This is a genomic window from Psychrobacter sp. C 20.9 (assembly GCF_001921765.1).
GTDB classification, from domain to species: Bacteria; Pseudomonadota; Gammaproteobacteria; order Pseudomonadales; family Moraxellaceae; genus Psychrobacter; species Psychrobacter piscatorii_B.
The window spans coordinates 1-57,671 of the sequence record NZ_MRYC01000014.1; the positions used below are offsets into that span (position 1 = coordinate 1).

Below are 57,671 nucleotides of genomic sequence, written 5' to 3' on the forward strand. Positions count from 1 at the left end.
TCTTGACGTACTTTGACGACAATACAGTCTAAATAGACAATAGGATAAACACTGCTTAACGGCCGGTTCTGCCATGCAGTGATGTCCTCTAAGATGTTGTCAGTGACTCTTGAAACCAAGCTACTTGAGATATCGACATCGTAGAGCTCTTTAATGCTCTCTACAATCTCGGTGGTGGTTTGGCCCTTGGCGTAAAGAAATATGATTTTATCATCAAGCCCTGAGATACGGGTTTGATGCTTGCACACAAGTGTAGGTTCAAAGTCACCATCACGGTCTCTTGGGGTAGATATCTCAAGATCGCCTGTGTCACTGCGGACGGTCTTTTTAGTGTGGCCATTGCGCTTGTTAGGTTTATCGGCTTTTTCATGCTTAGGATAGCCGAGATGATCTTCCATCTCGGCTTCAAGGGCAGTGTCGATAAAAGATTGCATGAGCTGCTTTTGAAAGTCTTTGATGTCATCAAAGCTGTTCATGCTGCCAGCCATTTGCTCGGCCAGTTTTTTAAGGTCAGATTGAGTAGTCATTGCTTATTCTCCTGTTAGTGGATTATAAGCAGTTACACAGAGTTTGGGAAACTCCCAGTAACAATAATAGATTAACAATCTGTCAAAAAGAATCACTACGATAATATTAAAAAAATCTACCAAAGTGATTTACGTACTACAGTTATATTGTAAATACCCCATTCTTAACACAACATCATCGTAGAATAATTAAGCCACCTGCCTGTACTCGGCAGGTGTCATATCATTAAGTGAATCATGAGGTCTTTCGTTGTTACAAAAAAAGCCCATATTAGCAAACTAATATGGGCTTTAACATCCAGTAAAGTATCTAATAAACTAGCCTAACCACTAAGCCCCTTCACCAAACTTACCACTTTGGAAGTCGGTGACGGCTTGCATGATTTCTTGCTGACTGTTCATGACAAAGGGACCGTATTGCACAATCGGTTCGCGTAGTGGGCGACCAGTGATTAAGATTACTTTGGTATCCTCACTACTATCGGCTGTGATTGTAACACAATCGGTATCTTTATCATTTTTCAAGATAGCCATATTTTTAGTCGGTACGGTTTCGCCTTCAATATCCACCGTACCACGATAGACAAAGGCAAACGCATTGTGATCGGCTGGAATCGCTTGGCTAAAGCTCGTTCCTGCTGGGAGATGGATATCCAAATAAGTCGGCTCAGTAATATCGCGGGTGACTGCACCTTCTACGCCATGCGATCTACCTGCGATTACCGTAACGTCTACGCCATCTTCAGTTGTGTATTTAGGCAAGTCCTCACTTTGGAAGTCTTTATACCAAGGGTCATTCATTTTATCTTTGGCAGGTAGATTAAGCCACAGCTGAAAGCCTTCCATCGCGCCGTCTTCTTGTTCCGGTAGCTCTGAATGGATCACACCGCTCGCCGCTGTCATCCACTGCACGCCGCCGTTTTGTAATAACCCTTCATTACCCGCGCTATCACGATGACGCATACGGCCTGTAATCATATAAGTAATGGTTTCAAAGCCGCGATGCGGGTGATTGGGGAACCCTGCGACATAATCATCTGGATTGTCACTTTTGAAGTTATCTAGCATCAAGTACGGATCGAGGCGCTGTTGCAGCTGCTGCGTGAGCACGCGAGTGAGTTTAACGCCAGCACCGTCTTGGGTATCAACCCCAGCAAAAAGCTGCTCGATTTGACGCGATTGGGTCACAGTATCTTTTTTGCTATTCGCTACAGTATTATTCATTATTCTTTCCTGATTTTTTAATATCTGTTGGTGAGCATTGATTTATTACTCTTAGCTATTTATTTGAGGCCAAGGGGATATATTTCAATAGCATTATATAGTTTATATTAATAAGTAATAACGACAATTAAATATAATTTAATAAATTGTTAGTACAAAAGGGATTACTATTAAAGAGTAGCCAATAATAAAAATCTTACTTACCTACTGAGGTTTAATTGCTAAACTGATGAGCATTAACCAATACCATGCTTAGAATAGAGAACGGATAATATGGCAGTCGATTTAACCAATACTTTAATAGTGGCTATATCAGCGACAGCATTGTTTGATTTAACGGAGTCTGAGAACCACCTTTTACAGCTACTACAGCAGCGCCCTGACGAGGCAGTAAAGGAGTTTCGCGATTATATGGCGAAGCGTGAAGATCAGCCATTAGATAGTGGTGCAGGATATCCATTAATCAAAGCGCTGCTGAATCTAAATAATTACTGTAACGACTGTCTATCAGCGGATTTAACGACCGAGTCGCCACTTGTGGAAGTCGTCATCGTCTCAAAGAGCAGTCCTGATACTGGCATTCAAGTGCTCAATGCCATTCGTGACAACGGTTTGAATATTTCACGTTCCGCCTTTGTATCCGGAAGTCCTGTCGCTCCATATATCAAAGATTTTAATGTCGATCTGTTTTTGACGACCAACCGTGAGGACGCTCAGCAAGTCGCCGATGCCAACATTTGCGCTTGTGCGATATTGGACGCTACTCCTGTCAATACCTATGAGTTAGATACGGATCAGCTACGTATTGCCTTTGATGGGGATGCAGTATTGTTTGATGATTCTGGCGAGTTACTCTATAAGCAAAAGGGGCTACGAGCTTTTCACGATCGTGAAGTAAAAATGCGTGATTTACCGATTGAAAAAGGCCCTTACGCTGAGCTATTGATCAAACTGTCAAATTTACAGGAACGTTTACCGGCTGGTTTACAGTATTCGCCAATCAAAATTGCGCTTGTGACCGCCCGTAATGCACCTGCTGATTTGCGCGCTATTAAAACGCTGCGAGAGTGGGGCGTGAATGTCGATATGGCATTTTTTTTAGGAGGGCTGGAAAAAACAGCAGTGCTTAGGACATTTGCACCGCATATATTCTTTGATGATTCAATCAAGCATATCGATGCAGCACGTCGATTTATACCTACAGCCTTGGTTCCTTATCGTTCGACGTCGTTACTGCACGGTGATAGCTATCTAACTAATGATAAAGATGCAACATTATTGTCATTCAAGCCTGCTGTGCGCCCACTATTTGTAGTAAATCATTGAGCATGTACAGATAAGCGAAATTTAAAAAATAGGATGGTATATGAATTGGCAGCAATTGCTCAACTTGATTGTGGCGCGAATAAAGCAGGTTGTTGGTTTATACGCTTTTGTACTCATACCGATGTGGGGTATGTTTTTTTTAAATGAAGTGGCGCTATTTGGACTGTGGAATATCTTTGGGATTGTACCGCGCGCGTTAGATATGGGCAGTATGATCGGAGTATTCGCCTCATGGACGATGCATGGCAATTTGTCACATCTGATTGGTAATACTGTCACGCTATTACAAATTTTGTTTTTGTTCGGATTATTTGAGAAAAATGCCTATCGCACAATTATCAAGCTGGTCATCGCTTCAGGATTGGTTACTTGGGTGATTGGGTCACCATCCTCTATTCATATCGGTGCATCAGGATTATGTTTTGCGATGTTTGGTTATATGATAGGCGGCGCTATTTTTGCTCGGCGTTGGGGTTATTTGATTGCTTGTATTGTCATGGGCACTGGCTATTGGCTAACCATTAAGCAAGGACTGATGCCGCAACAAGGAATCTCGTTTGCAGCACATTTTGGGGGATTGTGCGCAGGGTTACTGCTAGGAGCCAATTCAAAACATACTTATTCAGCCTCGGCTCAGCGTTATTAATTTAATCAAGTGAGCAATCTTTTAGCACTTTTATATAACCGCTTTTTATGCAGTTACTATATCTATAATTGTTGTCGTATCAGGTATTTTGGTCAGTACAGATGTTGATAAACAATGGATCATCTGTTGCTAGCTTATACCATGCGGTGGTTTGTTTGACATGCTCATCAATCGTGAGCTTACTACCTTTTTCTGGTATGACGTAATCTGCACGTGCAGGCGCATTGCAATCGATAACCTGTGCAATTTTTTCGACACTTCTTCGTCTTTCAAATAAGTATAAATTGACCAAATGTATATCTGGATTGTCTACTTGTACGCTAGCATTACCGATATCTGCCGCGATAAAACGTAATATTTGTGGCTTAGCATAAGACCATGGACGGAACCACTGCGTACTTTTTGCTATTTTGACAACTTCTACGCCTTCTGGCAGCTCTCGCACTTGTTGACCATACCAGCTATATTCTTGGTTTATCTGAAAGGCAAAAATACCAATCGCCGCAAACAATGGGATCAGCCATTTAGGGGCACGTTTGCCTGCCAATTTGCTGAAGTGAGTTATGATCAATGCTAGTCCAGCCATCCCAAACGCGGCAGCCATCGTGGCGATAAACTCAAAAAGCATAAAGTATTCCTTAATGGGGTATGTTTATTCAATCAAGCTGAATTAATTACATTTTATTATAAGTATAAAATAAAAAATCACTCACAAGCAGCTGCTGCCTGTGAGTGGTATATAGTAACAGAAGATATATCCTCAACTGTGAGCTTAGTGGTCGATTGCACCGCCCGCACCACGTGGAGAACGTACGCTCTCAACCAGTTCTTGAATATGCGCTGGTGGTGGAGCAGTCGCATAAGATACCGCAAATGCTACGATGAAGTTAAGTAAGGCACCAACCGCACCAAAAGATAGTGGCGAGATACCAAATAACCAGTACTCTTCAGTATCAGGGAAATTCGCAGTACCACTGATAAAGAACCAACCTTTGAAGACAAAGATATACACTAGGATAGTAATCAAGCCTGTTAACATCCCAGCAATAGCGCCTAAGTTGTTAATACGTTTAGAGAAAATACCCATCATTAGGGCAGGGAACAGGGAAGCGCCTGCAATACCGAAGGCCAATGCAACGACCTGTGCGGCAAATCCTGGTGGATTAATACCCAGATAGGTCGCTACTACGATTGCGATACCCATTGTAATACGAGCATATTTGAGCTCTTGTTTATCAGTGATGTTTGGGTTTAGGTTACGTTTGATCAAGTCATGGCTAATCGCTGAGGAAATCGCAAGTAGTAGACCCGCTGCTGTTGAGAGCGCTGCTGCCAAACCACCTGCAGCGATAAGACCAATAACCCATGATGGAAGATTGGCAATTTCTGGGTTAGCGAGTACTAAGATGTCATTGTTCACATCCAGCTCGTTACCTGCCCATCCAGCATTGGCAAAACGACCATCCATTTCTGCATCATGTGCAATGCGAGCTGTTTCTACCGCTGCGGTAGCTGCAGCAACATCGCCACCATCCGCTTCAGCGGTGTTAAGGGCTACTTGAGCGGCACCAAGTCCACTGTCGTTATACAGCTGGATACGACCATCATTGTTTAGATCGTTATACTTGATAAGTCCTGTGTCTTCCCATGTTGCCATCCAGTCTGGACGTTGATCATACTCTAAAGGTGCTTCTGCAACCCCTTGTGGATAGACTGTATCAATGAGGTTTAGACGAGCCATCGCACCTACCGCTGGCGCAGTAAAGTACAATAGCGAGATGAATACTAGTGTCCAACCCGCTGTCCAACGTGCATCGGCCACTTTAGGAACGGTGAAAAAGCGAATGATAACGTGTGGTAGGCCAGCTGTACCAATCATCAGTGATAGCGTAAATAACACCATGTTTAGCTTGTTAGGCACATCCGCCGTATAAGAGGCAAATCCTAAGTCAGTCACGACTTGGTTAAGCTTAGTTAAAATAGGAACGCCAGATTCGATATGGTTTGAGAATAGACCAAGACCAGGAATTGGGTTGCCCGTTAATTCAAGTGAGATAAATACAGCAGGAATGGTATATGCGACCATCAATACAACATATTGCGCAACCTGCGTATAAGTAATCCCTTTCATACCACCTAACACCGCATAGAAGAATACAACGACCGCCGCAATGAGCAGACCCGTTGTGTTTTCAACTTCTAAGAAGCGTGAGAATGCAACGCCAGCACCAGTCATCTGACCGATAACATAGGTAGTCGAGGCGATAATCAAACAAACCACAGCAATCATGGCTGCTGTTTTGGAATAAAAACGGTCACCAATAAAATCAGGAACCGTGAACTTACCAAATTTACGTAGGTAAGGTGCTAAAAGCATAGCAAGTAGAACGTAACCGCCTGTCCAGCCCATGAGGTAGGTGGAGGCGCCATAACCACTAGCAGCAATAAGACCTGCCATTGAAATGAATGACGCGGCACTCATCCAGTCAGCAGCGGTTGCCATACCGTTGACGACTGGATGCACTCCGCCGCCCGCAACATAAAATTCACTGGTTGAACCAGCACGTGCCCAAATCGCAATCCCAAAATAAAGCGCGAAAGATAGACCTACAAAAATAATATTAATCGCAAATTGACTCATGATCTATTCCTCGTCTACGCCATATTGTTTATCTAGTTTATTCATACGCCAAGCGTAAAAGAAAATTAGAATAATAAAGACTACGATAGAGCCTTGTTGCGCAAACCAAAATCCTAAATCAGTACCACCGATTTTGATGCCCGCTAATAATGGACGTAACAAGATAGCAAAGCCATATGAGCATAGCGCCCAAATAATTAGACTACCTGTAATCAGACGAATATTGGCGCGCCAATATCCAGATGGATCGTTATGAGCTTTCATAGGACAACTCCTTTTGTCTTACATAAAACAGGGTGAGTGGTTGGCGATAGCCATTCAATGATGATGTGTACCAATACTTTGTTAATAACACCCAATCTGATTGTAGAAGCTATTAACGGTATATAGATTAGATACAAACCAAGCGATCAAATGGCCGATCAAACCAACAGGTGGATAACGCTTGTTATATTTTTAGCACACTTGTGGTGACTAAAAACAGTAGATAGACAAACGATTACAGGTCGTACATGGTCATTATTACGCGTAAGTATGCGGCGATTGGCCAGTCAGTGCTTAACGCTATTGCCATCATCATGAAAAAAAGAGGGAGTGGTGCCGAAGAGAGACAATCCGCTGTCTTTTTTAACTCTTGTCTTCTTGACAAAAGAGAGTATGGCTCGTTCACATGGTGGTTATATCACCATGATGGTTATGGTGGAACGTCATTGGGTAATGATCCAAACGTGTACGCCATAATAGGGTTATATCGATACTATAAGCATCAATCATCTAAACCCTATTGGGAATATATACAAAATTTCAGTAATTCACAATAAGTATATTTCACAAGCTTTTTGTAACAAAATATATATGAATGCAGCTACTCAGTATCAAACAGGTAATGTTTTACCCACAGTAAATATCGGATATATGGACAGTTATACGTCAATTTTGTTAAATCAACAACCTTCATGGTGATTTAAAATGCTAAAAAATATGGCTGATTGCTAATATTTCTTATCTCAATAATGATTTTGTCCTCATATGGATTCGAGTATAACGGTAATCGGACATTGTAGGCAAATTATCACTAATATCGTATTTTTAATTGAAATAAAGGTGATATCCACTATTTAATAAAACAAAAGTTAATTATTGCGTATGGATACAAATGAATACAGTTATAAAATGGCAGCAATAAATTGAATGTATAGATTTTATGGTTCATAGAATAGGTAAAAAAAGAGATAAGCTGAACGAAATAGCCGCGCTTTAGTCAAAATACCGCCACTTATCGCTAGACTGTACTTCAGCGATGGCCTTCGTCTTTGTGCAGCGAACAATAACCATCAAGCAGTCATCATGATGTTTTTAAGACATGGCTCACTGTAGCCAACTCTCAGCAGCGATTGTGCTGATTGTAAAATCAGCTTATAGAACGGAAAACCATCTTTAATCCTGACAGCTGTGTGAAGCCGAAAGACGAGGCCAATCGTCATGCTTGGATGGATTAAATTCTATTCTCAGAGAGTTTAGAGTTATAAGTAGTAGGTCAACATAGTCTGCTTAAACGAAAAAACCGCTCTTCTCTTTATACAGAGAAGAGCGGTTTTTATTGATCTTTATGATGTAACATCATCTTTTACATGTTTGGATAGTTAGGGCCACCGCCACCTTCTGGGGTTACCCACGTGATGTTCTGTGATGGGTCCTTGATGTCACATGTTTTACAATGCACGCAGTTCTGCGCATTGATGACGAATTTGGCGCCTTCAGCATCTTTGACCACTTCATATACACCCGCTGGACAATACAAGCGTGCAGGCTCAGCATACAATGGTAAGTTGATAGAGATAGGTACCGTTGGGTCAGTGAGCTTCAAGTGCGTTGGCTGATCTTCTGCATGGTTGGTATTAGAGATGAATACCGACGACAATTTATCAAACACCAACTTACCATCAGGCTTGAGATAGGTCGGTTGATAAGCATGGTTAGCACGCTCTAACTGATCGTAATCTGGTACATTATCATGCAAGGTCAGTGGCATTTTACCTTTTAATAAGTTGTGCTCGATAAAGGTGAAAGCGCCGCCCATGAACAGACCCATACGGTGAATCGCAGGTGAGAAGTTGCGTGACTCATAGTTATCTTGATACAACCAAGACTCTTTGTACATTGTGCTATAAGCCACTACTTCGTCATGCTGACGCTCTGCCTGTAGCGCCTCAAAGATCGCTTCGGCGGCGAGCATGCCTGACTTCATCGAGGTATGGGTGCCTTTGATTTTTGCGGGGTTCAAGAAACCAGCATCATCACCCACCAACACACCGCCTGGGAATGTGAATTTTGGTAATGAGTTAAGCCCGCCTTTAGTCAACGCTCGGGCACCATAAGAAATACGCTTACCACCTTCTAAAACACGCTTGATAACAGGATGGGTCTTCAAGCGCTGCATCTCATCAAATGGCGACATGTAAGGGTTGTGATAAGACAGATCCGCCACTAAGCCAAAGCTCACTTGGTTGTTTTCATCGAAGTACAACCACCATCCGCCAGTTGAGCCGGTTTCGGTCAACGGCCAACCAAGACCGTGCATGACCACGCCTTGCTCATGCTTATCAGGCTCGACTTCCCACAGCTCTTTTAGACCGATACCATAATGCTGAGGATCAGAGTCTTTATCTAGATCAAAACGGCTAATTAAGCGCTTACCCAAGTGACCACGGCTGCCTTCGGCAAAAATAGTGTATTTGGCCAGCAGCTCATAGCCAGGCTCAAAGCTAGGCTTGGCTTCGCCGTTGGCAGCCACACCCATATCACCAGTCAAAATCCCTTTTACCGAACCATCGTCATTGTATAAGATGTCATCGGCAGGGAATCCTGGGAACATCATCACTTCAAGCTCTTCTGCCTGTACAGCCAACCAACGAACCACATTGCCTAATGAGACAATGTAGTTACCGTCATTATGCATTGGGCCTGGAATCAATGAGTGCGGTACTTGAGTTGAACGTGTGGCAGAGTTTAAATAATAAAACCGATCTTCCGTCGCTGGTACGTTAAGCGGTGCGCCTTTGTCTTTCCAGTCTGGAATCAGCTCATTCAAGGCACGTGGTTCGATGACTGCACCTGATAAGGTATGGGCACCAAACTCGGAGCCTTTTTCGACCACACACACCATAAATTCATCGTTACCGGCTTCAATAGCGAGCTGACGTAAACGAATAGCAGCAGAGAGACCTGCAGGACCGCCGCCCACGATAATGACATCAAATTCCATTGATTCACGTTCGATCTCAGGTTCTGCTGCCACAGGCTCTACCACTGGTTCTACTTTATCTAGTGTTGCGGTCTCTGTTGCTACTGGTGCGTCAGCGTTCACAGTATTACTATCAATAACTGGCGTTTGATTGTCTTGCTCTTGCATACCTACTCCTAAACTTTTAGTGGCTTATCTCAGGGCATCATTAGCTTAACAACTGAATAATAGACTTGCGGTGCTAACGTCACTCAGACATATGGCTGCCCGATAAAAATGTGTCATCAATACAAAACCCACTTGACCATTTCAATAAAAAATCGTTACTCATTATAAAAGAAAAGTCCTACAAACACGATACGCATTTATGAGCAACGGTGTTAAGGTTATATCAAGGCAATGAAGGTATTTGGGCGATAAAGTTTCATCATACCTGAAACAAAAATTTATAGTAATAATAGATTTGCCAAACTTTGAATACTAAATAAAGGATTGAGCGATGAATAATGACAATAATCATGCTAATAGCAATCGTGAAAATAACGTAGAAGCTCCAGTTGGCAAGGGCTCTGGTTTGAATAACATGGATGCGCTAAGTCACTATCTTAAGTCTACAGCTGGGGCACGTGAAGGGCGCGCAATACCGCCACTCGAAAAATGGCATCCTGAAGATATCGCTGATATGGACTTAATTATCAAAGCAAATGGGGAATGGTGGCATGAGGGTGGGAAAATGACCAGACAGTCACTCGTCAATCTCTTTGCAACTATTTTGTGGAAAGAAGAGAACGACGGTGTAAACGAATATTTTTTGAAAACTCCTGTGCAAAAAATTCGTATTCAAGTAGAAGATGTGCCATTGCTGATCAATGATGTCGGTATCGTAAAAGAAAATGAGGTGAGCTGGTTGGAGTTTGTGACCACCACCGGTGACGTGGTGCGCTTGGATAATGAGCATCCTATTATATTAAAAGCATATCAGCCTGATAATGCCGCAGACCGTATAGATGAGTCGCAAGTACGCCCTTATATGCCAGTAAGAAATGGTCTGAACGCGCTGATTGGACGAAATACCTTTTATCATTTGACGGAGATTGGTGAACTAACAGAGCATGATGGTAAGACGATGTTGACCTTACAAAGCGGTGGGAAGTCTTACTCTATGACTATGCCAGACCATTAAACGTTAATACATCAACAGCAGCATTTATAGATTATGACAATAAAATCCATTTCATCAGTGGAGATGTCATAATACAAGAAACGCAGATATCTCTGATTGAGTAGAAATCAGAGATAATATAGAGATGATGATATGTATCTAAAAATGGCGGTGAAGTAACGATGGCGAGTGCTGCAAATCAGATGACAACAAGTCAGGCAAATATAGAACACACAAATATTTTGGATAGTCATGTGCTGTCAAACACTTCTATTAACAATGCTGGCATGAATGCAATGATTATCGATGCAATCAGCATTGATGATGCCCAACGTGCTCCGATAGGACTATTCGATTCGGGGATTGGCGGCTTATCGGTTTATTTGCATTTAGCCCAGCAACTACCTAATGAGCGCTATATATATTACGCTGATACCTTAAATGTCCCTTATGGCAACCGCGAGAGCGATGATATCGAGTCGCTCACGCTAAAAGCCGTTGAATGGCTGCATAAGCAAGGCTGTAAGCTGATTGTGATCGCTTGTAATAGCGCATCAGCTTATGCCCTAGATACAGCAAGAAAATGTTATCCGCAATTACCTATCGTGGGTTTGGTACCTGCTTTAAAGCCTGCTGTATTGGCAAGTAAAAGTGGACATGTGGCGGTATTGGCTACCAAAGCCACTTTAAATGGGTCATTACTCAATGATGTCATTGCCAGTTTTGCCAATCCTAATAGCACAGTGGTTACCAAGTATTTTGATCCACAACTGGTGCCTTGGGTAGAGGCTGGCATGCCAGTTGAGGATGAGACGGCTCGGCGTCTACGCCAACAGCTACGGGCATTTGCTAACGAGGGTATTGACCAGCTAGTGCTCGGCTGTACACATTATCCATTTTTTAAATCGTTTTTATTAGAAGAAATTGCGCAGCAGCAGTTGGCCATACAGGTGGTTGACTCTGGGCAAGCCATCGCTGAGCGAGTCAAGCAGCTATTGATCGCAAATCAGATGTCAGCCACTCTTTATAATGAGACAAGTACTCAGAATTTGAGTGCGATTAATAAGACAAATGTTGATATCAGACTGCCATTAACTTTCCATGCTACCAAATATAGTGATAGACTAAGCGCTTTGATTGAGCGTTTACTTGGTCAAGAGACTATACTGCAATACTATTCTGAGTAATGGTTAGCAAAGATATTTATGCAAAAACCTTTATTGCAGCATGGATGTGGTTAAAATACGTCGAATGTATTTTTGCAAGACTGTGCGAGTTGATACAAAACAAGATATTTTTGCTCTATTTCGTTTTATTTTCTTTTATGCCGCAACCTAAGCTCAGAGGTAATCGTGCCACATCGCCGCTATCATATTCATGTTATATGTGCTGACAACGATCAATTATTGGTGTTGGACAGCGTAGCGATATTTTTTCAAGTACGGGCGTTTTTGACTTATGACGTGTCTAGCAAGCTGCCAAAAGCTTCGCTATATGGTCGACAATGTATTGATTCTTGTGATTATGCATTGATGATCATTGGAGACAGTTACGGAGCCGTACAAAAGACAGGCGTGAGCCAAATGCATTTGAGTTACCTGAATGCCAAAGCTAAAGCCAAGCCCCTACTGATTTTCATCAAAAATCACTACCAAGAGACGGGTGTCAGTCGCCAATTACAAGAACTGATTAAACTCGTCTCTAGGCAAGACAATCAGATTTATTACTATGATACAGAGGACGATATCGAAGCGTTACTCGTACAAGCCTACTACAGCGCAGTAGCCAGTCATAAAGTGAGAGGTGGCTGGGTGAGAGCGACTGAGGAGATGATTAAATTTAGTCGACAAACGGTCGCCGAAAGACTTGCTGATCTCTTATCTAAGAATAAAAATACCAACACCAATACCAATACCAATACTAATACTAATACTAATACTAATACTAATACTAATACTAATACTAATACTAATACTAATACTAATACCAAGAAAGAACGTTCTGTTGATGAGAGTTTTGCGGCTGACAATGTTAGCAAACCAATTGTATTGACACAAACGTTTGATGTGCAATATAGTGCTCAAGCTTATGAAGGTGGTAACTTGAAGGATGTTACCAGAGAAGTAATATTATCTTGGCAAGAAGTATTAATCACCTTAATGAAAATACCGTCTACATTTTCGAGCTACGGGCTACAAAATGCCATTAATCGTCTGATCTCCCCAAAAGCTGAGATAGATATCAAAAACGATATGCCAAACGTTCACGCTGTCTCACGCTGCCAAATCTCTCAAGATGATCTCAATAACCTACAACGTCAGCTAGTAAGCGCCAACTGGATACAATTGACGACCTACGGTACACGTTTGTCACAAGAGCTTTGGAAGCTTACTTTTTATGCAAAAAACCTACTAGAAAATGAAGATTCTCAAACGTCTGAATAAGATCCATCCTCATGACTGCTACCCTTTAATATCATCAAAAATTCTCTGCAGAAATGCTCACGGTGACCATGGCTACGTTTTGTAATACAAAGCATACGCGGCAATGGTTGTGAATCGACTCAAGACTCGTGATAATAAGAACCATCAGATACTGATCTTATTTATATTAAAACTGGTATTAAAATTAAAAATGCATAAAACGTACTACAATATTGACCGATTAAGGAGAGCACACAATGAGTAACGCTAAAAATGACGAGTTATTAAGAGAGCTTGATGGTCTAGAGAAAAATATGCATGACGCTGATCAATTTCATACACTAGAAGAACAAGTGGCAGATATGAAACGTCGCGGCATCGACCCTAGCCAAGCTTACAAGGATTTGGATAGAAAAGCAGAAGATGAAGACTGGGGTGATGCGACTTGGAAAGAAAATGGCAAGTGGGAGCCAAAAACGGCTGCTGATCTAGACGATAACGCTCGTGAAAACTGGGACGGTGACAACGGTAAGCCAAATCCGCCACCTATTGTATAAGCACTTTTTGGACACGGTTATCATAGATACACAATGTCCATAAATATAAGACCTAAAAAAGCCACGCTATGAGTAGCGTGGCTTTTTTATGAATAAAATTATAGAGACTTTATCCTATCACGAGCCTTCGTCAATGCGAACTAGCTTGATCGTACCATCGGCACTAGCAACACGGCGATAGCGCGTATTAGTAGAAGTTGAAGGACTTATCGATGGTTGAGAAGAATAGCTATTAGGCGTAGTGGTCTGCTGCTCAATTAGCTGCCCCATACGATCAGCAGGCGCAGGGTTCAAAGGTCGGCTATTTGCTGGCTGACCGTACTGCCCTTGACTTGGTGCTGCATTACCAACGATAGCACGATAGAACTTTTGGCCTGCGCGTCCATCTGCTGGGAAAATGCCACGACTGGTCTGATATTGCTGGATAGCCGTGCGCGTGTTGTCCCCAATGATGCCATCAACACTACCAATATCATAGCCTGCATTTATTAAGGCTTGCTGAATATCTTTTGCTTGTTGACGACTGATACCAGGATCGTCTGTTGGCCAAGCGGTGATAAAGTCTGTTTTGCTACTGTCTTCGCGAGTAATCAAATCTGATAAATGGGCGATCGCCAAGGCATAGTTTTCTGAAGCATTATACGAGTAGAACGTATCAAAGTTTTTACCGACCAAAAACGCAGGACCATCGACACCAGCTGGTAGCAATAAACCCGCACGACTCAAGTCATAAGGCAGCGGACTGCCGTTAGCCAGCGTTAGACCTTGATTGCGCCAATGGCTGATAGATTTTTTGTCTTTACGGTTGGAAGCCGCCCAAAATCCATCAGGTAGTTTGACTTCATAACCCCAAGGCTCACCCGTGCGATAACCACGTTTGTCCAAGAAATTTGCAGTAGAGGCGAGCGCATCAGGCACACTATTTACGAGGTCACGACGTCCATCACCATCACCGTCCACTGCCAACTCCAAAAAGGTACTAGGCATAAACTGCGTTTGTCCAAATGCACCTGCCCACGATCCCGTCATGTCATTAGGTGCGATATCGCCATTTTGTACGATTTTTAGGGCATTGGCATACTCACCTTGAAAGTAGCTTTGACGACGATCAAAACAAGACAACGTCGCCAAAGATTCAAACAATGGCTTTTTGCCCAGCGTCTGACCAAAGTTAGACTCTACGCCCCACACGCCAAGCACATGCTCCGCTTTTACGCCATAGCGCGATTCGATTTGGCGCAGCGTGTCACGCCACTGGCGCTTGGCACGGATACCATCTTCGACACGCTCTTTGTCTACTAGCGCGGATAGATAATCCCAGACATCTTTTTGAAACTCTGGCTGATAGTTGAGTGACTGAATGACACTAGGATCAGGCTGGCTTGGACGATAGTTGTTAAAGGTATAGCTACTGACACCGCGAAACTTGCTCGAATTTTTTAGGCCATCCAAGCATTGCTGAAATTCACTATTGGACAGATCTGGAGCGGGCGGCTGAGCTGCTTGGGCAGTGCTCGCAAGGCTAATGCCAACTGCAACACTAAGCAATGACAAGGTAGAAAAAGGAGTCAAACGCATGAAAATATCCTATAAACATCAAAGTGATTATTGAGAGAAAAAAGCAAAAGGTAAAAAACGATATTAACGTAGAGTAACCAATCTAAACAGTAAAGAAAAGGTATCGCAGCACTCAGTTACTATAAGCTGACGTTCGCGTGAGGTTGGGAGAGTATTTTGTTGAGCTAAAAGTTCAAAGTGTCAGACAGCATTTAAATTTCAGAGATTTTTTAGCAAATAGAACCTATCTACTTAGCTAGCAAATTATCCAACTCTTTAATAAAGCCATGAATCCGCGCCGCATTTTTACCCAAATCGCTACCACCAATCCGCGACTTACTACGTATATCGACTAAACGTTCATTCTCGCTATCCGTGACAAGTACGACGATATCGTCTTTAAAACCGAAACAAGCAGTGGTGTCCGTCGCTTCTATAATGTCTTTATCTGCATCAATATTGACCAGCTTCCAGCCCAAGTTCTCAATGGCTTGTGTGCTTGCCGCAACCAATTCAGGTTGCGTTTGGTCATAGCGTAATGTCTTTAATTCAGGATAACCGATACGCTGTTGCTCTGCGGTCTCGATACCATCGTAAGCGACTGGATTGGGTGCATCAGCGCGTAGTAGGGCAATCGCCACAAATGCAGGTGGGTTCATCAAGTCGGTAGAAATATCATGGATGGGCGGTACGTTTTTGGCGGTATTCATCATGCTTAAAGGGATAGCAATGGCAGTGATGGCAAGCACTGCCGAGATTAACGCGCTACCAATACTCGCCGTGTTTCGTTTAAACAATAGCTGTATGGTTAATAGTATTAATGCCGCAATACCAGTAAATACCCCAAATTTAAACCCTGTAAACGCATTCGCTAAACCGATCATGCCAAATTGATAGAGTGGCCCTGCGAGCACGACCAGTAAGACAGCAATCAAACTTATCAGACCAACGAATATTTTCATTGCGCTTCTTCTTTGTGATTGAGTACTAACTCATTGCTGCGCAAACCAATTCTTTGTTGCTTATTTCAATAGCCAAATATGCTCTGTGACTTTTAGATTAGGTGCAGACCCTATAGAAGAAGGTTCGCTTGCTAGCTTACAGATCTGATAGTGACTGCCATAATACTGCTGCACTTGCTCATGATTGATAGAGAACGGCGGCCCATCTTTTTTGTTTTGATCATATTCTAGCGTGATCAATAGTTGCGGCGCGGCCTTATTATTATAGCTATCAATATGCTCAATTTTATCAACATTACCACTAAGCTGTCGTATCTGTTTGCTATAGTCGGGACGCATATCAGCTGGCAGAGCAATCAAAGCTGCTTTATCATATATCGCATCGATAGTACCTAAATCTGTAGAGGTCAAGGCAAAGATATCAGCGGCCCAGAGTGTAATAGTTCGCTGCTCATCACCATCTACCAGCTGACCTTGGTAGCATTTAATATCTGGATTTTCTACATGCTGAGAGACAATAGGTTGGATATTTTGTTCAGCAAAGAATTCTTGTACGGCTGTCTCGACCAACTCAACGCCCACCACATCATACCCTTGTGCCGCGAGCCAAACCATATCGATAGATTTGCCGCAAAGAGGAACAAAGATACGGCTACCGACTGCTAAATCTAAGTGATCAATATACTCAGTTAATAATGGATTAACAGCTGACTGATTAAAACCAATGCGCTTTTCTTGCCAGCGTTTGTGCCAAAATTCGGGATTCATAATTTACGCCTATCTATAGGTATTTGTTGATATCTTTATAATAACGTCTTATTTGAAAATGCTGAACACAATAAAAAGCCAAACACCTATTTTATAAGCATTTGGCTAATATCGAGTATCATGCTAATGATCTTTTGAATGAATAATATACTATTCACACTAGCGTTTAGCTTACCATATATTGACTAAATTCTTTACGCAGTTTGGCAAGCTTGGGCGGTATGGCAAAGTTGCAATACGCTTGTCCTGGATTTCTGTTAAAGAAGTCTTGATGCGCCTCTTCCGCTTGATAAAACTCAACAGCCGGGTGTACTTCTGTGACAACATTGATGCCCATATCACGCAGCTTATTAATGGTACGATCAACCGTTGGTTTTTGATCTTCTTCGGTATAAAAGACCACGCTGCGATACTGACTACCAACGTCATTGCCTTGACGATCCATCGTGGTGGGATCATGGGTGGCAAAGAATACATCGAGGATCACTTCTAACGGTACGACAGAGTCATCAAACTCGACTTTGATGACTTCGACGTGTCCAGTATCACCACCGCATACGGCTTCATAATTGGCTGATACTGCATCGCCGCCCATGTAGCCAGATACGACAGACTGCACGCCTTTTACGGATAAAAAGACAGACTCGGTGCACCAAAAGCAGCCACCGCCTAATACGATTGTTTGCATAATTTTTCCTATTTTTATAAATATAGAGGTTAAGCCAATAGCGATCTGCCTGACTGTTTTTTATTGGGCACACGCTATTTAGCATTGTCATTTAGCTTAGCAGGCCATCTGGTGGCGATAAGTAACAAACAGTAATGTTATAATGGGCTTTTGCTACGTGTGGTATGACCGCAGCGCTGATAAAAACGGTGCGGTTTGCCCATCATTTTATTTGAATAATGAGTGTGACCATGAGCCAGCCAACGCCCGATACTGCCCCAGCCATCCAGCATGATACGCTATTTACCACACCGCTGGACAAAGCGGCGCGTTTTTCTTTTGATGAGCAAGTGGTGGCGTGTTTCCCTGATATGATTCGCCGTAGTGTCCCAGGTTACGGTCAGGTATTGGCGATGCTCCCTATCTTTGCGCGTCGCCATTGCAAGTATCGCCAGCAAAAGGGCAGCGGTCAGCGCGTGAGCCGCGTGTATGATTTGGGCTGTTCATTGGGTGCAGCCAGTATGACGCTGGCGGGCGAGTTTGACCCGCAAGATTTGCAGATCAAAGCCATTGATATTTCGCCTGCGATGACGACTGAAGCCACGACGTTATTGAGTGACAACTATCCTGAGCATGATATCGAAGTCATTACTGCAGATATTCGTGACGTTGAGCTTGAGCCATGCGACATGGTTATTTTAAATTTAACGCTACAGTTTTTGCCAGCAGCCGATAGAGTCGCAGTATTAGAGAAGATTTATGCGGCCTTGAGCGAAGGCGGCATACTGGTATTAACCGAAAAAACCCATGCCTTGGATGAGCAATACGATGCGTGGTTGGTTGAGCGTTATTATGACTTTAAGCGCGCCAATGGCTATACCGAGATGGAAATCAGTGGTAAGCGTAATGCGCTAGAAAACGTGCTAATTACCGATACGCTAGATGAGCATCATGCACGGTTAGATCACGTTGGCTTTAAGCGTCATCTGACGTGGTTTCAGTTTTTAAACTTTGTCTCTATTGTGGCGTTTAAATAATCCTTACTTTTAACACAGTTATTTCTTAATCATTACGGTAATCTGCTTCTATGCTCAACAACACCATCACGCACGCCGAACGCGAACTATATTTAACCCTATTAGAACTGGCAGAGCAGTATCCAAGCGCTTATGAATGGCTGACGCGCTTACCAACATGGTTAAATGCGATCAAAGACAAAGCCAACTACGCGCATGCACCAGCTTACCAAGCATCAGTAGCGCGATTGCCACATTTGACGGTCAATCACGTCGATTTAAATAGTGATACGTTGACGATTGAGGCAAGTCTGAATCAGTCTCAGCATAAACAAACGACCGCGTTATTAAAGCAGCTGATGCCGTGGCGTAAAGGGCCGTTTCAGATTGGTAATGATGAATCAGGTATTAAGATTGATACCGAGTGGCACAGTGATTGGAAGTGGCAACGGGTTGCACCGCATTTGAGCAGGCTTGATGGTCGGCGCGTATTAGACGTAGGCGGCGGCTCTGGTTATCACGGCTGGCGGATGGCAGGCGCTGGCGCAGACACGGTCATTATCATTGATCCGTCTTGCTTGTTTTATCATCAGTTTATGGCGATTCGGCATTTTGTCGGTAGCGCGGATGCTCATACTCATAATACAGGCCGTTACCGTACGCATTATATTCCTGTGCCGCTCGAGGCCTTGCCCGAGCATAGCCAATTGTTTGACACTGTATTTAGCATGGGTGTGCTCTATCATCGCCAGTCACCGTTCGAGCATTTACAACAGTTGAAAGGGCAGTTGGTCAAAGGCGGTGAGCTAGTGCTTGAGACGTTAGTTATCGAAGGCGATGCCAATACAGTCCTAGTACCGCACGACCGCTACGCGCAGATGAATAACGTGTATTTTTTACCATCGGTCGCCGCATTGATAGGCTGGCTAGAAAAAGCAGGTTTCTCAGAAGTGCGTTGTGTCGATGTGGCTGTCACCTCAACGGAGGAACAACGAAAAACCGAATGGATGACCTATCATTCGTTAACAGACTTCTTAGATCCTAATGACTCAACTAAGACCATCGAAGGATATCCTGCTCCTATGCGTGCGACTTTGATTGCGAAAAAGTAGCATTGATGGTGGTAGCTAACGTAAGGAAAGCATTATGAAGACATCAAAGACTTTTATTGTAGCTACCATCAGCTTGCTATCGCTACCTGCTCTCGCAGGATACGGCACCCCATCTGAAGGCTGGGGCTTTGTACAAGACGACTGGCAAGTGGTTTGTGATAATACGCGTACTTGCCGAGTGGCAGGCTACTCAAGTGACGGCTCAATAGATAAGCCTGCTTCAGTGCTATTCACCGTATCGCCAAAAGTAGCGCTGCCAAAGGCACAAATTCAGTTGGCATCAAAAGTATCCAAAGATAAGGCTGAGCTGTGGTTAAATAATAAAAACTATGGGACATTGCAGCCCACTGGAAGTGACGCTGCATTATATGATCTATCTGCTAAGCAAACACAAGCAATTATCGATAAGGCTCGTATCACGAACAAAATAGAAGTCAGAGCGGGTAACAATCGCTGGCGTATCAGCGACAAAGGGATATCATCAGTATTGCTCAAGCTCGATGATGTGCAGGGCCGAGTAGGGACGTCGATAGCATTGATTAGCAAAAACCAGCGTAATCAACAAACGCCGAAAGCGGCATTGCCAATTCCCACCATCAATAAGGCATTTGCGTATTCGGCAAAAGATAAAAAGACGCTCGCCCCATCAAAACTTAAATACTTTCAGCAAAATATAAATAACTGGGTCGACATTGACTCCAAGCAGCTCATCGGATCTGGAAATACAATGGGTGATTGTGAGCTGGTCAATCCAAAAACCGAAGCGTATCAACGGATGTCAGAGTATGGTTCTACTATGCTTGGCTGGGACTTTATACCAGTAGATAAAGCGCATACGTTAGCCGCGCATATCTGCTGGTCAGGCCCTTACAACTCAAGTACGGGTTATTGGCTCATTAATAACGACAAGCCTAGCAATCCTATGCTTATTACGACAGCAGGTAATGAGTATGATGCAGGTGATATCCACGCCGCTAACAAAGACCGCGGCATCGGTGATTGCTGGAATAGTGCGACATGGACGTGGAATGGTAAAACGTTCGTTAAGAGCGCAGAGGCGAGCACAGGATTGTGTCGCGGTTTTGCTGGTGGGGCATGGGATCTACCCACCTATGTGAGTAAAGTCATAGACAGTAATGGTAAGGCCCAATAAGAAATATTTGGGATTTAATGGCGAAAAATGGCTGATTATATCAGCCATTTTTTGAAAGCGACTTCCATGACTATTTTAAGGATGAAACCAACAGAGCCTGCGCCAAGGGCCAAAAAGATCCAAAAGGTACCTGCGCGCCCAGCATCAGAAGTTTTAGAGATATCCCACATGATAAAGAATAAGAAAGCGATGAATATCGGCAGTAAGACGTACAAGCCCCAACTGGTGACCGTACTGGCAGCAATAGCAAACATAGCGTAATCCTATAGGGTAATAACGCGTCTTCTATGGCGTAAAAGCGTCATAGACGCGCAATATAAACCATCATTATAACGTGTAAGCGGTTGCGTATAAACGACTGCTCAGTATCGGGCAACAGGAACGCTACAATTGACAAAGTCATTCGCTCATTGATTTTATATTATTTATACCAGATTTATTTTACTAAGCATCAGCAAACGAGCGAACAAAATTTATATTAATCCCAATTATCAATATTAGTTGTCATAACGGTAAGATTTTAGGGCTAATTTTGGCGCAAATGGTGCAATAAAGCGCAAAGATTGTTATATTTACAGATTACTTATCTTTTTGCATTATTTTATCCCTGCAATGTCGGTCGGCACTATAATAAGCAGTTATCGATTGCTCGCATTCGCACCGTTTTTGTTGTTTATTTAATTGAGTTCAAATCCCTATGTCACAAGCCCAAATTGATACGCTTGCATCCCTATTCAATGATGCCATTCAAACCTTACAAGCAGATGGTACGCTACCAAGCGACTGGCAGAATAACAGTCAAATCACGCGTACGAAAGATTTAAGCCACGGCGATTTTGCCAGCAATATCGCACTGACGGCGGCCAAAGCGGCCAAGGCAAATCCGCGTCAACTCGCTGAAAAAATCGTCAGCGCGCTGCCTGAGAATCAAGACATTCGCCAAGTAGAAATTGCCGGTCCTGGATTTATTAACGTATTTTTAAACTCGGAAGCTAAGTTTTCGGTACTAGACGATATCTTTACCTTACAAGATCGTTTTGGTCTGAGTAATCAGCTTGATGGTCAAAAGGTACAAGTCGAGTTTGTCTCTGCCAATCCGACCTCAAGTCTGCATGTCGGTCACGGACGTGGTGCGGCGTTTGGTATGAGCGTATCAAACTTGCTAGAAGCCATTGGTTACGACGTCACACGTGAGTATTATGTTAATGATGCGGGTCGTCAGATGGATATTTTGGCGACCAGTACCTATTTGCGTTATTTAGAATTGAATGGCGAAACGGTCACTTTCCCAGTCAACGGCTACCAAGGCGACTACGTTCGCGATATCGCACAGACATTAAAAACGCAGCATGGTGACAGCTACGTTCATCGTTTTGCCGATGTTGCCAAAGACGTACCAGAAGACGCAAAGTTTGAGATCAATGCTGACGGTGAGAAAACCTTAGTGTCTGGTGATAAAGAAGCGCATATTGATGGTTTGATTGCGGGTAGCAAAGCCTTGCTTGGCGATAGCTACGCGCTATTTTTGAATGCGGCATTGAGCAGTATTTTGGCCGATATCAAAGACGATTTAAACGACTTTGGTGTGAGCTACGAGTGCTGGTTCAGTGAAAGATCGATTGATAGCGAGATTGAGCCTGTCCTACAAACACTCGATGACAAAGGCTACTTGTACGAAAAAGACGGCAACATCTGGTTCAAATCGACCGATTTTGGTGATGAAAAAGACCGCGTGGTTCGCCGTGCTAATGGTCAGTCGACGTATTTTGCCTCGGACATTGCTTATCATAAAAACAAGTTTGATCGCGGCTTTGATAAAGTGATTAACGTGTGGGGCGCCGACCACCATGGTTATGTGCCACGAGTAAAAGCGGCGCTGCTTGCGTTGGGAATCGATGCAGAACGCCTTGATGTTGTATTGGTACAGTTTGTGGCATTGTGGCGCGGCAGTGAAAAAGTACAAATGTCCTCGCGTTCAGGTCAGTTCGTCACCTTGCGTGATTTGCGCGCAGAAGTTGGCAATGATGCGGCGCGTTTTTACTACGTCGCGCGTAAGCCTGAAGTACACATTGACTTTGATTTAGAGCTTGCCAAATCACAAAGCAAAGACAATCAAGTGTATTATATTCAGTATGCGCATGCGCGTGTTTGCCGTGTATTAGAAAAACTGGCAACCTACGATTTGGCAGTAGATGATGCTGTTGGTTTGGCACATCAAGATTTGCTTAATGCGCCCAATGAAGACGAGTTGATTAAACTGTTAGCTGGTTATCCAGCGACACTATTACGTGCAGCGACTGGCTACGAGCCGCATGTCTTGACTAACTACTTAAAAGAGCTTGCTGCATTGTTCCACGGTTGGTATGACACCAATCGCATTTTGCCTGTGAGTCTCACGACAGGTGAAACACCAAGCCCAGATGAGATGGCATTGATGCAAGCACGTTTGCGCTTGTCCAAAGCAGTTAGACAGGTCTTGGCGAACGGCCTTGGTTTGCTCGGCTTGTCAGCACCTTCTGCTATGTAGTCATTTTCTAACATGTGACATGAGTATAGACAGCCAATAGCATTAATTCGATGATGACCGTTAAATTCAGTAGGGAGAACGAGATCCATGCTAGCCAAAAAACCGAAAGGCGCAACAGAAAAGCGCAAATCAAGTAGCGTATCGGGCTTATTGTGGATGTTTGTTGGGGCAGTATTGACCCTTATGATCGGGGTATTTATCTACCTTTCACCATTATTCAACTTTAGTCCCGCTGATGGTAGCGCCGAGAACGATCCTGACAGGCAGGTGCAGCCGCGCGTAGATACTGATACCGATAATGGCGATTATGAATTCTACGATATTTTGCCCAATCAAGAGATGGCAACCATTCCTGATGAAGATATCGCTGAGATTGATAACGATCAGATAGGAGATATTGGCGCGTTTGAGCCGGATGTCGTCGTGACCCAGCCGGATAGTACGGCAGCTAATGGTATAGATAATGCTGGTAGCTTTGGTAATGCGGAAAGTCCTGCAGGCGAGACCAGTGGCGGTAGTAATACTGCTGCGGGCGACGATATTGTTGTTGTTGAAGAGGACGCAACTTATGATGGCACGCCACCTGCTAACACCAGTAACTCTGCGACCCGTAGCAACAATGCAGGAGCAGGTACGGCAAGTATTCAAGCGGCCAAACCTGCTGCGACCTATATTTTGCAGATCAATAGCTTTAGTGATGCAGATGAAGCAGATCGTCGCCGCGCCCAAGTATTGATGGCAGGCGTGGATGCCAGAGTAGTCAAAAATACGACAGGCAATGGCTTACCTATCTATCAGGTAATCTCGCGTCCGTTAAATAACCGTCAGGCAGTGACAACAGCACAGCAGCGCCTACAGAACAATGGTATAGACTCTATTATCGTTGAACAGCGTCGCTAGGTTTATATTCAATCATCTTGAGTAACTGTATTTATAAATAAGAAAGAAAGCGTCGTCATGACGCTTTTTTTATCTCTTGATTTTATCAAATGCTTTCTAATTGTTTTATCCTATTAAACGTTTATTAAGAGTATGGCTATGACCGTATCTAACTCAGTAACACCGCAAGCAGGCGTTATCAAAGCATTTTTTCAAAAATACTTTATCGATGCTTTTACTGGTATGGCTTTAGGGCTATTTGTCACACTAATTGCTGGCTTGATTATCTCGCAAATCGGTGGCTGGTTGGGTTTGCCAGCATTGGTTGCTGTCGGTAAGCTTGCTTCAATATTAATGGGAGCAGGCATCGGGGTGGGTATCGCTTATTATTTAAAAGCGCCAACACTCGTCATGCTTAGCTGCCTTGTAGCAGGTATGTTGGGTGCGCATTCTGAAGCACTAATGGCAGGAACGCTATTCATACCGCAAGAGGGTGGCCCTGCGACCTTTGTAGCACTGCCAGGCAACCCAATCGGCGCTTATCTGACGTCTGTATTCGCTTATCGTGCTGGTAAGTGGATCGCGGGCAAGACCAAGCTCGATATTTTATTAGTGCCCTTAGCAGTGTGTGGTATCGCGCTATTGGTCTGTGCGCTGCTCAATCCGCCTGTTGTTGCGGCAGTTAATGCGATTGGACAAGGGATTCACGCGGCAACTGAGCTACAGCCATTGCTGATGAGTATCGTGATTGCAGTCGTCGTTGGTATCTTATTGACGCTACCAACGTCGAGCGCTGCCATTTGTATTGCGATTGGCCTTGGTGGTTTGGCGGGCGGTGCCGCAGTTGTTGGCTGTGCCGCGCATATGATTGGTTTTGCCGTGGCCAGTTTTAAGGATAATGGATTCAGTGGCGTGATATCTCAAGGATTGGGAACCAGCATGCTGCAAATCCCTAATGTGCTAAAAAAACCTATCGTTTTGCTGCCTGCCGTTATTGCGAGCGCGATCGTTGGCCCTATCGCGACTGTCGGATTTGGCTTGGCTTGTACGGCGACAGGGGCGGGCATGGGTACCGCTGGTCTGGTTGGTGTGTTCGGCGTTATTGAAGCATCACAAGAAATCATGAGTACGACCCAATTATGGACAGCGATTGTCCTTCTGATGTTTGTATTGCCTGCAGTGATTGCAGGTTTGGTCGCTTACATCATGCGCCGTATGGGCTGGCTAGTCGCCGGTGATATGAAGCTGCCCTAAAAACGGTTAAAAATTTGTATTCGTGACCATACAACAAAAAAGCCCTGCTGTTCAAAAACAGTAGGGCTTTTTTATTTAAGGAGCGTCAGTTAGTTATGGTGCGGTACTTGTTTTATCACTACGCTTGTTATTGCGTCTTGGTTTTAGTTTACGCGATAACTGAGTGATGTCGTTTATAACTTCACTATAATGTGATGGGAATACCCGCTGAATGGCATCAACCATTTTGGCATCATTCCCAATTAAGCAGCGCTGCTGATTGGTCGCAGCGGCATGTAAAATAATCCAAGCTGCTTCGCTGGCATCAAATTTCAACAGTTTATTGAAGCTTCTAATGGCTTTATCACCAGTAGGCATACCGACCGTACTGGTACTATCATTGCCACGTGCGCTATTGGCAATATTGGTTTTGATACCGCCTGGATGGATACAGGTCGCTGATACACCGCAGTTTTGAATGTTAAGCTCTTGACGCAGGCTTTCTGTAAAGCCGCGTACCGCAAATTTACTGGCATTATAAGCAGAATATGAAGGCTGAGCGGTCAAACCAAACAGGCTGGAAATATTGATAACATGACCATGTTCTTTAAACTGGCGGGGTTGATCGTCCTGATTATCACTCGTCACCTCGCTGCTTTGTTTGACACTGTTTTTGATGAGTGGTAAAAACGCTTTGGTGCCATAAACCACGCCCCAAAAATTGATATCCATTACCCACTCAAGCTCTTCAATACTAGCGCCCTCTATCGTCGAAGAGAAGGCCACGCCTGCATTGTTAAAGATGAAATTGACTTTGCCATGGTCGCGCATCACGCTATCCGCCCACGCTTGCATAGCGTCATTGTCTGAGACATCAAGTACAGTCATGGTGACCTTAACATCATAACCAACCAGCATCTCTTTGGTTCGTGCCAGTTGTTCTACATTGATGTCTGATAGCGCCACATGACAGCCCATTTTTGCTAAGTGAAGCGCAAGCTCGCGTCCCATCCCAGAACCTGCGCCAGTGATAGCGGCGACATGGTTTTGGTAATAAGGTGCAATATCATTATCTTGTTCGCTGGGTGTATAAAAGGGCAGGTGCTGGCGTAATGAGGACGCCATCGTGGTTATATTGTTAAGCATAATAAACAGTCCTTTGTATTATTCATGATGGGTATACATCGTTGCTATTTACATTAGCATGATTTGTCATAGGCTTACATGCGATTGATAAACGCTGCTGTCATTTCATTATGCGGTTACTTCTAGAGTGCTAAGGCGCTAAGAATCTGACGTTATCAAGGTTAGTTGCATCATTGAGAAGAGGTTTAGGGGATGAGTAGCCACAAAAAAAGCGTCTGACTCATAGAGCCAGACGCTTTTTTGAATACTTCATTATTAATAATGAGCCATCTAAGTCTCATTATGCATTAAGCAATTTTAGGTATTTTACCTTCATTGATGACTTCTGCATCAACCATCACGGTCTTGGCATTTTCCATAGAAGGTAGCTCATACATGGTCTCAAGCAAAGCGTTTTCTACGATAGAACGTAGACCGCGCGCGCCAGTTTTACGCTCCATAGCTTTTTTGGCGATGGCATCAAGTGCTTCATCTGTAAAGCTGATCTCAGCGCCTTCCATATCGAACAAGTACTTGTACTGTTTAACCAGTGCGTTCTTAGGTTCGGTAAGGATTTGTACCAAGGCTTCTTCATCAAGCTCTTTGAGCGCTGCCAGCACAGGCAGACGACCGATCAGCTCAGGAATCAAACCAAACTTGATCAAATCTTCTGGCTCAACTTCTTGTAGCAAGTCTGAGCTACGACGACTGTCGTCTTTTGAGCTGACATCCGCGTTAAAGCCGATACCACCTTTTTCGGTACGTTGCTGAATGACTTTATCAAGTCCTGCAAACGCGCCGCCGACGATGATTAGGATGTTACTGGTATCGACTTGGATCAGCTCTTGCTGAGGGTGCTTACGACCACCGTGCGGTGGAATCGCAGCAACGGTGCCTTCGATCAGCTTGAGTAGCGCTTGCTGCACGCCTTCGCCCGACACGTCACGCGTGATCGATGGGTTGTCGCCTTTTTTACTGATTTTGTCGATTTCATCAATATAGATGATCCCTTGTTCCGCTTTGGCCACATCATAGTCAGACGCTTGTAGTAGCTTTTGCACGATATTCTCAACGTCTTCACCGACATAACCTGCTTCGGTTAAGGTGGTAGCATCGGCCATTGCAAATGGCACGTCAAGCAGACGAGCCAAGGTTTGCGCTAGCAATGTCTTACCAGAACCAGTCGGACCAATGAGCAAGATATTGCTTTTTGCCAATTCTACCATCGCATCATCAGCGCCAATTTTGGCTTTTTTGCTGTCGTTGGCGAGTGTTTGGCTAACTTTTAGACGTTTGTAATGATTGTAGACAGCGACAGACAGTGCTTTTTTGGCAGCGTCCTGACCGATGACATATTCGTCAAGCTTGGCACGTAGTTCTTTTGGGGTAGGGAGTTTTTTATTGACCCAAGAGGTATCTATTTCGCTGTCGTCATCACTGTATTCCGCGCTATCTGCGATTAGATCAGTACATAACTCGATACATTCATTACAGATATTGGCATCGTCAGCGGCAATCAGCTGCTGGACATCGCTTTTGGCTTTACCGCAAAACGAGCAATGCGGGGTATTATCTTCTGCCATAAAAGGCGCTCCTAAAGTTTAAAACTGGTTAGTCTATTTGCGACATATCGATGGTTGTATTGGTTGAACGCTCATACCTGCTTACGATCTATCAGGTATGAGCGGCATATTGATTTACCATACAAATAGACTATAACTATTCTTATGATGGCACTCTCAATTGAGAGGCATAGCGCTTATGCTTTGATTATAAAGAATCAGGGCGGCGCTCTAATACTTCGTCAACCAAACCGTATTCTTTGGCTTCCTCAGCATCTAACCAAAAATCGCGCTCGACGTCTTTTTCGATTTTTTCGAGTGGCTGACCAGTACGCTCAGATAGGATCTGGTTCAAGCGTGCACGAGTTTTTAGAATCTCACGGGCATTGATCTCGATGTCCGTCGCTTGACCTTGCGCGCCGCCTGATGGCTGGTGAATCATCACGCGAGCATTGGCGAGTGAGTAGCGCTTGCCTTTTTGACCCGCGGCCAACAAGAATGAGCCCATGCTATAAGCACCGCCCATACAGATGGTGGATACTTCAGGTTTGATAAAGTTCATGGTATCAAAGATTGCCAAGCCTGCACTTACTGAGCCGCCTGGTGAATTGATATACAAATGAATGTCTTTGTCAGGGTTTTCAGCTTCTAGAAATAGCAGCTGTGCGACGATTAGATTGGCCATATGGTCTTCGACTTGACCTGTCAAAAAGATCACACGCTCACGCAATAGGCGTGAAAAAATATCAAACGAGCGTTCACCGCGTGAAGACTGCTCAACCACCATTGGTACTAGCGCCGCTTGGGTGGTTTGTACTTCTTTGTGCGCACTCATCAGCATATCAAAATGTGGGTTAGCAGTGATGCGTTCATAATCTGTCATAGAAAAGTCCTATCGATAAAGGGATAAAATAAAAAACAGTTAAAATGGTTTTATTGTCTGGTATGTTTTGTGCTAATGGGTAGTTTATAGGGGGACTACGTCCACTATTCAAGCCTATAAAACCCGTTTGTGCATAAAATAGGTGAAAAAGTGAGCATCCTATTTATTTGTGCTTTTTACAAATCTAAAAAGAATACAAAAGATAGATACTGACCCAAATATCCGCAAATTAGGTACATGCTACGGAAGCTTATCCTGATATAGATATCATAGAGCAGTGTCTCACCATACTTTTTAACATAGAATACCTGATTAACTGCCTTGCAATCTACCTATCTTACCGTTCATCTACCTATCTTACTGTTCAATTGTGCAAATGGTTCATTATCAAATCAATCATTGAACGCATTTACTTATAAATAGAAAGAGTAGCATAAATTGTTGTGTTGACTGCCTAAGTCTAAATGCTAAAAAATGGTGCACATTATTAAAAAATGCCATATTTTGGTGCAAATAACCACTTACTTCTCAAGTACCAGTGGTAAAAGGCTGATTAAAAAATAACTAAACCAGCTTTGTCATGTTAGTAAGAAAAAATATACAGTCAAAACCAAAGTAAAATCATTATGTTGGGTGTGATGGTGGACTGTATGTAAGAGTGTTTGCATATGAGTTGGCATAATGCTTGTATAGACAGTGAAATTAACTGACTTTTTGGTCAGGAGCCAGATTACTAGATTGTATTTAATGAGTAAAATGAGCAAATGAGTATATAAAATGAGTTGGGCTTCTTCTTTAACATTGAGTTTTGACACTGTTAAGCGCACAGATACTGCCAAAATTGCGGGTGCTACCGCTAAGACGCGGCTATCTCATCGTAAGCACACGGGCGCGCTTATGGTACAGCGTGCCCTATATCCTGAGCCACGTGTGCAGCAAGGCATTTGCCATATATTGATGTTATATCCGCCAGCAGGTATCGCAGGCGGTGATACGCTGACGATAGAGTTGCATTTAGACAATGGCAGCCATGCTGTTATCACCACACCAGGGGCGGGCAAGTGGTATGGTAATGACAGTGTCAGCCAAAAACATAAAGCTCGGTCGGACGACAACGACACGCACCAAAGTATGAGCCAAAACAAGATAGCTGCCTATGCAAGCCAACATCTGCAAGCCAAACTCGCCGCACATGTTCGCTTAGAATGGCTACCACAAGAGAGTATTATTTATAACGAAGCCAATATGCATGCAGTGAGCCGTTTTGATTTAGCTGACTCATCTAGCTTGCTGACTTGGGAGATTAGCGTATTTGGACGGCAAGCATATGATGAGCAGTTCCTGCAAGGGCGTTATCATACTGGATTGAATATCTATCGAGACGGCAAAATTATCGTTACTGATCGGGTCAAACAGGCTGCCCAAAGTCGCTGGTTTACATCGAGCCTAGGACTAGCAGATCAGCATATTTATGGATCGTTTTGGGCAGTGCCAAGTTTGAGCGATGTACATGACAACGCTGCACTGCCTGCCTCTCCCGCACAATCAGACGAGACAGCCTTAGCAACGATGAAGCAAGCCCTAGCTCGCTATTTAGACAGTACCATCGTCGCATTACGCCATATCATTGCTGAGGCTGAATTACATGTCTATTGTACTCATAACGGACAGGCCGTGAATATTCGGTATATCGGCTCAGATGTGCGCGGCTGTTTTGAAGCCTTTTATCAAATCAGAGAAGTCTTGCGACATCATTGGTGGCAGCTTGAGCCTTGCCGTCCGCGTATTTGGGACACCTAAGTCTACGGTTTTTCATAGCTAAGCCACACGACCTGATAATCTGCTATAACTTTTATAATAAATAAAATAAGGATTTGCCATGCATCTGACGCCAACAGAAAAAGACAAGCTCATGCTATTTACCGCTGGCATGGTGGCTGAGCGCCGCAAAAACCGCGGTGTTAAGCTCAATTACCCCGAAGCCATCGCTTATATCAGTATGTTGCTGATGGAAGGGGCTAGAGATGGCAAAAGAGTGGCTGAATTAATGAGTGAAGGGGCTACTTACCTGTCTGCCGATGATGTCATGGAAGGGGTGGCAGAGATGGTCGATGAAGTGCAAATCGAGGCGACCTTCCCTGATGGTACCAAATTGGTCACGGTACACAATCCCATCGTATAGTTCTGTCTATCACTAAATGATCACTCCAAAATAAGGCGGCTCCCATGCAAGCAGGCGAATATAACATCCAAGATGGTGACATTATCCTAAACCAAGGACGACAAGTACAGACCATCAGTGTGAGTAATACTGGCGATAGACCGATCCAAATCGGCTCGCATTATCACTTTTATGAAGTCAATGATGCGCTGAGCTTTGATAGAGAGCAGACCCGTGGGTATCGCCTAAATATTATCTCTGGCACGGCAGTTCGTTTTGAGCCGGGGCAGTCGCGAGAGGTAGAATTGGTGGCTTATGCGGGTAAGCAGGAAGTATATGGCTTTGCAGGTCGTGTCATGGGCGCGGTTCAACCAGATAAGACCGATGAAAAGCAACTGGCTACTTCGCAAAAGCGGGTGAGTCGGCAGATTTATGCAGAGCATTTTGGTCCGACAACAGGGGATAAAGTGCGTCTTGCCGACACTGAGCTTTGGCTACAGGTTGAGGCTGATTTGACCAGCCATAAAGATACTGCTGTTGACCAAGCGAATACGTCACAAAGTGATGAAGGTACTAGCCATACTACCGAGATCAAGGGTGAGGAAGTTAAGTTTGGCGGCGGCAAAGTCATCCGTGATGGTATGGGTCAAGGGCAACTGCTGGGGGCTGAGGTTGCAGATACCGTGATTACCAATGCGCTGGTTGTAGATTATACGGGTATCTATAAAGCCGATATCGGTATCAAAAATGGCCGTATCAGCGCGATTGGTAAAGCGGGTAATCCTGATATCCAGCCTGCCATCGATATTCCGATTGGCAGCGCGACCGAAATCATCGCTGGTGAAGGCAAAATCCTCACCGCAGGCGGCGTCGATAGTCATATTCACTTTATCGCGCCTCAGCAGTGTGAGACGGCGCTGATGTCGGGGGTGACCACGATGCTAGGCGGTGGCACAGGCCCTGCCCAAGGTACGCTCGCGACTACTTGTACGCCGGGGGCATATCATATTGCCTCAATGCTACAATCTACCGATAGTATCCCTATGAATATTGGGCTATTGGGTAAAGGCAATGTGAGTGTGCCCACCCCAATTGCTGAGCAAATCGAAGCGGGTGCCGTCGGACTCAAGCTACATGAAGATTGGGGTACGACGCCGCAAGCCATCGATAATTGTCTGAGCGTTGCTGACGATTATGATGTGCAAGTTGCGATTCATACTGACACGTTAAATGAAAGTGGCTATCTTGAGAGTACACTAGGCGCATTTAAAAACCGCTGTATTCATACCTTTCATACTGAAGGGGCAGGTGGTGGCCATGCGCCTGATATTCTAAAGGCCATTGGCGAGTCGCATGTGCTGCCATCTTCCACCAATCCTACTAGGCCTTATACCGTCAATACTATTGACGAGCATCTCGATATGCTCATGGTTTGTCATCATCTAAGTCCAGCTATCGCAGAGGACGTAGCATTTGCCGAAAGCCGTATTCGTCAAGAAACCATCGCGGCTGAAGACATATTGCACGATTTGGGTGCTATCTCGATGATGAGTAGCGATTCACAAGCGATGGGGCGCGTGGGTGAAGTGGTCATTCGCACATGGCAGACGGCGCACAAAATGAAAGTTCAGCGTGGTCATCTGGCTCCAGATGCGACAGCACAAACAGAGCATCAAGCGCAGCATATTACTCTGACCGACTACGATCAAAGCGCGGACAATGATAACTTTCGCATCAAACGCTATATCGCAAAATATACGATAAATCCTGCGATTACGCATGGTATTAGCGATATGGTCGGCTCCATTGAAGTGGGTAAATGGGCGGATATGGTGCTGTGGTCGCCCAAGTTTTTTGGGGTAAAACCTGAATGCATCATCAAAGGTGGCCTGATCGCTGCGGTACCGATGGGCGATATCAACGCCTCTATTCCCACCCCTCAGCCTGTGCATTATCGTCCTATGTTTGCGTCGTATCCCAAATCGGTTGCTCAAACCAGCATCACCTTTATGTCGCAAGCCGCGATAGACAAACAAGTCGATAAGCAGCTTGGATTGACCAAAGTCATTCAGCCTGTCCATGGGATACGTGAGATTCGCAAAAGCGATATGCGCCTCAACAGCTACTGCCCAGATATGGACATCAATCCTGAGACCTACGAAGTACGTGCCGATGGTAAGACACTTACCTGTGAGCCTGCTGAGGTACTGCCCATGGCACAGCGTTATTTTTTATTCTGATTTTTATTTTAAGATTTAAAGACACATGACCAAAGGCTGTCTTAAAAAGCGTGTCACAGGCTTATAGAGAGCTGGTTTTGGCGTGATCTTCCCATTGATTGCTGACTGCCATTTTGGGCACTTTTATTATCAATACTATTATTCAATCGTTTGAGCCACAGTAAACAGAGCATTATATTTATGAAAATATTTAATACCCGTCTCCCTACCTTAAGTGATATCCAACAAGCGCAATTGACTGCCCAGCGCCAAGCGGATGACTATCTGCTTTTGGACTTTGATACTCGTCAGCATTCGCGATTTCGAGCTGTGACAGTTTCAGGGGAGGCGGTCGGTATCGATTTGCCGCGTACTGGTGTCTTAAAAGGAGATGACGTCCTCACCAATGCCGCAGGGGAGTTGATGCAAGTCATCGCCAAGCCCCAAGCGGTGACCAAAGTGACGGCAGCCGATGATTTTTTATTAATGAAAGGCGCATATCATTTGGGCAATCGCCATGTGCCGTTGATGTTTGAGCACAGTGCAGCAGGGTACGCGCTGTATTTTGAAAACGATCATGTACTGGCACAAATGCTAGAAAATCTTGGGCTGCATACTGAGCCTGCATCAGTGCCGTTTGAGCCTGAAACGGGTGCTTATCAGACAGGACACGGGCATTCGCATAGCCATTCTCACGCTCATACGCATTCGCATAATGACGCGCATAGCCATGATGATGACCATGACAACAACCACAATCACAGTCATAACCATGATGACAGCCACAGCCATCATAATGCGTCTATAGGTCGCTCAAATGAGGATTGATGGCAGTACTCAGTCCCATCAGTCTGTCCAACTTGGGCAAATGTTGATGCTGGCCTCTAGTAACTTGCCGATTGGTAGCTATACCTACTCACAAGGCGTAGAGTCAGCGATTGAGTCAGGCATTATCTCTGATGAAGCCAGTACGCTTACCTTTATGCAAGACTATCTTGCGCTGGCTGTCATTGGCTACGAGCTACCTATATTGGCACTTATCATGTGTGCGCTTGATCAAGGTAATGAGGTGCTAGTAGCAAATCTGGCACATGATTATCATGCAGGCCTTGAGAGTAAAGAGTTTATACTAGAGTCGCAGCAGCTAGCGCAGGCGATGGTATCTTGGCTCAACGAGGTACTGAATCTTGGTATACCTGCTGAGATACCTGATGATGGTTATTTACCACTTTTTGCTCACATTGCCCAGCATTGGCAGCTGCCACTCATGCAGTCGATGACCACCTATGGATTTGCTCAATTGGAAAATATGGTGCTCGCTGCTGTCAAAACCGTACCACTCGGGCAAATGGCGGGTCAGCGTATCTTGTGGCAGCTGCAAAGTGATCTTGGCTCTGAAGTTGAAGCGCTGAGCGATAGCATACAGCAAGCCTTTGAGGATGTAATCACGTCATCAAACGCGACCGACACGCTCAATATGAGTGAACATCAGGGTTGTCAAAAGCTGTGCGAAGACCTCTATGACAGGATCAATATTACTAATAGCTTGCCCAATTTGGCGATTCTCTCAAGTATGCATGAGGAGCAATACAGTCGGTTGTTCCGCTCATAATTTTACCTTCATTTTTATTTATACTTATTAATATACAAACTGTTTCAGGAAATTAATATGTCTCTAACTCCGCTCAAATCAAAAAATTCTAATGTTGCATCAGACATACAAACTGATAGTGATAGCCAGAAACTGTCTTCTGCCTTATCGTGCTTACGCCTCGGCATCGGCGGGCCAGTCGGCAGTGGTAAGACCGCTTTGACCCTAAAACTGTGTCAAAACTTGCGTGATACGATCAATATGGCAGTTGTCACCAATGATATTTATACCAAAGAAGATTCGCAGTTTTTGACACGCAATAATGCGATGCCCGCTGAACGTATTCGCGGCGTAGAAACGGGCGGCTGTCCGCATACTGCGATTCGTGAAGATGCGTCGATCAACCTGACGACCATTGCCGAGTTGCAAGAAACCTTTGAGGGCCTAGAATTGATTATCATTGAGTCGGGTGGTGACAATCTTGCCGCGACCTTTAGCCCAGAGCTGTCTGATCTGACCTTATATGTCATTGACGTCTCAGCGGGTGATAAGATACCTCGTAAAGGGGGCCCTGGTATCACCAAGTCAGATTTATTAATCATCAATAAAACCGATCTTGCCCCAATGGTTGGCGCATCGCTTGAGGTGATGGAGCGCGATGCTAAAAAAATGCGTGGCGATAAGCCTTTTGTCTTTAGCAATATGAAAACCGGTGATGGTCTGGATGAAATTATTGCCTTTATCAAAGAGCACGGTATGCTCGCTTAACCAATAGCCCCTCATCAATCATTAAAATATTCATCATAAGGAGTCAACCCCATGACACAACATACAAAAGAGCATCACAGTCATAAAGCCCGTTTTTCAAAGGCTTTATCTTCTCGAAAAATAGCAGCGGCTTCAATGACGCTTGCAACCTTTACGATGGTACCGTCGTTGGCGCAGGCACATTCTGGTCATCTTCACTCGGCTACTATACAAGCGCCCTCGTTTTTGGGCACATTGCAAGCAGGATTGCTGCATCCAGTGACGGGTCTTGATCATCTGTTTTTGGCAGTAGGGATGGGCATGTTGTTTTATGGACTACAAAAGCAGCGCCTAGGTATGATGTCACTGACAGCTGGATTATCACTAGGGGCCGTTTTGGGCACTATTGGGGTGTTGGTTGGCGGTGTTGGGTTTGCGGCATCATCTGGATGGATTGAGATTGCCATATCGCTATCAGTGGTCGTATTGGCTCTGATTTTGATGAGTGATAAGAGTCGACAAGAAGCTTTTTCAGCGCGTACGCAGCCAGCGCATACGCCAAGCATCCAGCAACTATCGTTGTTTGGTTTTGGTGGTTTGGCGGTCTTTCACGGATTGGCACATGCCCTTGAAGTACCAGCGAATGCTGGCGTAAGTGGTCAGCTAGGATTTTATGCAGGGATGCTAGTGACGATGCTGGCGCTATATGCAGTTGGTACGCTGGTCAGCCAGCAGCTAAAGCAGCGCCTAGGTGATAACTTATGGTTACAGCGTGGTCTGGTCGTACTTGGACTGGGTGCGGTGTTTGTACCTGCTCTAGTATAGGGTGTATTATTGCAAGACTTTGAGCGTAGTCTTAGCTGATACGTATTGCGTAACGACCATGCTAGCGATTGGTTAATCAAAAAAGCCATTGAGCGTGCACAAAAAAATACGGCCCCGATCGATGATCGGGGCCGTATTTTTTGATATGTAGAACAAGAGTGCTGTGTGGTGTTATGGTTTAACAGCATACAGCGCTCAGTCTAGATTACATACCTTGCTGCTGTTGTTGCTGAGCCGCTAGCAAATCTTGGTAGCTGACTTCTTTGTCAGTCACTTTGCCTTGGCTGATCAAGTAATCTACTACTTGGTCTTCTAGTACCACAGACTCAATGTTAGCGCGTTGCTGCTTGTCATTGGTGTAGTACTCGATTACTTCCGCTGGATCTTCGTAGTTTTCAGCCGCTTCTTTGATGAAGGTTTCAACACGCTCTTGATCTACTTCTAGACCTTTGGTGTCGATAACACGGGCAACGATGATACCAAGACGGGCTGCACGTAGCGCTTGCTCTTCAAACAGCTCATTTGGCAGCATGTCTTTATCGAAGCTATCAGCGCTCGCACCGAACTGCTGAGAAAAACGTTGCATCATCATGTTGCGTTGACGCTCGATTTCTTGCTCTAGCATGGCGCTTGGTACGTCAAACTCGTTCTTTTCTAGCAATGCATCAAAAGTCGCTTGCTTAACTTGGCTACGCGCAGCGTTTTTGATTTCTCTTTCCATGTTTTTGCGTACGTCTTCTTTTAGTTTCTCAATGCCGCCTTCTTTTACGCCAAATAGCTCTAGGAAAGCATCATCGATTTCAGGTAACTTAGATTTTTCAACCAATTTTACATTGATTTTGAACTGTGCTTCTTTACCAGCTAGGTTCTCAGCTTGGTAATCTTCTGGGAAAGTGACGTCGATAATTTTTTCTTCGCCCGCTTTCATGCCTTTGATACCCGCTTCAAAACCTGGAATCATCTGGTTGCTACCGATCACTAGTTTGAAGTCTTCAGCAGAACCGCCTTCGAATTTTTCGCCGTCGATAGAGCCTTCAAAGTCAAAAGTCACTTGGTTGTCTTTCGCCGCCATGCCCTTTTTCTCAACGAATTCTTCACGTTGCTTTTGTAGGTTTTCGATCATGGTGTCAACGTCTTCGTCACTTACTTGTGCCGTGTGACGCTCAACTTCGATTTCATCGATACCTTGTACGTCGATTTCTGGGAAGATCTCAACGGTGGCTTGATACACCAAGAAATCGTCTTCAAGTTTGACGTCGTCGATGTTTGGCATGCCAACCGCGCGGATGTCTTCAGATTTGATCGCTTCAAAGACCGTATCACGGATCACATCGTTGATCACTTCTTGCTGGATGCCCGCACCGTACTGTGAGCGGATGTGCGACATTGGCACTTTGCCTTTACGGAAACCGTCGATTTTGGCGGTTTTCGCCACTTGGCTGATGCGGCCTTCTACTTTGTTTTGAATTTTTTCAACGGGTACTTTAACCGTGAGCTGAGTCTCTTTATTAGATAGCTTGTTGGTTGTGACTTGTAAATCTGTAGCCATGTTCATTACACCTTTAGGATTAAGTAGTACGTTTGATTAATGAGATAGTACTTAGGGTTAAATGGTAATAGACAAACCGTGCCTCAAATTACGGGCGTGTACGACGGTTGCCGCTGGAATAAATAGGGGATAATGATAAGCCCGCCACTTCAAAATCAGCACCAGTAGCAATCGCCGCTGATACTAAAGGGTGACACTGTCGAAGTTGTCAGGGTTACCAAATATCAGTTATAAACCGTTAATGCACCGCATAATAACGCTTTTTGGTGAATTATACAGGCAAATAACGGCCTTCAACAAAATTTTAAAAGTAGAACAGTATAATCTATCTGCTTATTAAAGTAAAAATTATCTCTTTGACGGCAGGGTTTCTAAGGTTTTTTGCGATTACAAGCGCACTTATTTTACAAGAGAACCTATAAAGTTTTTATAAGAGAACCTATAAAGTTTTTATAAGAGAACCTATAAAGGCAGTTGTGCCAATAATTGCTGAATAGCCTGCCCCCGATGACTGAGACGATTTTTATCAGCCGCACTTAGGCTTGCCGCACTGGCTTGTAGATTAGGTAACCAAAACAATGGATCATAGCCAAAACCGCCGTCGCCATGCGGTGTGTCTAAGATCTCACCGTGCCATAATCCTTGAGCGATAATCGGTAATGGGTCATCTGCATGACGCACCATAGCCAGCACGCAAACGAACATACCCTCAATCGGTGTGTCAGGCTGGGTCGTGCGTAATGGCTGCAAGTCAGCAATGAGCTTGGCGTTGTTTTTACTATCATTGCCGTGTTCACCCGCATAACGCGCCGAGTAGATGCCTGGTGCATTACCGAGTGCAGGCACGCACAGTCCTGAGTCATCAGCAATCGCCGGTAACCCGCTGATACGGCTGGCATGGCGTGCTTTGATAATGGCGTTTTCGACAAAGCTGAGCCCATCCTCTATCGCATCGTCGATATCGAGCTGACCTTGCGGGACAATCGTCACGTCCAAGTTCGCTTCGGCAAATAGCCGTTTAAACTCAGCCAGTTTGCCTTTGTTATTGCTGGCCAGCACCCACTGGTTATCAGAGGTTGATTGGGGAGCGAGTTGTACGGTATCGGTAGTGCTCATAGGGTCGTTCCGTTATAGAAAAAATATGAATGAATTAGCCGAGCTTTAACTTTTGGTATTTTTATAGATGCTATAAAGATCGACCTCGATAACGATGTTAGTACTGATGGCATAGGGTTTGACGAGGTAAAAGGTCATCGTTGAATAAATAACCAGTGACGATGCAGAATATACGAGCTATAACATTTGGTAACTGATATTATTAGGGGCTGTTGTTATAATAGTGACCAAGCTACAGTGAAATATATCTTATAGCTTGTGAATATTAAGTTAATAAAAGTCTATAGAGTCAAACACTTGGCTTTTGGAAGAACAATAACAGCTAGGTTAATTTTGGATTCATAATAATACGTGATACAGTGTTAAGCAATCACGTGTATTAAGCGATAACATTCACTTCAAACAATAAACTCAGCCAATTTAGCTCGATACCAAGTGTTTCTATTCTTAAGGCGTATCTATTTTAGGTATGTCTGTATTTAGAGAGACAGTAGTATGAGTGGCCAAATAAGCAAGGATAAAATAATTATGTCAAATATTACTTTACCAGATCTCCCATATGCAAAAGACGCGCTAGAGCCACATATCAGTGCCGAGACGCTAGAATATCATCATGACAAGCATCATGCTGCTTACGTAAACAAGTTAAATGAGCTACTACCAGGTTCTGGTTTAGAAGACAAAACCTTACCAGAAATCATCAAAGCGACTGCTAAAGATGACAGCAAGCAAGGTATGTTCAACCAAGCAGCCCAAGTATGGAACCACACGTTCTACTGGAACTGCATGACGCCAACCAACGGCGGCGGCGAACCTACTGGCGACCTAAAAGCAAAAATCGAAGAAGATTTCGGTAGCTATGACAAGTTCCGTGAAGAGTTCAAAAATGCAGCATTGACTCAGTTCGGTTCAGGTTGGGCATGGCTAGTCGCTGATAAAGTGGGTGGCAAACTATCAATCGCCAAAACTGCTAACGCTGATACCCCATTGGCACACGACCAAGTCGCTGTATTGACTTGTGATGTATGGGAACACGCGTACTATGTAGATTACCGTAACCGTCGTCCTGACTATGTTGATACGTTCTTAGACAAGCTCGTGAACTGGGACTACGCAAACGCAAAATATAAAGGTCAAGACGCAGGCGTTGAAGAGTAATCTTGACGCTTAAGTTTTGATATAAAAAAAAGAGCGCCGTTTGGTGCTCTTTTTTTTGTGGGCGAGATAAAATTGCGGTTATTTTTAGAACACTTTATCGATGCATTACAGAAAGTAATTGATCGCCAGCGAACCTTTATCAGCAAAAAAATGTTCAGCAGCGCTATAATGATTTTCAATAAAAAATGGAATTAACACGGAGGGAGCTCGTGAACAAAGCGCGCATTGCTGTACTTGCTATTTTGACACTGTCGGTCATTAATCTATGCTTTATGATATTTAGCAACTTGGTAGGGATGCGGGCGTTTCCTGACTACTCACCGATGGTAATGACGCTATTTAATGTGTTTTTGATGACCCTTGGGCTGCTGAGCATTTGGCAGCTATTCACGGGAATTGACGGTCATGCGATGCGCGGCAAGATACTGCTGCTACTCGCGGTGGAGTTTTTTGCGGTGTATGCGGCGGACATTGCCAATATCTTTCCACGTTCGGCAGAACCGATAGGGCAGATGCTGTTTGCGGTAGAAATCTTTGGTGCGGTGCTGGCGGTGTTGTTGTTTGTCAGTGCGGGTTGGTATATGAAGTCTGCACCCACGTATAATGCTATGTAAGCAGTTAGGCCGTTATTACGGCAGTGGAATGACGGTATACTATAAGGTGTAATATTTAACGACTCAAGATTTAATTTGAAAGAAGGACGATGAGAGGCATCTTTTTTCAGTTGATTAATTTCCAAGAACCCATTCGACAACTTTTCTCTTGTATTGACTTTCTGTATAATTCGGTAAAGGTTCTTTGTTTAAAATAGATAATATGGCTGAAATTAGATAATCTCCAGCTGCAATTTGAGCTATTAACGATGGAATATGAGTCTTAACATCACACTCGTCAATTTTGATATCCAAACAACCTGTCATGCCAATTGAAAGACTATGAACTACTTCATTACGAGCTTTGCGTGCTATGTGAAGCATATCTTTTTCTTTCTGCCCAATGGATAATGAATTAATATTGTTATTGAGATTTGAGAACTTCTCGAATATTGATTTAATAAACTTTTTGTAATCATCTTCAGATAGAAGAGATGCGAATCTTATCGGAAATTTCAAAAGTTTTGCAGCGACATCGCACAAGTTGTCAAATCTCGTAGAAATAATGAGTGAACGCCCTAGAATAGCATGTAACTCCTCAGTATTTTCAGTTAGCTCAAAATCCTCAATAAATATATCTGGGCTCATATAGCTTTCCTTTAATAGATATAGTTTAGAATCACTAGATTCATAAGATTTTAAGGTCAAAACTCCCCATAACATCGCAATATTATAAGGAGTATTTAAACTGACTTTACCCCAAAACCCAATCCCTGTCACCACCAATAACCAACTTTATTCAACCAGTTTCCAGCTATTATTCCCATCTAACATCAACTCATCAAACACCCGTTTAAAGCCTTGCTGAATCAGCTCAAAGCGTGACGGTGTAGGTTCACTATCTACCGTGATAACAGGGGCGTCTATCGGTGTGATGGCTTGCCACTGCGCATTGTCATTGGTTTTATCCGCTAATACAAAACTAAAGAACGCCGTGTCACCTGCCATCATACGCAAATCATCAACGACCAGCTGTTCGGCTGCATCGGCATTAGTAGAAGTGGCGGGTAGCATTTGGACGCGATACCCTGTCCAATCACCAGAGAACCAGTCAATACGCTGGGCATAAGGTCGGCTTTGCGCTGGCAGGTTTGCCCGTAGCGTCTGCGCGTTGTCGTACTGCGTCAGATAGCGATATTCAGGCAAGCGGCTGTCTAAGGCACTACCGCGTATCTCGATCAGTCTATGCTCATTATCTTCGGCAACGGTACGCCACATGAGTAACGTCGGCAGAACAGGCATGGTTTTGATGCGTGTGGTATTGATATTAGCCACTGCCAAAGTTTGCTCCGCTTTGGATTGGGCGTGGTATTTTAATCCTAAGCCCAATAATAAATAACTGCTACTGATTAGCAGCATCCAAACCGCAAGGCGTTGACAGTTGATCAGCATTCCTGCTTTAAATACCGCAAGTTTGCACCCTTTTATCACGCCCACGATTACCGCTATCAGTAGCGGTAAGGTATAGAGCGGGTCAATGATAAAGACGGAGGCAATACTGATTGGGGTCATCTGCAAAGGTTCTTGCAGTGGCCAAAATAGCTGCGTGCCGTAGACGGTAAAGCTGTCCAAGATAGGATGGGTGGTCAACACCAACGTCATGGCGAGTGCTAAGCGCCGCGTTGAATAGGGTAGCGGCATATCGCGCCAGTGGTGATAGCGACTAAGCATCCACGCACCTATGATACCTACTGCGGTCAGGACGAGTAATGAATGACTAAATCTGCGATGGTAGGTCATGTCACTGATGGGATCGGGGTAGCTGATAAGCACATCCAAGTCAGGTAGCGTGCCCAGTATCGCCCCGTATAGGTAGGCTTTGCGACCCTGATATTTGCCAAGTACTGCCCCTTGGACGCTCGCACCTAAGACGATTTGACTGAGTGAATCCATAGCGCTCTTATTAAATTAGGGTTTAGGTTAACTACAGTACGTCAAAGTTATGCGCTATTAGCGCCTCACGCAGCATCGCAATATTATAGTACGCGTGCGCTTTCACGGTATTTTGAAAAAAGATATATAGCACATCAAAATGCTGGCGCTGATTGGCAATCGCTTGCGCCCAGTCCTGCATCTCAGCCTCACTATAACGATAATCATGACGATCAGCCGCGCTCATCGCATCCCACCAGCCCAAATTATTGCCATGCATTCGCAGATAGCCCGTACGTTCGGTAAATATCAGGCGCGCAGGCGGCAGCCCGCTGACTTTGGGATAATCGACACTGCACCAAATCAGCCCTTGCTGTGCAAAGCTATCGACCACTTGCGGGGTGTGCCAGCCGTTATGACGAAACTCGATGGCGAGCGGATAGTCCTTAAACCAGCTGACAAGTTCTGCCAAGTACAGACGATGCTCGCGAGTACGGTCAAAGCCATGTGGGAACTGGAGCAGTAACGGCGCTAACGCATCTGCTTCAATAAGTGGGGATAGTGCATTTAAAAATGCCTCGGCGTGCTCAGCAGTGCCTTTACGTGCATGAGTAAAATCTTGGTGTAGTTTAACGGCAAATTTTAACTGGCTATTAGCTTGTGTGTAAGCTTTATCAATCATCCCCGCAAAGGCTTTTTGCCCGATGGGCGCATAGAAGGTGCTATTGATTTCGACTGCACCGTATTGTTTGGCGTATTCACGTAAAAAGTCGGTCTTTTTGGTGCCTTGTGGGTACAGCGTACCGAGCAAATCCGTGTCGCTATAGCCACCAGTGCCAAGATAAATACGCGGGGTAGGGTTACTATCCATGTTGACCACTCACTGCCGTTTGAGGTGATAAAACTTTCTGAGCTGTTTTTATTCAGCGGCTATTCACTAGCTATTTCTTACGTGACCACAGCCATTCAATCAACGCCAGTAGCGCGTCATTATTTTTGCCAATGTTATCTTCATTGTCGCTAAGCTCACGACTATTTAGTTCATGAGAAATAGCCGCGCGTCCATCGTTAAATAGCGATTGCGCATAGCTGGTCGCGTCATCGACGCCCATCAGTTTTACATAGGTAGATTTGTCCAATTTTTCATCGCTACCCGCAGGCTTACCAAGTGTATCAGTCGTCATCGTGACGTCCAATACATCGTCTTGTACTTGAAAGGCAAGACCGATATATTGGGCGCACTCTTGCAATGCCATACGCTGTGGAGCCGTTGCGCCAGCACAGACGCCGCCCATGAGCATGGCCGCTTCAATCAGTGCACCTGTCTTGTCACGATGGATGGCTTCTAAATCGTTTTGCACAATATCAGTACTGGCTTCGGCATTGAGATCCAGCATTTGACCTGACACCATGCGTCTAGCGCGCGGGGCAAATATGGCCAATAGCTGACTTGCAATATGCGCATCGAATGGCGCAAAGGTTGGCATTTCCGCGGTCAATACTTCAAACGCGAGCGTCTGCAATACATCTCCTGCTAGCAGTGCCGTCGCTTCATCAAAGGCAATATGAGCAGTCGGTTGCCCACGGCGCAGCTCGTCATCATCCATACATGGCAAATCATCATGCACCAACGAATAGGTATGTAGTAGCTCTACGGCCAATGCAGCACGGCGCGACATATCATAGTCTGAGTCATTTTCTAGCAATGAGTCTAGATCAGCATTGAGCATGTCGATGTCGTCATTGCGCTCGTCTGTACGTTCACTATTACCGCTATTAATACTGGCAAAAGCACTGGCAACCATCAATGGGCGCACCAATTTACCTTGTCCAGTCATGACATAACGACAGGCATCTACCAGTGGACTAGGCAGCTTGGCATAAGCAAATAAGACCTCAATATCTTTTGCCAGTTGCGCGCGCACAGCACCATGAAATTGCTCAGTGCTTTGAAAAGAGACAGCGTTAAAAGGGGCAAAGCCAGAAGAGGTAGCGCTAGAAGTAAGGGAAACCGTCATAATCCAACCATTTATCAGGGATACAATGAAAACTTATTAAGGACAAGGTAAAAACGGTATTAGTGTAGCATGATAGGCCATATTGCTCGTGTGAGACACGGTATCAATCGTTTGTTTTTTGCATTTTATAGCTCTGATTTATCCAAAAACGAGGCAGTACAATCGTAATCTTACAACAAGTCTTGGTTACGCATCGCTGATGTCACTTGCTGGTTGAATATGTTTTGATAAAAGCGCAAGCTAAGTAAGTTATATTAATTGGGCTACACCAACGGTTTATCACCCTTGAGGTGGTAGACCGTAAAGACGAGCAAGACCGAATACATTCAAAATAGCAGCTCAGTATACAAGTATTCACTAAAACACTTTGCGCATAAGGTAAATGCCTACAGGTGATTTAAGAGTGACTTGCGAGTATGGCATTAGCTTGTGACAGTTGGGGGCATAATCCCCTACACTAATTGACGTGAAAATGGTCTGATGTTGACTGTAATGGGTTTTTACTGAGCGTATTAATTCAGCAATTTTCAGTGTTAGACCATGTCTCAGTCAGTATTTTAATAGCGGTATTTGCAACATATAAATGAAGCGCCGTGTGATGGGGTACAAGAGACGTCAAAATAAGTATCAAATCATGAGCGCTGGATAATAAAGACATCTTCACTGTGCGCCCACTAGTGGTTTGTCGTCATGATGATGTTTGTCTTGAAGGCGGCGCACAGTGCTATTACCCATTTTACTAACAGTAACTGGCTATTTATTTTAATTCAAAACGTAGCTTTCGTTATATAGAAAGGAGTTTCAAATGGTATACCAAGGAAATCGCATCACGGTGACAATGCTAGAAGATGGCATCGCCAACATGCACTACAACGCCGAAAATGAGAGCGTGAACAAATTTGATGCCGAAACCAACAAGCAGTTTGGTGAAGCCGTTACTGCTTTAGAAAAAGCGGACGACGTCAAAGGTCTTATCGTCACTTCAGGCAAAGGCGTGTTTATCGCTGGGGCTGATATCACAGAGTTTGTGGCTTCTTTCAAAAAGTCAGAAAGCGAGATCAAAGATTGGGTCGTTCATGTCAATGACGCTTTCAATCGTTTTGAAGATTTGCCATTCCCGAAAGTGGCTGCCATCAATGGCGCGGCAATGGGCGGCGGCTGTGAAATGACCTTGGTTTGTGAATACCGCGTCATGAGTGACAAAGCGATTATCGGTCTACCAGAAACTCAGCTAGGTATCTTCCCAGGCTTCGGTGGTACGGTTCGTAGTACGCGTATCATTGGTATCGATAACGCGCTTGAGCTTATCGCCACTGGCACACCCAAAAAACCACTTGATGCGCTAAAACTCGGCTTGGTTGATGCAACCGTACCAGCTGACGACTTGCAAGATGCAGCCATTGATTTGGTCAAAAAATGTATCTCAGGTGAGCTTGATTGGCAAGCAAAACGTGAAGAAAAACTGGCTCCTGTTAAGCTAAACCAGCTTGAGCAAGCTATGGCATTTAATAGTGCCAAAGGTGCTATTTTCGCTAAAGCCAATCCTAAGCAGTACCCAGCACCAGCTCTTGCTATTGAAGCGATTGAAAAGCACGTCAACCTACCACGTGACAAAGCAATCGAAGTTGAAGCTGCTGGCTTTGCCAAAGCGGCCAAAACGCCACAAGCAGAGAGCTTGGTTGGTCTATTCTTAAACGATCAGTTAGTCAAAAAACTGGCCAAAAAACACAGCAAGCTTGCACATGATATCAATGAAGCCGCTGTGCTAGGCGCTGGTATCATGGGTGGCGGTATCGCGTATCAAGCGGCCAGCAAAGGCTTGCCAATTATCATGAAAGATATCAAGTCTGAGCAATTAGATCTTGGTATGGGCGAAGCCAGCAAACTGCTTGGTAAAATGGTTGAACGTAAGAAGATGACCCCAGCGAAAATGGGTGAAACCTTAAGCCGCATCCGTCCTACTTTGAACTATGGTGACTTTAGCGAGACTGATATCGTTATCGAAGCGGTCGTAGAAAATCCAAATGTGAAGCGTGCAGTTCTAAAAGAAGTAGAAGGGTTAGTAAAAGACGATTGCATCCTAGCGTCAAATACCTCGACTATCTCTATTACGTTCCTAGCGGAAGCGCTTGAGCGTCCAGAAAACTTCGTCGGTATGCATTTCTTTAACCCAGTACATCGCATGCCACTGGTCGAAGTGATTCGCGGTGAAAAATCTTCTGAAGAAGCCATCGCGACTACCGTAGCACTCGCCTCAAAAATGGGTAAAGTGCCAGTTGTGGTCAATGACTGCCCAGGTTTCTTGGTCAACCGTGTCTTGTTCCCATACTTTGGCGCGTTTGATTTATTGCTCAAGCAAGGTGCTGACTTTGCTCATGTTGATAAAGTCATGGAAAAATTTGGCTGGCCAATGGGCCCTGCATACCTAATCGACGTGGTCGGTCTAGATACAGGTGTACATGGCGCAGAAGTGATGGCGGATGGTTTCCCAGATCGCATGAAACCAGACTATAAAGGCGCGATCCAGCATCTATATGAGAATGAGCGTCTCGGTCAGAAAAACGGCGTAGGTTTCTATAAGTATGAAACTGACAAGCGCGGTAAGCCAAAGAAAGTTGCCGATGAAGCCACTTACGAGTTACTAAAAGCCACGACTGACAGTGAGAAGCAAGAATTCGACGATCAAGCGATCATCGACCGCACTATGCTGGCTTTCTGCAACGAAACCGTTCGCTGCCTAGAAGACAACATCGTGAGCACGCCTGCCGAGGCCGACATGGCAATGATTATGGGTGTCGGTTTCCCGCCATTCCGCGGTGGCCCTTGCCGTTATGTCGACCAAATGGGTCTAGATAACTATTTGGCACTATGTGAAAAGTACGCTCATCTTGGCAAAGCCTATGAAGCCCCGCAGAAGATTCGCGATATGGCAGCCGCAGGCGAGACTTTTTACTCAGTCGAGTAATGAACATACCGTATTAGGATAAGTGTGGTGCGTCCGCCAACACAAAGACAATCATGGATGTGTTGATAGACTTTGATGACGGACGTACGGTTTTAGCTGGTTTACGACAGCGTGATACATGGCATTGAATCGCAGCGCGTATAACACACAATGCTTTGCGAAAGAGAATCCCATCATAACGCTGGCGTGAACCACCTACACTGACAATAAAAATTGAAAAGGAAGATAGTATGACAACTTTAAGTCCAAAAGATGTGGTCATCGTAGATGGCGTGCGCTCGGCAATGGGTAAAACCAAAAACGGTATGTTCCGTCATGTACGTGCGGATACCATATCCGCTGAACTGGTACGCGCGCTAGTAGAACGTAACGACTTCGATACCAATGACATCGAAGATATTATCTGGGGCTGTGTCAACCAGACCTTAGAGCAAGGCATGAACATCGGTCGTAACATTGGCCTATTGGCAGGTATTCCAAAGACTGCTGGTGGACAAACGGTTAACCGTCTGTGCGGCTCATCTATGCAGGCACTACATACCGCAGCTGCACAAATCATGACCAACCAAGGTGATGTGTTTATCATTGGCGGCGTTGAGCACATGGGTCACGTCGGCATGATGCATGGTATTGATCTAAACCCTGCCGCTTCTAAGCACTATGCAAAAGCCTCAAATATGATGGGCTTGACCGCTGAGATGCTAGGCCGTATGAATGGCATTACGCGTGAAGAGCAAGATGCTTTTGGTCTTGAGTCACATCGCCGTGCATGGGCTGCGACCACCGAAGGTCGTTTTGACAATGAAATCATCGGTATCGAAGGTCATGATGCTGATGGTCGCTTGCAACTATGTACCGTGGATGAAGTCATCCGTCCAGATGCAACCATGGAGCAAATGCAAAAACTACGTCCAGCGTTTGATCCAAAAGGCGGTACCGTCACAGCGGCAACGTCATCTGCACTATCTGACGGTGCATCAGCGATGCTGGTCATGAGTGCTCAAAAAGCGAAAGATCTAGGTCTCAAGCCGCGCGCCCGTATCCGTAGTATGGCCGTTGCTGGTTGTGACGCAGCCATCATGGGCTATGGTCCTGTACCTGCTACCAACAAAGCACTGAAACGTGCTGGCATGAGTATCGGTGACATGCAAACCATCGAGCTAAACGAAGCCTTTGCTGCTCAAGGTCTATCGGTATTAAAAGGTCTAAATTTATCTGATAAGCAAGATATCGTTAACATCAACGGTGGCGCGATTGCTCTAGGTCATCCACTAGGATGTTCAGGTGCTCGTATCACAGTGACATTGCTCAATGCAATGGAGCAGTCAGATACCGAGATCGGTCTCGCGACGATGTGTATCGGTCTGGGTCAAGGTATCGCCACTATTATTGAGCGGGTTTAATTTTAAAATCGGCAACCAGTTTGTAACATTTGTTGATTAAAAATATTCTAATAATGACCCCTAGCCGTGATGGCTGGGGGTTTTTTGTGAATATAATGAGCGAGTTAATGCTTGGCGTAGTAAAGAGCACACAGGTACGTATGAAAATTATCTCCATTGACGCATTCAAGAAACTGTGACTAAATAAGGGTGAGCTGAGCTAAGACTATTATTAATGAAAATTCTGATGATGGTCGTTTTAAAATAGCTTTTAATAATAAATATCAGCCGTACAAGGAGTGTATTATGTCTACGATGATTGCTGATCGTACTTACCGAATTGCTCGTGAAAACACCCAAGCGATGATTATCGATGTACAAGAACGCCTCACGCCGTACATTTATGATCACGAAAATATCGTCAAAAAAACAGTGACCATAATCAAAGGACTGCAAGCGCTTGGTATCCCCATCATGCTCAACGAGCAGTATAAAAAAGGATTGGGCGATAGCTTGCCAGAGCTTCGTGATGTGCTGGAGGGCGACAATGCAAAGAGCTTTGAAAAAGTCACATTTAGTGCCTGCGATAACAATGACACATGGCATCATTTAGCGCAGCAAAACCGTAGTACCGTATTGCTTATCGGAGTTGAGGCACACGTCTGTGTGCTACAGACCGCGCTTGATTTGCTAGATAATGGTATGCAACCGGTCATTATTGGCGATGCCGTTGGCTCGCGTTTTCCATACGATAAAAAACAAGCCATTCGCCGTATTCGCCGTGCAGGTGGGATAATCTCGACAGTAGAAACCATTTTGTTTGAGTTGTGCCGTAGCAGTGAAGACCCTGCCTTCAAAACCATTCTAAATTTGATTAAGTAGATGGTTATATAATAGGGTGCTCAGTCATTTGACCCAATGACTTATAAGAGATAGCGCTTGATAACATCAGCGCTATTTTGTTGTTAGCCACACCGTAGTGTGTAAAATTATCAAAAAATCAGAGAGAAATATGTCCTCAAACACACTGACGTCATTGACCGATCAAAAATCTGCTACAACTATCGACATAGAGGATGTCACTCATTTCTTACTAGAGCTAGATGCGCTCAAACGCGTGAATCGCCGTAGTTACGTGACTGAGACCGATCGCAGAGAAAACTCTGCCGAACATTCTTGGCACTTAGCAATGGCATGCTGGTCGATCGCTGAGTTGTTTGAGCTGGATGTCAATCATGAACAATTGCTAAAGATGGCACTGGTACATGATTTGGGTGAGATCGACGCTGGTGATACATTCTTGTTTGCAAATAGTCGTAGCGAGGCACATATTGAGGAACGCGTTGGCATCGCCCGATTGCAAGCAGAGCGTGGTAACGGCATCGAGGCTTTGAGTGAGGTTTGGGAGGAGCAAGAAACGGGTAGTAGCAAAGAGACTGCGCTACTCAAAGTGGTCGATCGCTTACTGCCATTTTTACTCAATCTCAATACTGAAGGCAAAACGTGGCGTGAGCTTGGAGTGACACGTAGTCAAGTCGCAGGTGCACATGCGTTTATTCAAGACAGCTTTGCTCCTATTCATAAATGGCTATCACACAATATTGACTATGCGACCCAGCAAGGATGGTTGATCGACGCGTAAATCTATAAAAACGCTAGGCATAGAAAAGCCCAGTTGAGCATTGCGATCTATGCTTCATTGGGCTTTTATTTTTTATTATATTAGAGATAAATTACGGTTTCGTGACACCCAGTAATTGACCCATTTTTACAAAACTATTGGCTTTCATGGTCTCTTGCCAGTCGGCTTTTGCTGCTTTTGGCAACACTACGATAGCCGTTGATCCTAAATAAAAACGACCAAGCTCTTCGCCTGCCGCAAACTGCATATCGTGATCCGCTTCTTGTATATCATCCGTGCGGGTAATTTTGCCAGTGGCGACGGTTTCGATACCAGCGACAATCATAGCGCCTACCATGACAACGGCCGCTTTGCCATACTTGGTATCAAACATGCAGACCAAACGCTCATTACGTGCAAACAAGTCCGGCACATTAGCTGCCGTGGTATTGTTGACCGAAAACAGCGTACCAGGAACATAGCGAGTCTTGGTCAGCGTACCGGCAAACGGCATATGAACACGGTGGTAATTGCTAGGGGCTAGGTAGATTGTCGCAAAACTACCATCGGCAAAATAACGGCCATCTTCGCTATCAGCCAGCAATTGGCCAACGTCATAGTGACGACCTTTGGCTTGTAGCATTTTATGATCTTTAATTTGCCCAAGCTGAGAGATGATACCGTCAGCAGGACTAACGATGCCGTTTGCGGTGGTATCGATGGTGCGAGCATCTTCTTTTAGCTCACGGGTAAAAAAGTCATTAAAACTCTCGTAAGCGTTGAGGCTCTGGCGCTCATACTCATCTAGGCTGATATTATAAGCTTTGGCAAAACCACGGATAAAGGTGCGTTTGACATAAGGATGACGACTGGCGGCCAAACGTCCAGCGACTTTACTGAGCTTTTGCTGCGGTACCAGCTGTTGTAAGGTGGTAAATACATTCATAATAAGGCTACCAAAATAGGATGTGATGTCATTATTGCATAGGCAAGTTAATGGCCATATTTTATCATGGACAGCGTATTATTGTCTGACCATAAACTGTAAGCCATTTATAAATAAAGAAGGTCGTAAATGAAAGCACTGATACAACGAGTGAGCCGTGCCAGCGTCACTATCGATGAGCATTGTGTTGGCAAAATTGATCATGGGATATTGGCCTATATTGGGTTGGGTCATGATGATGATTTCGCCGCCGCCAAGCGAATGATTGACAAAATATTGACCTATCGTATTTTTGAAAATGACGACGACCCTGCCAAATTTGGTAAACTGGATAAAAACGTCCAGCAAGTCGGCGGCGGATTGTTATTAGTGTCACAATTTACGCTGATGGCAAAAACGGATAAAGGTCGCCGCCCTGACTTTGGTGGCGCGATGGCACCTGATGCGGCACAAGCGCTGTTCGAGCAACTCATCGACTATGCCAAAACCCAGTATTCAAATGTAGCCACTGGTCAGTTTGGCGCTGATATGCAAGTTGAAAGCGTCAATGATGGACCACTTAATTTTCTATTGGAGATCTGACACCAGAGTGTCATCAGGCTGTCATAATTAATCCGTTTAATAGATAGAGACTGGTGTGTATTTATCGCCTTTTTATATGCCAGATTTTGTCCGCTAACACCGAGAATGTCCTATGTATAATGAGAAAATTTTGATTGTTGAAGATGAACCTGCGATTCGTGAAATGGTTGTGATGACGCTAGAAATGGCTGGGTTTGATAGCCTACAAGCGGCTGACGTATCAGAAGCGCATCAGCAAGTGGTCGATCATAGACCGTCATTAATATTATTAGATTGGATGTTGCCCGGAGACAAGAGCGGTGTTGATTTTTGTCGTATGCTCAAAAGCGATGAGATGCTCTCTGAGATACCCGTCATTATGCTAACGGCCAAAAGCGAAGAAGACAGCAAGGTTCACGGCCTCGATGCAGGTGCAGATGATTACATGACCAAGCCTTTTTCGACGCGCGAGCTGATTTCCAGAATCAAAGCGGTCTTGCGCCGTAGTAGCGCGATGAGTAGCGACAAGCCTATCGAAATTGGTCAGCTGAGTCTCGATACCAAAAGCCAGCGCGTGACAGCCGCAGGAAAAGTCATCGAGGTCGGCCCAACAGAATATCGCTTATTAGCATTTTTTATGAGTCACCCAGAGCGCGCTTACACAAGAACGCAGCTGCTCGATCAGGTTTGGGGCGGTAACGTTTATATCGAAGATCGAACCATTGATGTACATATCAAGCGTCTACGTAAACTATTGCGCCCTTATGATTGTGATACATTGATACAAACGGTGCGCGGTACAGGCTATCGGTTCTCTAGTCTTATTGAGCCAAGCTAATCTTATAAAAGTTGATTTTTGATAACTTGATCTTGTATGAATAATGCCACCATAACAATAAATAAAATAGCGGATAGTGGTAAGGATAAGAAATGAACAAGATAGCGCCAGCAAAAAAGAAAAAAGACCATAACTATAATAATGACCAGCAAGATGCGCCAGCACAAATCGCTAGCCAAAATGCAGCGGAGCAACTCGAGAAAATCAGAAGTGCGCTGCGAGCATTGCGAGATGCGGTCATCTTACTGAATGAAGATGATGGGTTAGAGTGGTGGAATCAGGCGGCGCAGGATCTCTTGTCACTGCAGCCAGCTGACAAAGGCCAAAGTGTGTTTGACTTTATCATTGTGCCCGAGTTTCGCCAGTACTATCAAAACACCACCCTGCCGAATGATGGTGTCCATATAGAATCGTGGCGCGATCCCAGTCGTTATCTAAAATTTGAGCTCACGCCTTTTGGTGACGAGAAGCTATTGTTTATTTATGATGTGACCCGCGTACAGCATTTGGAGCAAATGCGCCAAGACTTCGTGGCGAATGTCTCTCATGAGCTACGCACACCGCTGACAGTAATGATGGGCTATTTGGAGAACTTCTCTGACCAGCCAGATATGCCGCCACAGTGGCGTCGCGGTTTTGAGCTGATGACCCAGCAAACAGCCCGTATGAATCGAATCGTAAATGACTTATTACTGCTCTCCAAGATTGAAATCGAAGAGACGCATGAGTTTAATGATGTCGATATGACCAAACTCCTCACCAATATCTATGATGATGCACAGGCATATAACCAAGCGTACAAGCACACCATTCATTTGCACATAGATACTTATGATGGGTTATATGGGTCGGAGGTGTACTTGATTAGCGCCTTGTCCAACCTAGTCATCAATGCGATTAAATATACACCAAAAGGCGGTAATATTACCATCAGCTGGACGCAGACATCGGATGGGTGCCGATTTGCCGTTGAGGACGATGGACTTGGTATCGCACCAGAGCATATTGCGCGTTTGACGGAGCGCTTTTATCGTATTGATAAAGGGCGTAGTCGTGCCACAGGCGGTACAGGATTAGGGCTGGCTATCGTGAAGCACGTTTTGCATCAGCACGAGGCGCAGTTGCAGATTGACTCAATAGAGGGAGAGGGGTCGACATTTAGCGTGGTATTTCCAGCCGCGTATGTGAGATCGGCTGCGACAAATTAGTAAAGGCCTTGTTCCATATTGTTTAGACTCGTCATGCGGATTTATTTAGCATGCCTAATTTATTATACCTAGTCTTTTTGCAAAAGCGGGTAAGGGTTGACGGCACTGCCATTGATATAAATACCGTAATGTACATGTGGCGGTGTCCCTTTTGCGTTACCGCTATCACCCACATAGCCGATAATATCGCCCTGATTGACCCAATCATTGGGCGCAATATCGGCATAGTCTTCTAGATGCGCGTAATAATGACCAGCACCGCCAGGCCCTACCACGACGACCACGCGCCCACCCAAGTTATTCTCACCAACCTTACTCACAATTCCCTGCGTGGTTGACTGTATCGGCGTGCCACGTTCTGCAAAGATATCGATGCCTTCATGTGAGCGCCCTTGACTGCGTGCCGCACCCCAAGTGTCCGTCAGGTTTTTCTCTGGCAGTGGACTGGGGAGACTGTTTTCTGTAGGCAGCTTTTGCTGTAATAGACTCAGCTGTTGCCACTTGGCGACCACAAATGATTGGGTCTGCTCGCTAATGCTGGGTAGCAGCTTATCAAAGACAAATAAAAACCCTAGCAATACAACCGCCTTAATCAGTACGCCGAGTACACGACTGACAAAAGAAGGCTTCGGTGGTTGGCTTTTTCCATCTGCTAGCATTGATGTCTCTTATCTGTTTTATATTATATGAGCTAATATTATAAAAGCCCTATCTGCTAAGGTATGTATAGCATTGTTATCTATGGCTTTTATCCCCATAAATACAGGTGGGGTTAAATACAAGCACAGCAAATATAACTTTATCTACTTAACGCTTCGGTTGAGCGATGATGGTGCTATGGATGGTTAATTTTTTATGAATGATGCTTTGAACACCGCTGACATGACAGATACGGCTACTATGACTGAAACAGCGCTTGTCATCGATACTGAAACCGATCAAGGCCGTGATCCGAGACCCATTCAAGTGGCGACGATCAACGTGGCAACTGGATTTGAATGGATGAAGTACTTCAATAGCGGCCGCTCTATATCCCCTGCCGTCATCAAGGTGCATGGTATTACTGATGCTGACGTGGCTGGTCTTGAGCGTTTTGAGTTGGATCAGTTTGAGCTGCCAGAGTATTTGATTGGTCATAATGTACGCTTTGATTGGCGAGTGATTGGCAGCCCTTCTGCTAAGCTGATTTGTACTGTGAGCCTCGCGCGTGCTGCCTTTCCAGAGTGGCGCGCTTATGGTCAGTCTAAGTGTATCGAGCAATTATTGGGTAAGGGCGAGGCGAGCACGATGACGATTGCCGCTCATGATGCGCTAGGGGATGCACGGATGTGTTATCTACTTTATCAAGCCTGCTGCGAGCGTTTAGAGATTGCGCCGACCGATTTTGCAGCGGCACATGCTATCTCAAATAAAGCGACGCCTGTGAGCAAGATGCCATTTGGCAAGCATAAAGGTAAGCCAATCAAAGAGGTGCCTATCAGCTATGTTAAATGGATGATAAGCAATATTCATAATATGCAGCCGTCACTGTATTCTGCCCTAAAGAAGCGGATAGAAGCAGAAAAAACAAACAATGCTAAGTAATAAAAGTGCATTTACCGACTTTGTGTATTGATACAAATAAATGATATCAGTCGCGACGGCCTCTTATACTGATGGATGAACAACGCTATTCACCTTTACTAAACCAATCTACTGCCATTTGCCACAGCTCTGGCGCTTTAGCATTGGTTTTACTGCTAAAGTAGCGCATGTGACCGATATGATTTAATCCGAAATCTTCAGGATTTAAAAACCGCTTTTCGACGGCCATGTTGGTAAATACGCGTATCATGTCATCCATGTTTTCGCTATTGGCAATATCATCATCGCTAAAGCCAAGCCACAATGCTGGCATGCTGAGTGCATCGTAAAAATGGGTGTGTATACTTTTACCAAAAGCAGTCTTGATATAGCCTGCGCCATTACACCATTCACGCCATTGACGAGCCACGCCGCGCGGTAGTGGCTCGCCCATGCCAATCTTGTCTGAAGGCGTATAGCCTAGTGTTAAATTGGTGAAAGGGATAAACGCATCCATAAATCCCATGGCTTTGAGCTTATAAGGCATGCCCATGTTTTTGATACGGCCTGAAGAGCACGCGACATTGAATACGGACGTAATCGCCTGATAGTTTGGTATCAAACCGATAAGCTGCCCACCTGCACTATGACCGATAAGGTGATAAGACGCCTCGGGAAACTCATCTTGCAGCGCATCAAGCACGGCAGGCATATCGTGTCGCCCCCAACTTATGAGCGAAGCATCACACTTTGCCAGATTGGTCGAAAGCGACTCACCAATCCCTTCATTATCAAAAGTCAGTACGCCAAAGCCGCTCTCTGCTAAATATAGGGCAAAACTATGGTAAAAATGGCGTTTGATACCGGTGGCGGGCGCGATCATAATCGCTGTTGTCGTTCCCTCTTTAGGGCGATAGACAGTGGCTGCCAATGCCTGATTGCGATCGGTCATGATGCTCAACGAGTACGTGTCGATATTGGTTGCGCCATCAGCAATATTAGGACTAATCAAAGGATTGTTAATAATACTTTCTGCATACTCTGCGGCAGAAACAGCGTTGTGATTATCCATCGTGATACCTTCATGTTTTTTATGAGTAGATAGTGATTATTAAACTGCGATGAGTCATCAATTCCCATCTTTAAAATGTAGTTGTTGCGTAGTGATAAATCGTTGTGACTATGTGGTAGCATTGCTTATGTTAAGATAAATACTAGCGAGACAGGTACTCAAATATGACTTTCAAGTTTTGTATGACTTGGTTGAACTCATTCTATAAATGGCGTGCATAACACTATAAATGAAACGTGTGGTATTTGACCTTTACTAATAACAAACACTCAATAAAAAATGATCGATAAATTAAGGAAACTATATGCAAATGAAAATCAACGATGATACTTATGATGTAATCACGAGCAAAGACATCACCAATATAGAAAAAGCCGTGGATAAATCAACACTAACGATGCCGCTAGTGGCC

53 protein-coding genes (1 of these 53 running past the window's edge) are annotated in these 57,671 nt (G+C 44.6%); 30 read left to right on the top strand and 23 right to left on the bottom strand.

What is annotated here, in order from left to right:
* Positions 1-527, bottom strand: a 527-nt coding sequence (locus BTW00_RS09995; RefSeq protein ID WP_178379287.1) for a transposase, incomplete at its 3' end; no start/stop codon positions are given.
* A 330-nt stretch (positions 528-857) separates the two neighbouring features.
* On the bottom strand, positions 858-1,751 hold the full coding sequence (locus BTW00_RS10000) for a pirin family protein (RefSeq protein WP_075107293.1): 894 nt from the start codon (positions 1,749-1,751) through the stop codon (positions 858-860).
* A gap of 273 nt (positions 1,752-2,024) precedes the next feature.
* On the opposite strand from BTW00_RS10000, the gene BTW00_RS10005 reads away from it, so the two are divergent.
* Together BTW00_RS10005 and BTW00_RS10010 are read left to right on the top strand one after the other, a co-directional pair.
* Positions 2,025-3,077, top strand: coding sequence for a 5'-nucleotidase (locus BTW00_RS10005; protein ID WP_075107294.1), 1,053 nt, complete (start codon positions 2,025-2,027; stop codon positions 3,075-3,077).
* A 40-nt stretch (positions 3,078-3,117) separates the two neighbouring features.
* Entirely contained in the window at positions 3,118-3,723 is a 606-nt protein-coding gene (locus BTW00_RS10010) for a rhomboid family intramembrane serine protease (RefSeq protein WP_075107295.1), read from the top strand.
* A 79-nt stretch (positions 3,724-3,802) separates the two neighbouring features.
* Here BTW00_RS10010 and BTW00_RS10015 read toward each other — a convergent pair whose 3' ends face one another.
* From BTW00_RS10015 to BTW00_RS10035, 4 genes are all read right to left on the bottom strand, one after another.
* The gene (locus tag BTW00_RS10015) at positions 3,803-4,351 is read right to left on the bottom strand and encodes a hypothetical protein (RefSeq protein WP_075107296.1); all 549 of its coding nucleotides are present in this window, start codon (positions 4,349-4,351) and stop codon (positions 3,803-3,805) included.
* Positions 4,352-4,495: 144 nt separating this feature from the next.
* Positions 4,496-6,364 carry a sodium:solute symporter family protein gene (locus BTW00_RS10020; protein ID WP_075107297.1) on the bottom strand — a complete coding sequence of 623 codons (1,869 nt, stop codon included), beginning with the start codon at positions 6,362-6,364 and terminating at the stop codon, positions 4,496-4,498.
* A gap of 3 nt (positions 6,365-6,367) precedes the next feature.
* Positions 6,368-6,628: a DUF4212 domain-containing protein gene (locus BTW00_RS10025; protein WP_058024780.1), complete on the bottom strand. Its 261-nt coding sequence runs from the start codon at positions 6,626-6,628 to the stop codon at positions 6,368-6,370.
* A gap of 1,363 nt (positions 6,629-7,991) precedes the next feature.
* Positions 7,992-9,629: an electron transfer flavoprotein-ubiquinone oxidoreductase gene (locus BTW00_RS10035; protein ID WP_075107348.1), complete on the bottom strand. Its 1,638-nt coding sequence runs from the start codon at positions 9,627-9,629 to the stop codon at positions 7,992-7,994.
* Between the two features lie 478 nt (positions 9,630-10,107).
* Between BTW00_RS10035 and BTW00_RS10040 the strand changes: the two genes are divergently transcribed.
* The 4 genes from BTW00_RS10040 (at position 10,108) to BTW00_RS10055 (ending at position 13,750) form a co-directional block, all read left to right on the top strand.
* Positions 10,108-10,791: a DUF1285 domain-containing protein gene (locus BTW00_RS10040; RefSeq protein WP_075107299.1), complete on the top strand. Its 684-nt coding sequence runs from the start codon at positions 10,108-10,110 to the stop codon at positions 10,789-10,791.
* Between the two features lie 275 nt (positions 10,792-11,066).
* Positions 11,067-11,957, top strand: a complete 891-nt coding sequence (gene murI / locus BTW00_RS10045; protein WP_371915069.1) for a glutamate racemase — start codon at positions 11,067-11,069, stop codon at positions 11,955-11,957.
* Between the two features lie 165 nt (positions 11,958-12,122).
* A complete protein-coding gene (locus tag BTW00_RS13930) occupies positions 12,123-13,214 on the top strand; it encodes a DUF4062 domain-containing protein (protein ID WP_075107300.1) in 1,092 nt (363 codons plus the stop codon).
* A gap of 236 nt (positions 13,215-13,450) precedes the next feature.
* Positions 13,451-13,750: a hypothetical protein gene (locus BTW00_RS10055; protein ID WP_058024783.1), complete on the top strand. Its 300-nt coding sequence runs from the start codon at positions 13,451-13,453 to the stop codon at positions 13,748-13,750.
* A gap of 117 nt (positions 13,751-13,867) precedes the next feature.
* Here BTW00_RS10055 and BTW00_RS10060 read toward each other — a convergent pair whose 3' ends face one another.
* The 4 genes from BTW00_RS10060 to msrA form a co-directional block, all read right to left on the bottom strand.
* Positions 13,868-15,328, bottom strand: a complete 1,461-nt coding sequence (locus BTW00_RS10060; RefSeq protein WP_075107301.1) for a lytic murein transglycosylase — start codon at positions 15,326-15,328, stop codon at positions 13,868-13,870.
* Positions 15,329-15,555: 227 nt separating this feature from the next.
* The gene (locus BTW00_RS10065; protein ID WP_075107302.1) at positions 15,556-16,269 is read right to left on the bottom strand and encodes a DUF1499 domain-containing protein; all 714 of its coding nucleotides are present in this window, start codon (positions 16,267-16,269) and stop codon (positions 15,556-15,558) included.
* A 60-nt stretch (positions 16,270-16,329) separates the two neighbouring features.
* A complete protein-coding gene (gene tmpT, locus BTW00_RS10070) occupies positions 16,330-17,037 on the bottom strand; it encodes a thiopurine S-methyltransferase (RefSeq protein ID WP_075107303.1) in 708 nt (235 codons plus the stop codon).
* Positions 17,038-17,203: 166 nt separating this feature from the next.
* Entirely contained in the window at positions 17,204-17,725 is a 522-nt protein-coding gene (msrA, locus tag BTW00_RS10075; protein ID WP_075107304.1) for a peptide-methionine (S)-S-oxide reductase MsrA, read from the bottom strand.
* Positions 17,726-17,955: 230 nt separating this feature from the next.
* Here msrA and cmoA point away from each other — a divergent pair, with 230 nt between their 5' ends.
* From cmoA to BTW00_RS10090, 3 genes are read left to right on the top strand one after another with little or no spacing between them, the layout of a single operon-like run.
* Positions 17,956-18,741 carry a carboxy-S-adenosyl-L-methionine synthase CmoA gene (gene cmoA / locus BTW00_RS10080; RefSeq protein WP_075107305.1) on the top strand — a complete coding sequence of 262 codons (786 nt, stop codon included), beginning with the start codon at positions 17,956-17,958 and terminating at the stop codon, positions 18,739-18,741.
* 50 nt (positions 18,742-18,791) lie between these two features.
* Positions 18,792-19,832, top strand: a complete 1,041-nt coding sequence (gene cmoB, locus BTW00_RS10085; protein ID WP_075107306.1) for a tRNA 5-methoxyuridine(34)/uridine 5-oxyacetic acid(34) synthase CmoB — start codon at positions 18,792-18,794, stop codon at positions 19,830-19,832.
* 34 nt (positions 19,833-19,866) lie between these two features.
* On the top strand, positions 19,867-20,985 hold the full coding sequence (locus tag BTW00_RS10090; RefSeq protein WP_075107307.1) for a DUF1176 domain-containing protein: 1,119 nt from the start codon (positions 19,867-19,869) through the stop codon (positions 20,983-20,985).
* 35 nt (positions 20,986-21,020) lie between these two features.
* Here BTW00_RS10090 and BTW00_RS10095 read toward each other — a convergent pair whose 3' ends face one another.
* Positions 21,021-21,239 carry a DUF2788 domain-containing protein gene (locus tag BTW00_RS10095; protein ID WP_071002875.1) on the bottom strand — a complete coding sequence of 73 codons (219 nt, stop codon included), beginning with the start codon at positions 21,237-21,239 and terminating at the stop codon, positions 21,021-21,023.
* 443 nt (positions 21,240-21,682) lie between these two features.
* On the opposite strand from BTW00_RS10095, the gene argS reads away from it, so the two are divergent.
* The 3 genes from argS to BTW00_RS10110 all read left to right on the top strand — a co-directional run bounded on the left by argS (position 21,683) and on the right by BTW00_RS10110 (position 25,645).
* Positions 21,683-23,512 carry an arginine--tRNA ligase gene (argS, locus tag BTW00_RS10100; RefSeq protein WP_075107308.1) on the top strand — a complete coding sequence of 610 codons (1,830 nt, stop codon included), beginning with the start codon at positions 21,683-21,685 and terminating at the stop codon, positions 23,510-23,512.
* Between the two features lie 87 nt (positions 23,513-23,599).
* Entirely contained in the window at positions 23,600-24,412 is an 813-nt protein-coding gene (locus BTW00_RS10105; protein WP_075107309.1) for an SPOR domain-containing protein, read from the top strand.
* A gap of 138 nt (positions 24,413-24,550) precedes the next feature.
* The gene (locus BTW00_RS10110) at positions 24,551-25,645 is read left to right on the top strand and encodes a PTS transporter subunit IIC (protein WP_075107310.1); all 1,095 of its coding nucleotides are present in this window, start codon (positions 24,551-24,553) and stop codon (positions 25,643-25,645) included.
* 93 nt (positions 25,646-25,738) lie between these two features.
* Here BTW00_RS10110 and BTW00_RS10115 read toward each other — a convergent pair whose 3' ends face one another.
* The 3 genes from BTW00_RS10115 to clpP form a co-directional block, all read right to left on the bottom strand.
* Positions 25,739-26,770 (bottom strand): SDR family oxidoreductase, encoded by a 1,032-nt coding sequence (locus BTW00_RS10115; RefSeq protein WP_075107311.1) that lies wholly within the window; start codon positions 26,768-26,770, stop codon positions 25,739-25,741.
* 287 nt (positions 26,771-27,057) lie between these two features.
* Positions 27,058-28,332 carry an ATP-dependent protease ATP-binding subunit ClpX gene (gene clpX / locus BTW00_RS10120; protein ID WP_058024794.1) on the bottom strand — a complete coding sequence of 425 codons (1,275 nt, stop codon included), beginning with the start codon at positions 28,330-28,332 and terminating at the stop codon, positions 27,058-27,060.
* Positions 28,333-28,519: 187 nt separating this feature from the next.
* Complete coding sequence (gene clpP, locus BTW00_RS10125) at positions 28,520-29,146, bottom strand: ATP-dependent Clp endopeptidase proteolytic subunit ClpP (RefSeq protein ID WP_218609020.1); 627 nt, start codon at positions 29,144-29,146, stop codon at positions 28,520-28,522.
* A gap of 825 nt (positions 29,147-29,971) precedes the next feature.
* On the opposite strand from clpP, the gene BTW00_RS10130 reads away from it, so the two are divergent.
* From BTW00_RS10130 to BTW00_RS10160, 7 genes are all read left to right on the top strand, one after another.
* Positions 29,972-30,994 (top strand): urease accessory protein UreD, encoded by a 1,023-nt coding sequence (locus BTW00_RS10130; RefSeq protein ID WP_075107312.1) that lies wholly within the window; start codon positions 29,972-29,974, stop codon positions 30,992-30,994.
* A gap of 79 nt (positions 30,995-31,073) precedes the next feature.
* Complete coding sequence (gene ureA, locus BTW00_RS10135; protein ID WP_057761815.1) at positions 31,074-31,376, top strand: urease subunit gamma; 303 nt, start codon at positions 31,074-31,076, stop codon at positions 31,374-31,376.
* Positions 31,377-31,420: 44 nt separating this feature from the next.
* Complete coding sequence (gene ureC / locus BTW00_RS10140) at positions 31,421-33,595, top strand: urease subunit alpha (RefSeq protein WP_075107313.1); 2,175 nt, start codon at positions 31,421-31,423, stop codon at positions 33,593-33,595.
* 180 nt (positions 33,596-33,775) lie between these two features.
* Positions 33,776-34,402 (top strand): urease accessory protein UreE, encoded by a 627-nt coding sequence (gene ureE, locus BTW00_RS10145; protein WP_075107314.1) that lies wholly within the window; start codon positions 33,776-33,778, stop codon positions 34,400-34,402.
* On the top strand, positions 34,392-35,186 hold the full coding sequence (locus BTW00_RS10150; RefSeq protein ID WP_075107315.1) for an urease accessory protein UreF: 795 nt from the start codon (positions 34,392-34,394) through the stop codon (positions 35,184-35,186). The genes ureE and BTW00_RS10150 overlap by 11 nt, the downstream gene beginning before the upstream one ends.
* A 57-nt stretch (positions 35,187-35,243) precedes the next feature.
* Positions 35,244-35,933: an urease accessory protein UreG gene (gene ureG / locus BTW00_RS10155; RefSeq protein WP_083603626.1), complete on the top strand. Its 690-nt coding sequence runs from the start codon at positions 35,244-35,246 to the stop codon at positions 35,931-35,933.
* Between the two features lie 51 nt (positions 35,934-35,984).
* Entirely contained in the window at positions 35,985-36,737 is a 753-nt protein-coding gene (locus BTW00_RS10160) for a HupE/UreJ family protein (RefSeq protein ID WP_075107316.1), read from the top strand.
* Positions 36,738-36,942: 205 nt separating this feature from the next.
* Here the strand turns inward: BTW00_RS10160 and tig are convergent, their stop codons facing one another.
* Entirely contained in the window at positions 36,943-38,286 is a 1,344-nt protein-coding gene (gene tig / locus BTW00_RS10165; protein ID WP_075107317.1) for a trigger factor, read from the bottom strand.
* A gap of 462 nt (positions 38,287-38,748) precedes the next feature.
* On the bottom strand, positions 38,749-39,402 hold the full coding sequence (rdgB, locus tag BTW00_RS10170) for an RdgB/HAM1 family non-canonical purine NTP pyrophosphatase (RefSeq protein WP_075107318.1): 654 nt from the start codon (positions 39,400-39,402) through the stop codon (positions 38,749-38,751).
* Between the two features lie 528 nt (positions 39,403-39,930).
* On the opposite strand from rdgB, the gene BTW00_RS10175 reads away from it, so the two are divergent.
* Positions 39,931-40,560 carry a superoxide dismutase gene (locus tag BTW00_RS10175; protein WP_075107319.1) on the top strand — a complete coding sequence of 210 codons (630 nt, stop codon included), beginning with the start codon at positions 39,931-39,933 and terminating at the stop codon, positions 40,558-40,560.
* A gap of 209 nt (positions 40,561-40,769) precedes the next feature.
* Positions 40,770-41,174: a hypothetical protein gene (locus BTW00_RS10180; protein WP_075107320.1), complete on the top strand. Its 405-nt coding sequence runs from the start codon at positions 40,770-40,772 to the stop codon at positions 41,172-41,174.
* Between the two features lie 114 nt (positions 41,175-41,288).
* Here the strand turns inward: BTW00_RS10180 and BTW00_RS10185 are convergent, their stop codons facing one another.
* The 4 genes from BTW00_RS10185 to BTW00_RS10200 form a co-directional block, all read right to left on the bottom strand.
* A complete protein-coding gene (locus BTW00_RS10185; RefSeq protein ID WP_075107321.1) occupies positions 41,289-41,801 on the bottom strand; it encodes a hypothetical protein in 513 nt (170 codons plus the stop codon).
* 147 nt (positions 41,802-41,948) lie between these two features.
* On the bottom strand, positions 41,949-43,106 hold the full coding sequence (locus BTW00_RS10190) for a metal-dependent hydrolase (protein ID WP_075107322.1): 1,158 nt from the start codon (positions 43,104-43,106) through the stop codon (positions 41,949-41,951).
* Positions 43,107-43,137: 31 nt separating this feature from the next.
* The gene (locus BTW00_RS10195) at positions 43,138-43,956 is read right to left on the bottom strand and encodes a DUF72 domain-containing protein (protein ID WP_075107323.1); all 819 of its coding nucleotides are present in this window, start codon (positions 43,954-43,956) and stop codon (positions 43,138-43,140) included.
* 70 nt (positions 43,957-44,026) lie between these two features.
* Positions 44,027-45,103 carry a polyprenyl synthetase family protein gene (locus BTW00_RS10200; RefSeq protein WP_075107324.1) on the bottom strand — a complete coding sequence of 359 codons (1,077 nt, stop codon included), beginning with the start codon at positions 45,101-45,103 and terminating at the stop codon, positions 44,027-44,029.
* Positions 45,104-45,908: 805 nt separating this feature from the next.
* On the opposite strand from BTW00_RS10200, the gene fadB reads away from it, so the two are divergent.
* From fadB to BTW00_RS10220, 4 genes are all read left to right on the top strand, one after another.
* Positions 45,909-48,068, top strand: a complete 2,160-nt coding sequence (gene fadB, locus BTW00_RS10205) for a fatty acid oxidation complex subunit alpha FadB (protein ID WP_075107325.1) — start codon at positions 45,909-45,911, stop codon at positions 48,066-48,068.
* Between the two features lie 230 nt (positions 48,069-48,298).
* Positions 48,299-49,471 (top strand): acetyl-CoA C-acyltransferase FadA, encoded by a 1,173-nt coding sequence (gene fadA / locus BTW00_RS10210; protein WP_058025120.1) that lies wholly within the window; start codon positions 48,299-48,301, stop codon positions 49,469-49,471.
* A gap of 285 nt (positions 49,472-49,756) precedes the next feature.
* A complete protein-coding gene (locus tag BTW00_RS10215) occupies positions 49,757-50,332 on the top strand; it encodes an isochorismatase family protein (RefSeq protein WP_075107326.1) in 576 nt (191 codons plus the stop codon).
* A 130-nt stretch (positions 50,333-50,462) separates the two neighbouring features.
* Positions 50,463-51,092, top strand: a complete 630-nt coding sequence (locus BTW00_RS10220; RefSeq protein WP_075107327.1) for an HD family hydrolase — start codon at positions 50,463-50,465, stop codon at positions 51,090-51,092.
* A 91-nt stretch (positions 51,093-51,183) separates the two neighbouring features.
* Here BTW00_RS10220 and asd read toward each other — a convergent pair whose 3' ends face one another.
* Positions 51,184-52,017, bottom strand: a complete 834-nt coding sequence (gene asd / locus BTW00_RS10225; protein ID WP_075107328.1) for an archaetidylserine decarboxylase — start codon at positions 52,015-52,017, stop codon at positions 51,184-51,186.
* 129 nt (positions 52,018-52,146) lie between these two features.
* Between asd and dtd the strand changes: the two genes are divergently transcribed.
* The 3 genes from dtd (at position 52,147) to phoR (ending at position 54,624) form a co-directional block, all read left to right on the top strand.
* Entirely contained in the window at positions 52,147-52,599 is a 453-nt protein-coding gene (gene dtd, locus BTW00_RS10230) for a D-aminoacyl-tRNA deacylase (RefSeq protein WP_075107329.1), read from the top strand.
* Between the two features lie 112 nt (positions 52,600-52,711).
* Positions 52,712-53,416, top strand: a complete 705-nt coding sequence (gene phoB, locus BTW00_RS10235; protein WP_058025125.1) for a phosphate regulon transcriptional regulator PhoB — start codon at positions 52,712-52,714, stop codon at positions 53,414-53,416.
* A gap of 92 nt (positions 53,417-53,508) precedes the next feature.
* On the top strand, positions 53,509-54,624 hold the full coding sequence (gene phoR, locus BTW00_RS10240; protein WP_075107330.1) for a phosphate regulon sensor histidine kinase PhoR: 1,116 nt from the start codon (positions 53,509-53,511) through the stop codon (positions 54,622-54,624).
* Positions 54,625-54,692: 68 nt separating this feature from the next.
* Here phoR and BTW00_RS10245 read toward each other — a convergent pair whose 3' ends face one another.
* Entirely contained in the window at positions 54,693-55,283 is a 591-nt protein-coding gene (locus tag BTW00_RS10245; RefSeq protein ID WP_075107331.1) for a M23 family metallopeptidase, read from the bottom strand.
* A 196-nt stretch (positions 55,284-55,479) separates the two neighbouring features.
* Between BTW00_RS10245 and BTW00_RS10250 the strand changes: the two genes are divergently transcribed.
* Positions 55,480-56,208, top strand: coding sequence for a putative quorum-sensing-regulated virulence factor (locus tag BTW00_RS10250; protein WP_256714049.1), 729 nt, complete (start codon positions 55,480-55,482; stop codon positions 56,206-56,208).
* Between the two features lie 85 nt (positions 56,209-56,293).
* Here the strand turns inward: BTW00_RS10250 and BTW00_RS10255 are convergent, their stop codons facing one another.
* Positions 56,294-57,259, bottom strand: a complete 966-nt coding sequence (locus tag BTW00_RS10255; protein ID WP_083603627.1) for an alpha/beta fold hydrolase — start codon at positions 57,257-57,259, stop codon at positions 56,294-56,296.
* Between the two features lie 304 nt (positions 57,260-57,563).
* Here BTW00_RS10255 and BTW00_RS10260 point away from each other — a divergent pair, with 304 nt between their 5' ends.
* Positions 57,564-57,671: the 5' portion of a TIGR00730 family Rossman fold protein gene (locus BTW00_RS10260; RefSeq protein ID WP_075107332.1), read on the top strand. The gene runs 576 nt beyond the window's last position; the window shows 108 of its 684 coding nt (coding positions 1-108); the start codon lies at positions 57,564-57,566; its stop codon lies off the right edge, out of view.

Coding starts and splice junctions, on each gene's coding strand:
- BTW00_RS10000 (WP_075107293.1), bottom strand. CDS start 1,751: ATGAATAATACTGTAGCGAATAGCAAAAAAGATACTGTGACCCAATCG.
- BTW00_RS10005 (WP_075107294.1), top strand. CDS start 2,025: ATGGCAGTCGATTTAACCAATACTTTAATAGTGGCTATATCAGCGACA.
- BTW00_RS10010 (WP_075107295.1), top strand. CDS start 3,118: ATGAATTGGCAGCAATTGCTCAACTTGATTGTGGCGCGAATAAAGCAG.
- BTW00_RS10015 (WP_075107296.1), bottom strand. CDS start 4,351: ATGCTTTTTGAGTTTATCGCCACGATGGCTGCCGCGTTTGGGATGGCT.
- BTW00_RS10020 (WP_075107297.1), bottom strand. CDS start 6,364: ATGAGTCAATTTGCGATTAATATTATTTTTGTAGGTCTATCTTTCGCG.
- BTW00_RS10025 (WP_058024780.1), bottom strand. CDS start 6,628: ATGAAAGCTCATAACGATCCATCTGGATATTGGCGCGCCAATATTCGT.
- BTW00_RS10035 (WP_075107348.1), bottom strand. CDS start 9,629: ATGGAATTTGATGTCATTATCGTGGGCGGCGGTCCTGCAGGTCTCTCT.
- BTW00_RS10040 (WP_075107299.1), top strand. CDS start 10,108: ATGAATAATGACAATAATCATGCTAATAGCAATCGTGAAAATAACGTA.
- murI (WP_371915069.1), top strand. CDS start 11,067: ATGATTATCGATGCAATCAGCATTGATGATGCCCAACGTGCTCCGATA.
- BTW00_RS10055 (WP_058024783.1), top strand. CDS start 13,451: ATGAGTAACGCTAAAAATGACGAGTTATTAAGAGAGCTTGATGGTCTA.
- BTW00_RS10060 (WP_075107301.1), bottom strand. CDS start 15,328: ATGCGTTTGACTCCTTTTTCTACCTTGTCATTGCTTAGTGTTGCAGTT.
- BTW00_RS10065 (WP_075107302.1), bottom strand. CDS start 16,269: ATGAAAATATTCGTTGGTCTGATAAGTTTGATTGCTGTCTTACTGGTC.
- tmpT (WP_075107303.1), bottom strand. CDS start 17,037: ATGAATCCCGAATTTTGGCACAAACGCTGGCAAGAAAAGCGCATTGGT.
- msrA (WP_075107304.1), bottom strand. CDS start 17,725: ATGCAAACAATCGTATTAGGCGGTGGCTGCTTTTGGTGCACCGAGTCT.
- cmoA (WP_075107305.1), top strand. CDS start 17,956: ATGAGCCAGCCAACGCCCGATACTGCCCCAGCCATCCAGCATGATACG.
- cmoB (WP_075107306.1), top strand. CDS start 18,792: ATGCTCAACAACACCATCACGCACGCCGAACGCGAACTATATTTAACC.
- BTW00_RS10090 (WP_075107307.1), top strand. CDS start 19,867: ATGAAGACATCAAAGACTTTTATTGTAGCTACCATCAGCTTGCTATCG.
- BTW00_RS10095 (WP_071002875.1), bottom strand. CDS start 21,239: ATGTTTGCTATTGCTGCCAGTACGGTCACCAGTTGGGGCTTGTACGTC.
- argS (WP_075107308.1), top strand. CDS start 21,683: ATGTCACAAGCCCAAATTGATACGCTTGCATCCCTATTCAATGATGCC.
- BTW00_RS10105 (WP_075107309.1), top strand. CDS start 23,600: ATGCTAGCCAAAAAACCGAAAGGCGCAACAGAAAAGCGCAAATCAAGT.
- BTW00_RS10110 (WP_075107310.1), top strand. CDS start 24,551: ATGACCGTATCTAACTCAGTAACACCGCAAGCAGGCGTTATCAAAGCA.
- BTW00_RS10115 (WP_075107311.1), bottom strand. CDS start 26,770: ATGCTTAACAATATAACCACGATGGCGTCCTCATTACGCCAGCACCTG.
- clpX (WP_058024794.1), bottom strand. CDS start 28,332: ATGGCAGAAGATAATACCCCGCATTGCTCGTTTTGCGGTAAAGCCAAA.
- clpP (WP_218609020.1), bottom strand. CDS start 29,146: ATGAGTGCGCACAAAGAAGTACAAACCACCCAAGCGGCGCTAGTACCA.
- BTW00_RS10130 (WP_075107312.1), top strand. CDS start 29,972: ATGAGTTGGGCTTCTTCTTTAACATTGAGTTTTGACACTGTTAAGCGC.
- ureA (WP_057761815.1), top strand. CDS start 31,074: ATGCATCTGACGCCAACAGAAAAAGACAAGCTCATGCTATTTACCGCT.
- ureC (WP_075107313.1), top strand. CDS start 31,421: ATGCAAGCAGGCGAATATAACATCCAAGATGGTGACATTATCCTAAAC.
- ureE (WP_075107314.1), top strand. CDS start 33,776: ATGAAAATATTTAATACCCGTCTCCCTACCTTAAGTGATATCCAACAA.
- BTW00_RS10150 (WP_075107315.1), top strand. CDS start 34,392: ATGAGGATTGATGGCAGTACTCAGTCCCATCAGTCTGTCCAACTTGGG.
- ureG (WP_083603626.1), top strand. CDS start 35,244: ATGTCTCTAACTCCGCTCAAATCAAAAAATTCTAATGTTGCATCAGAC.
- BTW00_RS10160 (WP_075107316.1), top strand. CDS start 35,985: ATGACACAACATACAAAAGAGCATCACAGTCATAAAGCCCGTTTTTCA.
- tig (WP_075107317.1), bottom strand. CDS start 38,286: ATGGCTACAGATTTACAAGTCACAACCAACAAGCTATCTAATAAAGAG.
- rdgB (WP_075107318.1), bottom strand. CDS start 39,402: ATGAGCACTACCGATACCGTACAACTCGCTCCCCAATCAACCTCTGAT.
- BTW00_RS10175 (WP_075107319.1), top strand. CDS start 39,931: ATGTCAAATATTACTTTACCAGATCTCCCATATGCAAAAGACGCGCTA.
- BTW00_RS10185 (WP_075107321.1), bottom strand. CDS start 41,801: ATGAGCCCAGATATATTTATTGAGGATTTTGAGCTAACTGAAAATACT.
- BTW00_RS10190 (WP_075107322.1), bottom strand. CDS start 43,106: ATGGATTCACTCAGTCAAATCGTCTTAGGTGCGAGCGTCCAAGGGGCA.
- BTW00_RS10195 (WP_075107323.1), bottom strand. CDS start 43,956: ATGGATAGTAACCCTACCCCGCGTATTTATCTTGGCACTGGTGGCTAT.
- BTW00_RS10200 (WP_075107324.1), bottom strand. CDS start 45,103: ATGACGGTTTCCCTTACTTCTAGCGCTACCTCTTCTGGCTTTGCCCCT.
- fadB (WP_075107325.1), top strand. CDS start 45,909: ATGGTATACCAAGGAAATCGCATCACGGTGACAATGCTAGAAGATGGC.
- fadA (WP_058025120.1), top strand. CDS start 48,299: ATGACAACTTTAAGTCCAAAAGATGTGGTCATCGTAGATGGCGTGCGC.
- BTW00_RS10215 (WP_075107326.1), top strand. CDS start 49,757: ATGTCTACGATGATTGCTGATCGTACTTACCGAATTGCTCGTGAAAAC.
- BTW00_RS10220 (WP_075107327.1), top strand. CDS start 50,463: ATGTCCTCAAACACACTGACGTCATTGACCGATCAAAAATCTGCTACA.
- asd (WP_075107328.1), bottom strand. CDS start 52,017: ATGAATGTATTTACCACCTTACAACAGCTGGTACCGCAGCAAAAGCTC.
- dtd (WP_075107329.1), top strand. CDS start 52,147: ATGAAAGCACTGATACAACGAGTGAGCCGTGCCAGCGTCACTATCGAT.
- phoB (WP_058025125.1), top strand. CDS start 52,712: ATGTATAATGAGAAAATTTTGATTGTTGAAGATGAACCTGCGATTCGT.
- phoR (WP_075107330.1), top strand. CDS start 53,509: ATGAACAAGATAGCGCCAGCAAAAAAGAAAAAAGACCATAACTATAAT.
- BTW00_RS10245 (WP_075107331.1), bottom strand. CDS start 55,283: ATGCTAGCAGATGGAAAAAGCCAACCACCGAAGCCTTCTTTTGTCAGT.
- BTW00_RS10250 (WP_256714049.1), top strand. CDS start 55,480: ATGAATGATGCTTTGAACACCGCTGACATGACAGATACGGCTACTATG.
- BTW00_RS10255 (WP_083603627.1), bottom strand. CDS start 57,259: ATGGATAATCACAACGCTGTTTCTGCCGCAGAGTATGCAGAAAGTATT.